This is a genomic window from Dorea chungnamensis, assembly GCF_039832125.1.
Lineage (GTDB): Bacteria > Bacillota > Clostridia > Lachnospirales > Lachnospiraceae > JAFBIX01.
In genome coordinates this window covers 1-57671 of the sequence record NZ_JBDOHT010000006.1, presented here as the reverse complement: position 1 = coordinate 57671, position 57671 = coordinate 1, and the positions used below count along the sequence as shown (strand labels likewise).

Sequence of the window (57671 nt, the reverse complement as noted above, 5' to 3'; positions counted from 1 at the left end):
CTTTCACCGTTCTTTCATAAGAAGAACTGTCATCCAGATATCCATATTCCCTGCCATCCGTTCCATTCAAGATAGAGTTATAAGATGCTTCGATTCCATTGCTTCCCACATTTCCATTTACGGTAAATCCAATCACATCACTTGCTAATGTATTATAAGGATATTTTCTTACATAATCATCTTCCAGCCAGATTCCTTTTACATCCGAGTACTTTTCATCATCTTCATCAATCTCTTCAAATGCCTGCGCTGTCTCATAATCAATCCCCTTTTTTAGTATATTATATCTGCTGGACGGACTATCCTTTATCAATGTCCGTACTACTTCTTCTTCAATTCCAAAACAATCTTCTAACACTTTGATTGTTGGCTCAATGCAATCCTCATCTTCCGTCAAAACTTTTACATCCAAAATGACATTATATACCCTCTCACTGGTCGCAAGCTTCGTTCCATTACGATCCACGATATCTCCTCGTTTAAATGGAATCGTACGACTGTCATACTGTTGCTGATTCAATACAATCTTTGTATATTTGGCGCCATTGGATGCATTAATATATGTAATTCTTCCTACTAAGAAAACAAAAGCTAGTACGATTGCCACAAAAATCATCACTAGCTTTTTCTGCATAAATTTTGAAAATTTTCTTCGAAAAATACTTTTTTTCTGTCTTGCCATAACTCACCTATCTCGAATCTTTGTCTGACTGAGCAAGCACTCCGTCTTCCGGAATATCTTCATACTGTTTTACATAATCCGTAGCCGGATTATCATATTCCACAATCTGTTCCGGCGAAGCATACACCATTCCTAACTCATTCTGAGCCTTATCTCGGATTTCCTCTAGGTTCACAGAGTCCATAACCGCATTATATTTGGTGTTATTCTCTTCCCTCAGTTCTGCCAGTTCTTCCTGCATTGCTGTAATATTTTTAGAGCGACTGGTAATGCGTGACTGTAATTGAACATAATTTACACACACAATTAATGCCATAACAGCAGCAACTGCCAGAAAAATCACATATGCTGAATTCATATGAAGAGCATGTCTTCTATTTTTACGGACCTGTCTGCTGCTTGTCCTTTTTTTTGGTATTTTGGGTGACTTTTCATGACGCCTTGGTTCAGCTGCCGGTTTGGTCACTGTATTTCCATACACATACATCCCACTGTACTGTTGTCTGTTTCTTGAATAAGTCTGCCTTGCTGCCATGTACGTCAGCCCTTTCTATCTATATTCTTTTAGCCATTTTACTTCCGTTCAAAGATTCTAAGCTTTGCGCTCTTAGAGCGGCTGTTATATTCTATCTCCTCTTCACTCGGCAAAATCGGCTTTCTAGTAACAATACTCCCCTTTGAGACTTTTCCGCATACACATACGGGAAAATCTGGTGGACAGGTACATGGATTCTCATTTTTCTTAAATGCGCTCTTGACAATCCTGTCCTCCAGTGAATGGAACGTTATAATACATAACCTTCCTCCTGGATTTAATAATTCAATCATATCATCCAATGAATCTCTAAGAACTTCTAACTCCCTGTTCAGTTCAATACGGATAGCCTGGAACGTCCTTTTTGCCGGATGCCCAGACTTCTTCTGATACTTCATTGGAATGGCCGCTTTGATAATCTCTGTCAGCTGGCCTGTTGTCTCGATGGGATTCTTACCGCGTTCTGCTACGATATGTTTTGCAATGTTCTTCGCAAACTTATCCTCCCCGTAATCTCTGATTACGCGGTAAAGATCCATCTCACTGTAGTCATTGACGATGTCTCTGGCCGTCATCTTCTGACGAGTATCCATCCGCATATCCAGAGGTGCATCTTCGCGATAGGAGAATCCTCGTTCTGCCGTATCTAACTGATAAGATGATACGCCCAGATCAAGTACGATCCCATCGACCTTGTCAATTCCCAATTCATGGAGCCGTGACTTCATATCACAATAGTTGCTCCGGACTATTGTAACTTTCTCCCCGAAGTCTTTTAAGCGGGCGCCCGCCGCCTCAATAGCTGCTGCGTCCTGGTCTATTCCTACAATACTCCCCTTTGTACCAAGGCGTCTGCACACTTCATATGCATGTCCACCTCCACCAAGCGTGCCATCTACATAGATGCCATCCGGCTTGATGTTTAATCCATCAATTGTTTCATTTAACAGTACTGATTTGTGTTCGAATTCCATATCTTCTCCCTCTAGATACTGAATCCGCTAGCTTCCATATCAGATGCAATATCTTCAATGTTAAGTTCCACTTCAGCATTCTTTTCATCCCATCTTGCTTTGTCCCAAATCTCGGCACGCTTCCCCATACCGATAAATACTACTTCCTTATCTAAGTGAGCAAATTCTCTGAGAACAGAAGGGATAAGTGTTCTACCTTGCTTATCAAGGTCCCCGTCTGTCGCACTTCCCTGAAAGAAATATGCAAGCGCACGGGCTTTTTTATCTGTGGTGGTTGGTAAGGCGTTCAGTTTTGCTTCAAAAGTGGTCCATTCGTCTTCCGGGTAGACATAAAGGCAATTCTCCATTCCTTTTGTTATGACGAAATGCTCCCCTAGATCGTCACGGAACTTTGCCGGAATGATTAATCGGCCTTTTGCATCAATATTATGACTGTACTCCCCTTTCAACATTAGAACTCACCTTCTTCCAAGTGGTCTCCACATTCATACCACTTTGCTCCACTTTTCACCACTTTCTACCACTTGCATTCATTTTAAACCACTTTTATATTGATTTCAAGACCTTTTTACGATTTTGCACAAAAAGGTTACACTTTATACTCATAATGGCAATAAAAAAAGAAGCAGACCTTTCTGCTTCTTTTTTTATTGATTTATTGATTATTCAGCGGATGTTGCCTCGACTTCAGCCAGATTATTATATAAATTCGTCAAAGAAGAATAATCTATCTGTGCTTCTTCCTTTGGCTGCTTCGATTCATAAGTATTATATGCGGAAAATCCAATCCATCCTATCAGCACAATTCCCACAAGAGCTACTGCACATTTACGTAAGATGTTCTGAAACTTCTCTTTCTTCATGTTTTTCTTGCGGTTTGCTTTTTCTTTTTTATATCTGTCTACTTTTTCCTGGCTCATACTTTCTGACTCCTTTTTCTAAGTACACTTACGTACCAACTAAAGGTTATTCTACCACAATTCAGGAAATTATACAACTACAATTACTCCACCATCAGCTGCGTACATACTGCTGATTCCTGCAGTATCCAAAATCACTACATCTTTGAACTGTGCTTTGGCTGTCAGCATTTCTTTTACATATTTTGCGCGTGCCGGACAATTACAATGAGAAATTGCAAGAATCTTATCTCTGGAATTCTCCAATTCCTTGATAATCTCGTCCCCCATCTTTGCCAATGCCTTTTTTACGCCACGTGCCTGACCAAGCTGCTGAATCGTTCCCTCCGGCGTTGAACCCATAACAGGTTTAATGTTTAAAGCCGTAGCCATTACTGCCTTTATTCCAGTCAATCTTCCATTTTTTCTAAGCGTATCCAATGTCTCCAGTACAAAATACGTATGCTGTGAATTAATATACGCTTCTACAGTATCAACAACTTCTGAGAATGACATTCCTTTCTCTTCACACTCTGCAATCTTCATAGCAATCAATGTCTCGCCGACAGATGCTGAGCGTGAATTAAACACATAGATATCCTTCTCACCGTATTCTTCCTGATATAAATTCTTGCCTAATACCGCACTATTGTAAGAGCCACTCAATTCAGCTGATAAAGTGACTGCATATACATGGTCTGCCTCACAACAATATCCTTCCATATATCTCTCCGGCGATGGGCAGGAAGACTTCGGAGATTCCGGCGATTCGGCAACAATTTTTAAAAATTCGGCCTGATTAAACGTCTCATCATCCACAATATGATGTCCATTCACATCAATCTGAAGTGAAGCCGTCTCAAAACACCCTGATGCTTTCATCTTATCCGTCAATTCTCCACAACTATCAACAATAATCTTATAACTCATATCGTTCCTCCCGGCATGCCGGTACAAACATCTTTCTGGCATGTCTTTCATTTCCGTACTATGTAGTTTTAAATACTACCTGATTAATAATAGCACATTTATATAGGAAATAAAAGACTTTTATTCATTGAATTTTATTTTTCGTGAAACCCCTAATGCAATTCCCATCTCTGCCATCAAAAACAAACTGGATGTTCCTCCATAACTAATAAATGGCAGTGTAATACCAGTTGTCGGGATCAGATTAATCACAACACATACATTCAATATAACCTGAAGTGCAACATGGGCAAATATTCCCGTCACAATTAAAGATCCATATATATCTGGCGCATTCTGGGCAATAAACATCAAACGATACAGCAACAGTCCAAACAGCAGCAAAACCATAATTGCTCCGAATACCCCCAGCTCCTCACATACAATAGAAAGAATCATATCATTTTGAACTTCCGGGATAATCATCTTCTGTGCACTATTCCCAAGTCCTTTTCCAAAAAAGCCTCCAGAACCTATTGCATAGAGTCCCTGCATAACCTGATATCCACCTTTGGAAGCATATTCTTCCGGTTCCAGCCACACAAGAATACGACGAAGGCGGAAATTCTCCGACAACTTTTTCCCGAGCTCCGAATTCATCAGTTGTTGTAGAATCAAAACTCCTGCAAGAACCGCTGTCATCACAATTCCCACAATTGCAAGAAATGGCTTCGTCTTCGGATGCACAACAAATATCATGATACAGGTAATCCCCATAACAATGATTGCGGTACTCAGATTATCAGTGAGAAATAAGACACAGGCAGATGCAAAGCCGCCCCACAGAAGCACTTTCATAATCCCCCTCCAAGTCTTAATCTCTCTGCCCATATTGCAGATCAGAACAGGGATAAACAAAATCACCGCAATTTTCGCAATTTCAGCAGGCTGCAGCTGTTGATCAAACGGAAGCTTGATCCATCGTCTGGCACCGTTAACCTCTTTTCCAAGAGGTGTCTGTACAAGTGCCATCATAAATATAGAAAAGAAATATATCTTCTTTGCCCATTTTATGTAGATATGGTAATCAATCTTTGCAATAATATACATTCCGATCAGACCTGCCACGCAAAAAATAAGCTGACGTTTAAAATAATGCATACTGTCTCCATAATTCACCAGAGCACTATATGCACTGGTACTGTACAGCATGACCAGTCCAAAACAAACCAGACAAATCAATACAGCAAGCATACTATAATCAAAAAACTGAACGGTATTCGTTTTTTTCTTTTTGGTCTCTTGTCTTTTTGTCATTACATTTACACTCCAATCGTATCTATTATACTCAGATATTCCTGTAAAAACAACCTAGAAAAAGCGAAACTCTGCACCAATCTTCCGAATTCTCCATACTATGTTATTGCAAATGTTTCTAAAAAGGAGTATGACGTATGCCAAATTATCGCTATAACACCTCGGATCATATGCGACGGAATACCTATGGCCGCCAGACAATGTCACCCTCTTCTGTATATTCTGTCAATTCTGGTTCCAGTTGCTGCGAAGACAAATCTGAAAATGATGAACTGAATGGCATGCCTCTTGCAATGGCATATGTGCCTTGGCAGGAATGGCGGGCATTATATGAGGTACAAAAAGGATTTCATCGGGGAACCATTTTCGAAGAACTGGATAAACCATTTCACGGGAAAGGAGGATGTTGCAGATGAGTGAAAACAGACCAAGCCGCAGAGAATTATTAGAATGGATCAATGTAGTGAGCTTCGCCGTGGATGACACAAAATTATTTCTAGATACACATCCCTGCAACAGAGAAGCCATGGAATTCTTCGACGAATTCAAGAAACAACGAGTGCAGGCTTTAAAAGAATATGCGAAATACTATGGTCCACTGACCCTGGATACTGCCAGTACTTCGTCCGAACACTGGTGCTGGATCAATGAGCCATGGCCATGGCAGGAAGGAGGCTGTTAGTCTATGTGGAACTATGAAAAACGTTTACAATATCCAGTGAAAATCTCTCAGACTAATCCGCAGATTGCTCAAGTCATCATATCGCAATTCGGTGGCCCGGATGGCGAACTCGCCGCTTCTATGCGCTATCTATCCCAGCGATACACGATGCCTTATCGTGAAGTCACCGGAATCCTGACTGATATCGGGACCGAGGAACTCGCCCATATGGAGATAATCTGCGCTATCGTCCATCAACTGACACGAAATCTAACGCCGGAAGAAATCGAAAAAACAGGATTCGACAAATATTATGTGGATCACACACTAGCGTTATGGCCTCAATCAGCAGGCGGAACCCCTTGGACTGCTACTTACTTCCAATCCAAAGGCGATCCTATCACAGATCTGCATGAAGATATGGCCGCCGAGCAAAAAGCCCGCACCACATACGATAACATTCTCCGCCTTGTCAAAGATCCTGAAATCTGCGATCCAATCCGTTTTTTAAGAGAACGCGAGATTGTACACTACCAGCGTTTTGGTGAAAGTCTCCGCATCGTACAGGATCACCTTGACAGTAAAAACTTCTATGCTATCAACCCGGAATTTGATGTGTGTTCAAATAACAAATAAACACTATCGAGAAAATGACGTGGCAGATTGCCACGTCATTTTCTTAATTATCATATTTAATCTTAACCCTTAAATAATAGCAAAATAGAATTATCTTAACAGCATGAAAACTATCAATGCAGCCACTACTACAATAGCAATTGCGAGAATGATAATCGGAGCTTTTGACATTTTCTCATCGTCATCATCGTCAAAATCGTCATCAAAATCATCGTCAAAGTATTCTTCTTTCTTCGGTTCTGGCTGCTTTTTCTTTTTCTTCTTGCTCTTTCCATCGCCTACAGCCAATAATTCATCGTAAGCTTTGCGCATCTCTTCTTCGCGTTTTTGGCGAACATGCTTTGGCGGTATATTTGAATACTTCTGATCTTCCTGCTCTGGTTCCTGTTCCTTCTCTACCGTCTTCACTTTTTTCTGTGGAACTTTAAATTTCTTTTTACAATTATAGCATAACAGATAATTCGGATCTTTTTTTCCCGGTTTTAATTCCTGACCACATATTGGACATTTCATCGAAAAGTCCCTCCTCATAATGTAAATATTCTTGCTATCCCATGCTGTCTGACAGCATACGTTTCACATACGTAATTATTATACTACATTTCATAAGAAATTTCAAAAAAATTGTTCTAAAATCTACAAAATTCCACTTACTGGCATAATGGATATTTCTTTGTTAATTCTTCCACCATACCCCTAACTTTTTCAACATTCGTTTCACTCTGAATCACCAGTGCAATTCCTTCTGCAATCAAATCCATATCTTCCTCATTCATACCACGAGAAGTGACAGCCGGAGTCCCCAATCTGACTCCACTGGTGACAAATGGTGATCTTGGATCATTTGGTATCGTATTCTTATTACAGGTAATATGTGCATCATCAAGCCGTTTTTCCAGTTCTTTTCCAGTCACATCCAGCCCGCTCAGATCAACCAGCATCAAATGGTTATCTGTTCCTCCGGATACAATCTTTACGCCCCGCTTCATTAATCCCTCACTCAAAGCCTTTGCATTTTTAAGGATCTGCCGTTGATATTCCTTGAACTCTGGCTGAAGCGCTTCCTTCAGACAGACTGCCTTTGCGGCAATTACATGTTCAAGCGGTCCTCCCTGGATTCCAGGAAAAAGTGCTTTATTAAAGTTAAATTTATCTGCTGCCCCCTGATTACAAAGAATCATTCCACCCCTTGGGCCTCGAAGCGTCTTATGCGTTGTCGTTGTTGTCACGTCAGCATACGGTATCGGACTCGGATGTAGCCCTGCTGCCACAAGTCCGGCAATGTGAGCCATATCCACCATCAGATATGCACCTGCTTCATCTGCAATCTCACGGAACTTCTTAAAATCTATGGTTCTTGCATAAGCGCTTGCACCGGCAATAATTAATCTTGGCCTTTCTCTCAATGCAATTTTTCTAACTTCATCATAATCAATCACACCCTGGTCATTTACACCATAAGATACAATCTGAAAATACTTTCCTGAAATATTTACCGGTGAACCATGCGTCAGATGTCCGCCATGATCCAGATTCATACCAAGTACTTTATCTCCCGGTTCTAACATTGCGAAGAAAACTGCAAGATTCGCCTGTGCACCAGAATGCGGCTGCACATTTGCGTATTCACAGCCAAACAACTCTTTTGCACGGTCTCTCGCCAGATTCTCCACAATATCTATGCACTGACATCCACCGTAATATCGTCTTCCCGGATATCCTTCTGCATATTTGTTCGTCAATGGGCTTCCCATAGCTGCCATAACAGCTTTACTTACCCAGTTTTCAGATGCAATCAGTTCGATATGGGAATTCTGTCTATTCATCTCGCCCTGGATTGCATCCGCAACCTCACTGTCTACATTTTTAATCTCGTCAAATGAATACATGTTTTTCCTCCTAGGTGTCATATTTTCCCCAGGATTCTATTGTAACATTATTTTCCAGCACTTCCAAGCTTAACTTCTACTTGCTTCTCAGTATACTCTCCGTTATTGCCAGGGACTTGGATAGTCAATGTCACGGTCTCACCTTTCGCATAATACTGCAGCTGTTCCTGAAGTGCTTCCATGTCATTGACTGAAGTGCCATTAATCGCTGTGATAACACATCCTTTTGTAATACCAGCTTTATCAGCACCACCGCCCGAACTAACTTCTGAAACATACACACCAGTCGGCATATTATACATCTTAGAAGTATCTTCTGTTACATCAACACCCTGGATTCCTATATAGCCTCTGTCTTTTTCGTCAACTTTCGTCTTTGTCTCCTGGTTCATCAGATTTTCAATCGTCTCTTGTGCTTCAGAGATAGGGATTGCATATCCCATTCCTTCTACAGAATCTGTTGCTACCTTCGCAGTATTAATACCTATCACTTCACCCTTGGAATTCAGCAGAGCGCCACCGCTGTTACCTGGGTTAATTGCCGCATCTGTCTGGATCAGTTTCACATCAATACCGTCTAACTCTCGACCAGTAGCAGATATAATTCCAGTCGTCACAGACTGTCCATATCCCAGTGCATTTCCAATTGCTATTGCAGTCTCTCCGACCTGAATCTGTGAAGAATCTCCCATGGTTGCTACTGCAATCTGATCCAGCGTACTTTCTTCCACTTTACTCAGGTCAACGGCGACAACTGCCAGATCCTTATTAGGATCTGTTCCTTTTACATTCGCTTCTACGCTTGCTTCATCAATAAATGAAACGGTCAGTGTATCGTTGCCTTCTACTACATGATTATTCGTTACGATTAATAATTCAGAATCATTCTGCCCGATAATAATACCGGAACCTACACTCTCGCTTTGCCGCTCCTGTGTTCCTCCGAAGAAACTCTGCACCTCCTGAACACTCATATTCGTAATTGATACGACCGAAGGCATCGTATTCTTAGCAATATTTGCAATGTCTGAATTCACCGTACTGCTGCTTGATGTTGTAAGCTTCGTGTTGCTCACAGTCTCCGTCTGCTTCGTATTATTAGTCTTTCCAAGAATCTTCCCGGCCACTATATTGCTGGTCTGAAAGGCCGCACTTGCAACCAAACCAAACACCAACCCCAGACAGATTGTTTTGATTAGTTTTGAGGCTCCGTTTTTATGATGTTGTCCTTGTCGACTCATATCTCCACCACCCATATTTGACTGATTCTGCGGATCCTGCTCTGGTTTATAATAAGTATATTGGTTTTCCATATATAAGACTCCTTTCATATCTTCCTTTTTCTTTATGTAAGTAGTCTAACGCCAAATTGTGTTTAAACTGTGATGGAATCGTGACAAAATGATTAAATCCTGGAAAGTTCTTCCCTGATCCGTACTTCTGTTCCCATCAAAGAGCCTTGGACCATCTCCGGCTTACCGCCGCCTCTGCCGCCAAACGCACAATTCAGTCTTTTGCTGATCGGGCGGACATCTTCTGACCGGCTGCCGATCACATAGCGGTATCCATCTGAATCCGTCCCGGCAAAAACAGCACATATTTTTGCGCTCCGGTCAAGAAGAAGATTCATCAATTCTCTTGGCGCATTGCCGGATAGTTCGGAATCAAACACCATTACAAGTTCGGAATCAACCGGAATCTTCTGTGCCTGATAAGTTAACAATTTCTGCTGAAGTGATGCCACCCGTCCTTTCAGGCTGGCCTGTTCTTCTTTCAGATGCGAAACTACATCAGCCACCTCGTATTCTTTGGCGCAAAGCAAAGCAGAGATAGCCTTAGTATTCTCGTCCTTAATCTCATAATCCCTAAGAGCACGGGAACCACAGAGCATCGTAATACGCTCTCCGCCTTTGTAATTGGCCATATTAACTAGCTTGATGATACCGATCTCACCAGTTTTATCAACATGGGGTGCACAGCAGGCACACACATCATATCCTGGAACTGTTACAATTCGGACTTGACCTTCAATCTCAATCTTGCTTCGGTATTCCAGATTCTTTAACTCCTCTTTGGAAGGATATGTCACCTGAATATCCAGATTTTGAAATACTGCGCGGTTTGCTTCCTGTTCAATTTCTTTCAATTCTGTTCTGGAAATCGGACCATTAAAATCCATGGTACAATAATCACTTCCCAGATGAAATCCCACATTTTCATATCCAAATCTTTGATGAACCAGGCCAGACACAATATGCTCTCCTGTATGCTGCTGCATCTTTTCAAATCGTTCTTCCCAGTTCAATCTCCCGGTTATCATCTTTCCCACTTCCAAAGGAGCCTTTACCGTATGAAAAATAATCCCTTCTTTTTCATGAACGTCCGTTACTTCTACATCTTCCAGATATCCCGTATCCGCGTACTGGCCACCACCTTCGGGGAAAAAAGCAGTCTGATCTAACGCCACACGATATTGCTCCCCATTATTCTCACAGGCAAGAACTTTCGCCTGAAATTCTTTCCTGTGACTATCCTGGTAGAATAACTTCTCCGTCATATCTTACATCCTCTCCGGTGCTTCAAATCCAAGCACATCAATACAAGACTCCAGAACCTGCTTCGTAAGTACGAGCAACGCAACATAACTCTTCTGTACCGATTCATTTTCTTCTGCAAGAATCTTTGTCTCATGGTAGAAACGGTTAAATGCATTGGCAAGGTCATAAATAAATGCACAAATCTTGTGAGGAGCCATCTCTTCAAAAGCATTCTCTATCACTTCATTATATTTTAATGTCTCCAGCATCAGTGCCTTCTCACTGTCATTATGTGCTGCTTCTATCTGCAGACCGTCCAGTGCCTTTCCTTCTGCCTGATATTTATTCAAGATTGATTTAATACGTACGATCGTATATAAGATATACGGTCCGGTATTGCCCTCAAAGGAAGTAAAGCGGTCAACATCAAACACATAATCCTTTGATGCCTGGTTGGACAGATCCCCATACTTAATTGCAGACATTCCTACGACCTTTGCCGTTGCCTGCGCTTCTGCTTCTTCTACCGTACGGTTATCCGTAATCTTCTTATACATCTCTTCTGTAATCTCGGCGATCAGATTCTCCAGACGCATTACACCGCCTTCTCTGGTTTTAAATGGCTTACCGTCTTTTCCATTCATAGTACCAAATCCCAGGAACTGAAGATCTGTCTTTTCTGGAACAATTCCAGTCTTTTTAGCCGCACGGAACACCTGAAGGAAATGCAATTCCTGACGCTTATCAGCAATATAAATCACCTGATCCGGATGATAATCCTGTACACGCTGCACCAGTGTTGCCAGATCTGTTGTTCCATAAAGAGATGCTCCATCAGATTTCTGAATCATGCATGGAGGAATCTCCTTCGTATCTGTCTCTTCCTGCACGTCAATGACGAGGGCACCTTCATCCACATGGGCAAATCCTTCTTCTTTCAGTCTTTCTATCATATCCGGAATATATGCCTGTGCATCAGATTCCCCTTTCCACAGATCAAATTCCACATTCAGATTCGCATAATTCTTCTTAAGATCTGATACAGATACCTGCATAATATGATTCCAGATTGCCGTATATCCTTTATGCCCATTCTGCAACAGATATGTTGCGTGCAACGCCTCTTCCCGGTAGGCCTCATCTTCTTTAGCTTTCGCACTTGCAGTTGGATAGATCTCTTCCAGCTCACCAATAGTAAAAGGTGCTTCTTTCGGATAATTTCCCTCAAAATCTTCATCAAAATAAGGAAGCTCCGGCTGGCGCCTCTTTAATTCCGTAATGATCAGCCCCATCTGATATCCCCAGTCACCCAGATGAATATCTCCCAGGACCTTATGTCCCATCTTTCTGGCAATACGCTTCACACTTTCTCCAATAATTGCAGAACGAAGATGTCCAACATGAAGAGGTTTTGCAACGTTTGGTCCACCATAGTCTACCACGATCATACGCGGATTCTCTGTCTTCTCCAATCCAAGAGATTCCTCGCTCTTCATCTGATTCAGATAATCCGCCACAAATTTCTTATTCAGCTTCATATTAATAAATCCTGGATTCACAGCATTTACTTCTTCCAGATATTTGCTTTCTTTTAGATTGTCCACAACATCATTAGCGATCATTATTGGTGCCTTACGATATGTCTTCGCACCTGCCATCGCACCATTGCACTGATACTCACACAGATCCGGACGATTTGACAACGTAACCTTGGCATAAGATTTGTCATACCCCGCTTTTTCAAATGCTTCGGCAAGCTCTTCGGCAATTAGATCCATCATTTTCTTCATATGATATCCTCCTAGTCTTATCTATCTGATTCTCATTCTAAAATTACATAACTAATGCATTTACTTAGTTATTCTAACACAAGGCTTTCCTTGCAACAACCTAATATTCAAACTCTTATTGCAAAAAATTCCATTATATGTTAATATAACAATAACAATTACTATTATTATTCAAAGGAGGATTTTTATATGAATACACGCGTATTCCGCAATTTATCATACGGCGTTTATGCCGTTTCCACACTGGATGGCGAACGCAATACTGGATGCATTGCTAATAGTATCATGCAGATCACTTCATCTCCTGCAACCATTGCAGTCAGCATGAATCATGACAACTATACCAATTCTTGTATTGCCAAGACCGGAAAATTCGCAGTCTCTATTCTCTCAGAAGAATCCGATGCCGCTTTAATCGGACGATTTGGATTCCAATCCGGAAAAGATGTCAACAAATTTGACGGTATAGATTTTTCCATCAAGGAAGGACTACCTGTTATCAATGATTCCTGTGGCTATATCGTCTGTAAAGTCATTGATAAAATGGAAACTTCTACCCACACCGTTTTTCTTGGTGAAGTGATTGACTGTGACACCATTGGTTCTTCTCCTGCCATGACTTATGCTTATTACCATAATGTAGTCAAAGGTAAGAGTCCAAAGAATGCACCTACCTATCTGCCGGAAGAAGACAGCAAGCCAGAAGCGGCTGCCACACAATGGGTATGCAGTATTTGTGGATATGTATATGATGGCGAGATTCCTTTTGAAGAATTACCAGATACTTATACTTGTCCAATCTGCAAACAGGGAAAAGAAAAGTTTACCAAAAAATAAAATGTCTTTTATCTTGACATTCTAAACAGTTCGTATTATTGTATTATATAAATAGTACAATAATGCGAACTTTTTTATTGAAAAGGAGTGAATACAATGCCTTGGAACTTGGATGACAACCGTCCCATCTATCTTCAATTGATGGAGCGTATCCAACAAGATATTATATCTGGAGTCTATGGCCCCGGAGATAAACTTCCTTCAGTCAGAGAACTTGCCCTGGAAGCCTCAGTGAATCCAAACACCATGCAGAAAGCCCTATCCGAGCTGGAACGCAGTGGCCTTGTCCATTCTCAAAGAACAAGCGGACGTTATATTACCAGAGATGAACAGATGCTGAAGCAGCTAAAACACGACCTTGCTTTCCAGCATATTCAGGAATTTATGGAGAAAATGAAGCAATTAGGCTTTGCAGAGGCGGAGATTTTCCAGCTTCTCCAAGAAGTAATATCTAATACAAAGGGGGAATAATGATATGAATCCTATTTTAGAATGTCAGGGACTTTCAAAACAATATAAGAACTTTTATGCATTGAATAATCTAAATTTATCTTTAGAGAAAGGGCAGATCGTAAACGCTTTATTTCGGGAGGTATTCAGATGTTAAGGAAATTAATCAAATACGACCTGAAAGCCCTGAACCGCTTTCTGATAATCATTCATTGCTTTTTAATGGTCTTCGCAGTTTTAACCCGCTTCTTCCTTACAGGACGGATTACTGATCTGGAAGGCAAGACCAATGGTATCTTGCTTGCGTTAACCATAATCCTCTATGTCATTCTGATTATAGGCGTGACCTTTGGAACTTATATCGTCATCGGAATTCATTTTTATCAGAATCTATTCTCCAATGAGGGATATCTGTCCCGTACCCTTCCTGTTACCTGTAGACAGCATCTTTTGTCCAAGACGATTACTGGAAGTGTCTGGGGATTTATAGACACTGCCTTGGTAATGGCTGCAATGTACATCACCATAGCTACTCCTGCTGTCGTAAACTTTTATCAAGAAAACCGGGCAGAATTTCTGGACATATTGGGGTTGAACGAATATTCCGGCAGCTTTTCCATCCTGATCCTGTTCTTTGTACTAAGCCTGATTATTGATGTTTTATCGAACATCCTGATGCTGTATGCCTCCATCGCACTTGGACAGCTTTTTTCCGGGCACAGAATTCTTGGTGCTGTAGTAATGTACTTCGTATTGACCACTTTGCTTTCGCCGTTATGCTGATCTTTGGAATCTTTAATGATGCCTTTGCATCATCATTGATCAACGATGTGTCTCCGAATCCTCTGGACTTTCTTTCTCACAGCCTGGCATTCGGAACTGTACTGTCTTTCATACTTACGGTAGCCTTATATATCGTAACGTACTTTTTAATGAAACGAAAGATCAATCTGGCCTAACAGACAAAAACCACCTGGATTAGAACCATATATAAGATGGTTCCAACTCCAATACTCAACAAGTTATTCCGCTTCCATACATGGAGACCGGCCGTGACTGCTACTGCAATGGCTTCCGGGACTCCATGCGGAGCTGTTAGTACTGGAGTCGTTTTCAGACAATATACAACTAGCATTCCTATCACCGCCGGTGTCAATACCCTTCCAAGATATTGAATAACCGGCGGTATTTCTTTTCCTTTTGGGAAGAGCAGGAATGGCACAAGACGTGTTGAAAAAGTAGCCGCTGCCACAACTAATATAATAAGAAATGATTTTGCAGCACTTATTGGCATATGTCATCCTCCTTCCTTTCTAAACGCGGTTTTATCATAAAGAGAACCAAAATAATCAAAATCATAGACGGAAGTACAAAGCTGTCTGCTCCAAAAACCTGCAGACAGATAACTGCTGCTGCAATTCCAATCACTTCTGGAATCCGGTTCTTCTTGTCCATCCATTGCTCCACAAAAATCACCACAAACAGAGCAGTCATGGCAAAATCAATACCTTCTGAATTAAATGGAATCAAAGTTCCGGCAAGTCCGCCGATTGCCGAACCAATGACCCAATAAGACTGATCCATAATAGAAATAGCAAATAAAAACTTATCTTCTTCTACCCCTTCCGGTATTCTTGTGGTACAGAGCAGAGAATAAGTCTCATCCGTCAGTCCGAATATCATATACCATCGCTTTTTTCCCATTTTATTAAACTTTTCCAACAATGATATTCCATAAAAAATGTGCCGTATGTTCACCATCAGCGTCATAAATATCACTTGCAAAAACGATACTCCCGGCACAAAAAAATTAACCGCAAGATACTGCCCCGACCCCGCATATACCAACAAACTCATTAATACTGCCCATAAGAAAGAATATCCTTTCTCAGCATACATTACCCCAAATGCAATTCCGATAAACAGATAACCAGTCAATACTGGAATCGTATATGGAAATGCTTTTTTAAACGCCTCTTTATAGCCAGACATATCTTTTCCTTTCTTTCGTTCCCACGCCCGTCACCGTATCTATCCCGGATGCATCGCATCAGAGACGAAATAACAAAAAAAGAGCCAGACCACTGCACAATCACAGGGATCTGACCCTCATTCAAACTTCTCTCAGCTTCCAGTAGAGTCTTCATAAGCATTTTTCAAATCTGTCAGCGCTTCCTGTAATAAAGCATCTGACTGAACTGCCTCATGATACGCAGTCTGTGTCTCCTCTAAAAGTGCCTGTACATCTTCATGCTGTGCAATCTCCTGAATAAATGCATTGATTTCTTCATCCTCTGGCGATGCACTGACCTGATACTCACCTTCCGCATCCTTCGCAACATATACGGTACCAAGCCCCGGAACTTTCGTATATATATCCTTTATTTTCATATCATACCTGACAAATGCCACATAGGTATCTTTGTATTCCCCCAGCTTTGTATATACGATAATATCATCATAAGAATCGGCAAAGCTAGATTTTTCACCCAACGACCGGTAATACCTCTGTACCACTTCGGTCACTTCCGGATATTTCTCCTGTTGAAGTGGATTCAATTCCATGCTTTCGCATCCCGCATTCTCCACTTTCACATCTCTGGAATTTATCTTCTGTGCTTTTTGGACTTTTGCTTCTGTGAGGTTTGCTTTGACCAGTCCGCTAATGAGTACCAACAATAAGAGGACAAACAAAATCGTTCCCCGCACATGCCTCTTGTACCTTGCAGAATAGCCTTTTTTCTTTCCCTCCATAAAGACTACCTCCATATGCACTTAAAAAATACACACCCGGGCGGATTCGAACCGCCGCTCCCGCCTCCGGAGGGCGGTGCTCTATCCCCTGAGCTACGGGTGCATAAACTCTACTTATGGAATCAATATAGTCCATAAGACAACTTATATGAAATTGCAACTGTTATATTAACATATTTATTCCATAAAGTAAAGGAAATGATCTCGACAAATCTCACATTTCCTTTACTTTTCTTGTTACAATATTAGTTTTTTCTTTTTCCGATCGAAATAATATGCCTGATTAGAGAGAATCTCATCTTCCGCCACCTGTGTCTCATTTATCTCCTTCACAAGGCGGCTTAATTCCCCCTGTGAGATTGATTCGCTTTCCGGGATAATTATGACCTCATGAACACTGCTTGGAAGCACATAGTAGTTCTCCTTCAGATAGTTACCTATCATCTGAAGACAATTATCATACAGAATTACCGTTGCACCATAATTATGGGCCTGGTTACTCAAAACAAACATAAAATCCTTTACTTCTTCATCTAGATTCCCAGTAAGATGTTCAATAACCGATTGCATTGTCTGTAATTCACTCGGAAGAAGTCTCCAGGTATTCTGACAGGCGCGGTGATAAATCTCAGACGACGTAACATCCCACATTTCAAGATGTTCATTGCGAATCATCATAGATGCCATGCCATAGGTATTTATTTCCAGCAACACATAGAATACAATCGCAAGATCCAGATAATCTTCATAAGGTACATTTTCTAATAATTCTTCATTTGCTTCCCGGTTAATCAAGTGATAGATAATCTTTCCCTTTACTTTATTATAATCCTTAATAAATTCACCTTCCCAGGAACGCTGAAACCTAACCTCACTATATAGTTTTAATATATCACCTGCAATCGCATCTACCGAATCCCCTTGCTGAAATTGCTGGTAATATTCTTCCAAATAGATAGTCGGAGAAATATTGATTCCTCTTTCTGCAATCGTCAGTCCTTCTCTCTTCGTACCATTATTTTTTACTGTTGTGTGAATATATACAGATACGTTGTCCTTTACTCCCTCCTTTACTTTTCCTTCTACTGCACGGATAAATTGATAATATGTCATTCTTCTCCTTTCCTTATGCAGCAATAAATTAAGTATGGAAAATGGCAGGAAATCTGCCTCTGAAAAAAGATAAAATATTATGGTAATACAATTATAAAAAAGCCTTGCATCAATTGCAAGGCTTTTCGTTCGACAAATCTCATCATTATGCTCTGGACAGATATTCTCCAGTACGTGTATCAATCTTAATCGTCTCTCCCTGATCTACGAACAATGGTACCATTACCTGAGCGCCGGTCTCAACGATAGCTGGTTTTGTAGCACCTGTTGCTGTATTACCTTTTACACCTGGCTCTGATTCTGTGATCAGAAGCTCTACAGTAAGAGGTGGCTCAATTGAAAATGGATTACCCTGATAAGAAACGATCGTTACTTCTTCATTCTCTTTGACAAACTTCAGAGAATCACCAACAGTATCTTTGCTGACCGGAATCTGATCATAAGTTTCCTGATCCATGAAATAATACAGATCTCCATCATTATACAGATACTGCATTTTCTTTCTCTCGATATAGGCCTCGTCATATGTCTCTGTAGGACGGAATGTTCTTTCTACAACACCTCCATCAATGACATTTTTCAGCTTGGTACGAACGAATGCTGCACCCTTTCCTGGTTTTACATGAAGGAACTCTAATACCTGATATACATTTCCCTCAATCTCTAATGTCATACCATTTCTAAATTCGCCTGCGCTTTTTTTAGCCATTATATAATCCTCCTTAAATTGTGCCCCATATGGCACTTTACGTTCTTTTCACTCTATTCATTCTATAATAGATTATGCCTTTTTTCAACCTTTTTTTACCCGCTAAAAGTGGATTCTACCGCTGTTTCAGGCTCTTTTTGTAGAAATACAGCACAATCTTCTCCAAATATCTCTTTAATACAATCTGAATCTCTTCTTTCGGATGAATCGGTTTAACCAGAATATTACGGATTCCAGCACGTTTCGCTCCCCACACATCGGTAAAAAGCTGATCTCCGATGAACAATGAATTACTTTGATCTGTGCCCATGATCTCCATCGCCTTTTTGTAATTTTTTGTAGATGGCTTATGGGCGTCATAGACATAATCTACCTGAATATCTTTATTAAACATCTGGACTCTCGGTTCCTGATTATTAGAGATCAGACAACAGCAAAATCCTATCTTCTTCAGCCGCTCAAACAGTGCCACTGCCCTGTGGTCAGCCGGCGCCCCGTGAGGAACCAATGTATTATCAATATCAAAAATCAGGCCCCGGTAACCTTCCTCATATAATTTTTCAAAATCAATCACATACGTAGACGCTACATAAGCATCTGGAAAAAACATATCAAACATTATTTTTCATCCATTTCTGTCAGACGCTGAACCAGTTCTTCACAGATCTGAAGAACCGTCTTATTATCAGTATTAATCACAATATCTGCTGCTGCTTCATATTTTCCTCGGCGCTGCTCCATCAACTCTGAGATACCTTCTACATTCTTTCTTCCGCGCAATACCGGACGATCATCACTGTCCTTGACACGCTCATAGATAATTTCAGGACTTGCCGTTAAGAGCACCACTCTTCCATTTTTCTTCATCTCTTCCACATTACGTTCCCGAAGTGCCGCTCCTCCTCCACAGGAGATAACTGTATTTTTATGAGCCTGCATCTCGATCAGAAGATTCGTCTCCAGATCTCGGAAATATTCTTCTCCATAGGTAGAGAAAATATCCGGGATACTCATTTCTTCACGTTCTGCAATCACCCTGTCCATCTCTACGATATCCATATCAAACATGATACTCAGATAATCTGAAATCGTAGACTTTCCTGCACCCATGAACCCAATCAACACAATATTATAATCAAATAGTTTTCTTGCCTGGATTCTCTTACTATTTCTTAAAATACAGTGGAATACATCAAATATCTCATCCCTGTATTTGTTATCAACAAGCTTTGCTTCCAACCGTCTCTTTTGCTTCTCTTCCTGCTGTGGCTGAAGAATTGGCATTCCATATTCTTCTTTATACGCCATAATCTTTTCTACAATGGAGTTTCTCTCAACTAAGGCATCAATAATCTTGTCATCGCACAGCCCGAGTTGTTCTCTGTACATCTCTAAGTCGTTCATCCTTCTCTTCTCCTACTTTCTAACTAACCATACGCACGTGTGTATTATAGCAACAATCCACAGGTTGCGCAAGATTTTCCTTTGACAACTCCATTAATAACTTTCCAATGTTTTCTTAACATCCTGTCTGAATGCCTGCCAGGCTGCCTCATTTTCTACAAAATATTTAGGACAGTTCTTCCCGGTCACATCATAATGCCGAATAACATCCTCCTCGTTCAGATCAAATTTTAGACATAACCAGGCACAAAGCTGTACCATAGACTGATAAGTAGCATCGTTGAACTCTCCCGTATCATCCGGGTGACAGCATTCGATGGAAACAGTATCAATATTCCGGTCATTGGAGGCATAAGCTACTTCCCAGGTCGGCACACATTGTACAATCTCACCTTCCAGACCTATCACAAAATTACTGCTGACTTTGGTATCATGTCCGTCCTTCAGGCTCTCAAAATAATCTCGGTTTTCCATGGCAGTTGCCCCTGGATTGGCCGTATAATGAACAACGATTCCTGTAATTTTATTCGTCTCTATTCCCGGTCTGGAATAAGGATTCACCGTCAGCAGTGCCACATCAATATCCGGCTTCAGAGCCTCTATTCTGTCATTATCCAATTCCATATACTGGTCTGTAAACCAGGAAGGCTTTGCAATTCTTAATATAATGAAAAGAACGAATAGCACGACTAATAAGAGCAGGCCCAGACGTATATTACGCTGGACCCTTCTTTTTTGCTGTGCTTCAGTCAGTTTTCTATGGTATCTTCTTTTTCGCTTCTTCATGAGTCTTCTCCGTTTAACGTTCTTGCATCTGAGTATACCATAACTTTTTTATGTATTCATGAAGACTTTCTTAAAAACCGATAAAATCCTCTTAAACTATGAATTTGTAAGTCGTTGTTGTATCGTATTTCTCTCCTGCTTTCAAAACCGGTCCTTCAAAATGCTCTTTATGGATAGCATCCGGGAAATACTGGGTCTCCAGACAAGCGGCCTGACGCTTCTCATATACTGTACCTTCCTTACCTTGTTCATGCTCAAGGAAATTGCCTGTATAAAACTGCACTCCCGGAAGATCTGTAGATACTTCCATGGTAATTCCAGTCTGTTCACAATACATCTGTGCGATCTTACGCTCGCCCGTACCATTCAATACCCAGTTGTGATCATATCCCAGGCCGAATTTCAGAGCTTCATAATCCATATCGATCTCCTTGCCGATTGCCTTCATCTGTCGGAAATCCATAGGTGTTCCCTCTACCGGAACGATCTCTCCCGTGGGAATAGACTCTGCATCCGCTCTGGTAAACGCATCTGCACAGATCATAACTTCCTGATCAAGTATCGTTCCGGACGCATGTCCTGCCAGATTAAAATAGCTGTGATTCGTAAGATTCATTAATGTATCTGCATCCGAAACTGCCTGATAATGAATCTTTACTTCATTTTCTTCTGTCAAAGTATAGGTCACATAAATCCTGGCATTTCCTGGATATCCCTGATCACCATCCGGACTGTAAAGATAGAATCTTACATGACTGTCATCTGCTTCTTCCACTTGCCACATTCTCTTATTATAGTAATCCCTTCCGCCATGAAGAGAATTCTGATTATCATTCTGCGTCAGATGATAAGTCGTTCCATTCAACTTAAACTCTGCCTTTCCAATCCGATTCGCAACTCTGCCGACCGTTGCTCCCAGATGGACCGTACCATTTTCATAGCCTTCTACCGTATCATATCCCAACACTACATCCAGAAGACAACCATTCTTGTCCGGAACTAAAACTTGTACCAAAGTTGCACCATAATCAGACACAACAACTTCCATTCCATTCTGATTTTTCAAAGAATATTTTACCACATTCTCTCCTTTTGCTGTTGTCCCAAAATCACTTTTCATTCTCATACCCTCTTTTTCTTAATCGTGAAGAGACAGGCGGACCACAACCGTTGTACCTTTCTCTTCCTTACTGAAATATTTATTCCATAATCTAAACCATATATCATTTTGATTCTATCGTCAACATTATTTATACCGATTCTACTAAAAAAGCCATCCACTTCTACAATATCTGTAAAGCGGATAGCCTTTTATAAAAATTATTATATTTTATTCATCTGTGCTATAGTTTGGTGCCTCTTTTGTAATATGAATATCATGCGGATGACTCTCTTTCAGAGAAGCAGCAGAAATCTTAACAAACTTGCCATTTCTCTTCAAATCTTCGATTGTCGGAGTTCCACAATAGCCCATACCGGAACGAAGTCCACCCATTAACTGGAATACCGTATCTTCTACAGAGCCCTTATATGCGACACGTCCTTCTACACCTTCCGGTACCAGTTTCTTCGCATCGGACTGGAAGTAACGGTCTTTGCTTCCGTTCTCCATCGCTGCGATAGATCCCATTCCACGATATACTTTATACTTTCTTCCCTGATACAGTTCAAATGTTCCCGGGCTCTCGTCACATCCGGCAAAAATGCTTCCCATCATGCAGACATTGGCTCCGGCTGCGATAGCCTTTGTCATATCGCCGGAATACTTAATACCACCATCGGCAATAATCGGAATTCCATACTTGTCTGCTGCCTCATAGCAATCCATAACTGCAGAAATCTGCGGAACACCAATACCTGCCACAATACGTGTCGTACAGATGGATCCTGGACCAATACCAACTTTCACAGCATCTACACCAGCTTTGATCAAAGCCTCTGTTGCCTCACCTGTCGCTACATTACCCGCAATCACCTGAAGATCTGGGAATTTTGATTTTACCATATCTACAGTTCGGATGACATTGGCAGAATGCCCATGAGCAGAATCCATAACAACAACATCAACCTTTGCGTTCACAAGTTCCTGTGCTCTCTCCAGACAGTTTGCTGTAATTCCGATCGCTGCACCACAGAGCAGACGTCCCTGGGAATCCTTTGCGGATAATGGATATTTGATCTGTTTTTCAATATCTTTAATTGTGATAAGACCTTTCAAATTGAAATCCTCATCTACAATCGGAAGTTTTTCTTTTCTTGCTTTTGCAAGAATCTTCTTTGCCTCTTCCAGAGTGATTCCTTCCGGTGCTGTAATCAATCCCTCGGAAGTCATAGATTCTTTAATCTTTTTAGAGAAATCTTCTTCGAATTTTAAATCACGGTTTGTAATAATACCTACCAGTTTTCCATTTTCAGTAATTGGCACACCTGAAATTCTGAACTTAGCCATCAGATTGTTGGCATCTTCCAGAGTATTCTCCGGTGACAGATAAAATGGATCTGTGATAACCCCATTTTCGGAACGCTTTACCTTATCAACCTCTTCTGCCTGCTGTTCGATTGACATGTTTTTATGAATAATACCAATTCCTCCCTGACGAGCCATTGCAATGGCCATACGATGTTCTGTTACCGTATCCATACCTGCACTCATCATTGGTATATTTAACTTGATTTTTTTTGTTAAATAAGTTGATAAATCCACCTGATTTGGAATTACTTCTGAATAAGACGGAACTAAAAGTACATCATCAAACGTAATGCCTTCTCCGATTATCTTTCCCATGATTGTCATCCTCTCTTTCTCTCTCTTCAATTTTATGATTATCTGCTATAATAACTAATTTGTATATCACTTGTCAACATATTTCGTCCGCTTTTTTCTTTTCAGACAATTTATTTGCGAATAACTTTACGTGGCGCCATCAGGAAGAATCCTTCCACAATCGTCTCATTTGGCTCAAACAGAATCTTCTTTACCTCACCCTGATTCGCTGTTATCAGAGCATACACTCTTGCCTGTCCAGTTCCCGAACTATAATCATAGACCTTTGCATTCTGATACTGACGCAACTCCACTGCATCTGCCGGCGCCAGCATCTCCAGATCAGATACATTCATCGAAAATACTCTTTTTCTTTTTGACTTATTCATAATCTTGTCAATATCCAGATCGCCATTCACATATAAGTATTCATACTCAACTTTCAGCCGATGGAACATGAATATATCAAGCCCGATTAACAGAACTGGTACCAGAATAATAATCGGATAATAAAGCACTGCCAGAATAGATACAATTGTCACCGCAATCAGTATCGCTTTCGTCATCATATCTTTCATATCTGGTTTTTTCTTCACCAATTGTTCAGTATAATAGTCGCTCATTTTTTCTTCCTCCAAAATTTTAATTAAAGATATTGTAGCACATTTTAGGACAAAAAGAAAACTCCTCACAAGAGGAGTTTTCAAAATTTTCACACTTTATGTGTATCTGTTTACATCATGCCCATTCCGCCGCCTGCACCAGCTGGCATTGCCGGGGTCTCTTCTTTGATATTGGCAACAACAGACTCCGTTGTCAGAAGTGTAGATGCAACACTTGTTGCATTCTGAAGCGCACTTCTTGTTACCTTAGCCGGATCAAGAATACCACTCTCTACCATATCTACATAGTTCTCTGTCAATGCATCGAAACCAATACCTGGCTCTGATTCTTTTACTTTATTGATGATCACAGAACCTTCCAATCCGGCGTTTGCTGCAATGTGGTACAATGGAGCTTCCAGAGCTTTCAGGATTACATTCGCACCTGTCTTCTCATCACCTTCCAGAGTATCTGCAAGAGCTGCAACCTCTTTTGTAGCGTGGATATATGCAGAACCGCCTCCTGCAATAATACCTTCTTCAACAGCTGCTCTTGTTGCTGCAAGTGCATCTTCCATACGAAGTTTTGCTTCTTTCATCTCTGTCTCTGTTGCTGCACCAACACGGATTACAGCTACACCACCTGCAAGTTTTGCAAGTCTTTCCTGAAGTTTCTCTCTGTCGAAATCAGATGTTGTCTCTTCAATCTGCATCTTAATCTGAGCTACACGGTCAGCGATTGCTTTCTTATCGCCCATACCATCAACGATAACTGTGTTCTCTTTCTGTACTTTTACAGATTTTGCACGTCCAAGTTGATCCAGAGTAGTCTCTTTCAGATCCATTCCCAGTTCATCAGAGATGACCTGTCCGCCTGTCAGAATAGCGATATCTTTGAGCATTTCTTTTCTTCTGTCACCATAGCCAGGAGCTTTTACAGCAGCTACATTGAATGTTCCACGCAGTTTGTTCACAATTAACGTAGTAAGTGCCTCTCCTTCTACGTCCTCTGCAATGATCAATAATCTTGCACCAGACTGTACAATCTGCTCTAACAATGGAAGAATCTCCTGAATATTAGAAATCTTCTTATCTGTGATCAAGATATATGGATCATCCAGAACAGCTTCCATCTTATCCATATCCGTTGCCATATATGCAGATACATATCCACGATCAAACTGCATACCTTCTACCAGATCAAGTTCTGTCTTCATTGTCTTGGACTCTTCGATTGTGATAACTCCATCGTTAGATACCTTTTCCATTGCATCTGCAACCATCTCTCCAACTTCTACATCGCCTGCTGAGATTGCTGCAACTTTTGCGATCTGATCTTTATCTCTTACTTTACTGGACATCTTAGCAATTGCTTCAACCGCTGCATCTGTTGCTTTCTTCATACCTTTACGGAGAATAATCGGATTAGCACCTGCTGCCAGGTTCTTCATTCCTTCATGTACCATAGACTGTGCTAATACAGTTGCTGTTGTAGTACCATCTCCGGCAACATCATTTGTCTTAGATGCAACTTCCTTGATTAACTGTGCTCCCATATTCTCAAAAGCATCTTCCAATTCGATCTCTTTTGCAATTGTAACACCATCATTTGTAATCAGTGGTGCACCGAATGATTTGTCAAGAACAACATTACGTCCTTTTGGTCCAAGTGTTACTCTCACTGTGTCTGCCAACTGGTTAACTCCTGCTTCCAATGCGCTTCTTGCTTCTGCGCCATATTTAATTTCTTTTGCCATGATAAATCTGCCTCCTATACTCTATTAAAAATCTTTTCTATATTCATTATTATTGACTGTTCTTTATTCACAGATGGCAAGAATGTCATCCTGTTTTACAATAATATATTCTTCGTCTTCAATCTCTACAGTTGTTCCTGAATATTTAGAATAAATAACCTTCTGTCCAACTGCAACATTCATTGTCACTTCTTTTCCATCAACTGTTCCACCTGGTCCAACAGCAATTACTTCTGCCTGCTGTGGTTTTTCTTTTGACTGTCCAGGAATGACTATTCCTGACTTTGTAGTCTCTTCTGCAACCAACTGCTTTAATACAACTCTGTCTCCTAATGGTACTAATTTCATATTTATTCCTCCTTAATTATATCCAAAGATTTGTCAGCACTCACAAAAAGAGAGTGCTAAAAGACTCTAGATATAAAATAGCACTCTCTTTCTACTTTGTCAACACACTTTCTATTTAGTTTACAAGTTTTTTATAAAATCCATTTCGAATCTGAAACTTCAATATCTTCCCCGATTTATTCCAATAACGTTCTTTGATGAATCCATTGCACCCAATATTTCCGTTTGACGTCTCAATATGGCATTCATAGATTCCATCCAGTGAAAATATCGGAAGTTCTGTCTCCTCTGATAGAAAATATATGCATTCTTCGTCTGGATTATACGTAATGATTTTACAGCGATGAGAAGTTTCATCAAAATATCCGTCTTTAAGTACCATTCTCGACATTCGAAGCTCTGCCGGACACTTTTCGTACATATATATTTCTCCTTTCCTATTGATACCCCGCCGAGATATTACAGCTAAACTCAAATAAGGGTATCAGTTGCCCGATACCCTTTCTACTCTGACTATTTCATACGTTCTGCTTTGATATGTTCCAATTCTGTAAATACATAATCATTAACAACTTTAATGTAGGTTCCTTTCATACCGGAAGAACGTGATTCAATTACGCCGGCACTCTCGAACTTACGGAGTGCATTTACAATTACAGATCTCGTAATTCCAACACGATCCGCAATCTTGCTTGCAACCAGAATTCCCTCGGTTCCGTCAAGTTCATCAAAAATATGAATGATAGCTTCTAACTCTGAATAAGATAATGTACTGATTGCCGACTGTACAATATGTTCTTTTCTGGTCTCTTCGGCACTTTCTTCATTCACCGAACGAAGCATCTCCAATCCTACAACTGTTGCTCCATACTCACTCAAGATAATATCATCAATCTCATACATCTGTTCTTTTTTATAGATAAATAAAGTACCCAGGCGCTCTCCTGCGATATCAATCGGCGTAATAATTGCCTGATATTTTTTCACTGCATCTTCAGAAAAACCTAAGGTCTGCAGATTCACATTCTCTTTGGTTGACAAGATACTCAAAAGTCGCTCATTTAGCATATCATCAATATGTTTCCCGATTTCCTGCTCAATCAATTCTTTAATATAAGGTACATTGTCACATTTGCTTCCCCCAAGTACCTTTCCCTTTTTACTTACGACTAATACATTCGAATCTAAAATCTGCGTAAGCACTTCACAAATGTCATTAAATACAACTTTACTCGAATTGTTGTTGTGCAGTAATTTGTTGATTTTTCTGGTTTTATCTAACAATTGTACGCTCATTGACATTCCACCATCCTTTAATTGATATATTATCATACAATTCTAGAAGTTTCAATTAATTTCCTGAATTTCCTAATTATTTTTGTTATTTTCTTTATTTTCTACATATCCACACTGCTCATCACCGCAGAGAAGCTTATTCCCTTTCTCTACCATATATTTTCCACACCTTGGACATTTCTTTGTAGATGGTTTCTGCCATGACATAAATTCACATTCTGGATTGTTCTCACATCCGTAATATTTTCTTCCTTTTTTCGTCTTTCGAATTACCACATCTTTACCACACAACGGACAAGGAACACCTATTTTCTCTAGGTAAGGCTTTGTGTTACGACATTCTGGAAATCCCGGGCATGCCAGAAAACGTCCATGTGGTCCATATTTAATGACCATATTTCGTCCACACTGATCACAGATGACATCCGTCACTTCATCTTCGATTTTCACTTGTTCCTGTTCTTTCTCCGCAATCTCTACTGCTGCCTCCAGATCAGGATAGAAATTCTCAATAATTGTCTTCCAATTCACTTTACCTTCTGCCACACCGTCCAAAAGGCTTTCCATATTGGCTGTAAAATTCACATCCACAATACTTGGGAAGGATTGCTTCATGATATTATTCACAACCTCTCCAAGTTCCGTCAGATACAGATTCTTATTCTCTTTTGCCACATAACGTCTTGCAATAATGGTAGAAATCGTCGGTGCATAAGTACTCGGACGTCCAATTCCTAACTCTTCCAATGTCTTTACCAAGGTTGCTTCTGTATAATGTGCCGGTGGCTGTGTAAAATGCTGTTTTGTCTCAAAACTTTCCTTAGAAAGAACGGAATCCTTATCCAATCCTTTCAGCAATACATTATTTTCTTCTTTTTCTTCTCCTGCTTCTGTGTATACCGTTCGGAATCCTTCAAATGCAATCTTGGAAGCCGCCACTGTAAAATAATACTTTCCAGCTGCAATCTTCACAGATGTGGTCTCATATCTTGCGGGCTGCATTCTGCTGGCAACAAAACGCTTCCAGATCAACTGATACAAACGGAACTGGTCTCTGGTTAAGGAATCCTTCATTGCTGCCGGAGTGCGTGTCACATCCGTCGGACGAATTGCTTCGTGAGCATCTTGAATAATCTTATGCCCATCTCCAGACTTTGCCTCATTTACAGCCACATAATCCTGTCCATAACTTGAAGCAATATATTCACGCACGTTGGCATCTGCCTCTTCAGAGACACGGGTGGAATCGGTACGAAGATAAGTGATCAGACCTACCGTTCCATTTCCTTTAATATCAATTCCTTCGTATAACTGCTGGGCAATCCTCATTGTCTTAGCTGTTGCAAAATTCAGTGCTTTAGATGCCTCCTGTTGTAAAGTACTCGTCGTAAAAGGTACTGGTGACTTCTTCGTTCTCTCACCTTTTTTTACATCTGCCACTGAATAGTCTGCATATTCCAGATCCTTGATGATTGCATCCAGCTCTTTCTGAGAATGAATCGTCATCTTCTTATCTGTTCCATAGAACTTAGCTGTCAGAAGTTTTCTCTCGCCCTCTACCTTCAGGTTCGCATCCAATGTCCAGTATTCTTCCGGAATAAAAGCATTGATCTCATCTTCTCTGTCTGCAATGATTCGAAGTGCTACCGACTGTACACGTCCGGCACTTAATCCTCTCTTTACCTTTGCCCATAAAAGCGGACTAATCTTATATCCAACAATTCGATCAAGAATTCTTCGTGCCTGTTGTGCATCAACAAGATCCATATCGATTTCTCGCGCATTTTTCAGAGATGCTTTTACGGCATTTTTAGTAATCTCATTAAAACTGATTCTGTACGTCTTTTTATTTTCCAATTTCAAAGCCTGACTCAGATGCCATGAAATTGCTTCTCCTTCACGGTCCGGGTCAGTTGCGAGATACACTTTATCGGCCTTCTTCACTTCCTTGCGAAGGTTGGCAAGAATCTCTCCTTTTCCCCGGATTGTAATATACTTCGGCTCGTAATCATGCTCAACATCAACTCCAAGCTGACTCTTGGGCAGATCTCTTACATGTCCATTTGATGCGGTCACCACATAATTACTTCCTAAAAATTTCTTGATGGTCTTCACTTTTGCTGGTGACTCCACAATTACAAGATAACGTGCCATAAAATAATTTCCTCCATGAAAATATATCCACCGGTATCATCTACCGGAGCTTTACATAATAATTTTTAGATATTTCTTTCACATATCCTTTCATTTCCAGAGTAATCAGCTGTTCCAGGAGTTCCTGTACATTCAGTCCAGTCTCCTCTAATAGCTGACTCATTCCCTTTGGAAATAAACCGAGACAACTATACACCATATTTTCTGTACTTTCAAGCACTTTTTCATTTTTGTCAATTATTTGCCCTTGATTCACAATATTTATACCTAACTCAATCAATAAATCTTCCGGGGATATCAGGATTCCTGCACCCTGACGAATCAAACGATGGCATCCCTGACTCATAGAACTCGTCACAGGTCCCGGCAAAGCATACACATCTTTTCCCTGCTCCAGTGCCATATCAGCCGTGATCAGCGACCCACTTTTTTCTTTTGCTTCTATTACAAGAACCACATCCGCCAGTCCACTGATGATTCGGTTCCTTTCAGGAAAATAAGCCGGCAACGGGGGCTGTCCGGGAATCTGTTCAGATATGATTCCTCCCTTTTGTTGAATATCCATATATAATCCAATATTCTCCCTGGGATAACAGATATCTACCCCACATCCCAGCACTCCATAGGTTGCTCCTCCTGCATTCAGCGCTCCTCTTTGCCCCGCCCCGTCAATTCCTCTCGCCATTCCGCTGATAATCTGTATTCCTTCTGAAGCCAAAGCCTCACCATACTCTAACGCAATCTGTTCACCATAGTGTGTACATCTTCTTGCACCTACAATTGCAACTGAAACCTGATTTTCCCTGGGAAGGCTACCTTTTACATAGAGTGCGTAAGGTGGCTGCGAAATATTCGTAAGCTTCTTGGGATATTCTTCTGAAAAATACGGAATCATCCGTATCCCTTGTTCCTGCAGTTTCTCCCAACACTTCTCTATCTCCCATTCTTTTTTTGATCTTAAAATAGTATCCACATCTCGACTTTCCAAAAAGTTCAGGAATCGCAGATGTATTTCTTCTATATTATATATAGTTTTTCCATCTCCATATTCTTCTCTCAACAGTCTTTTTTTCTTGTCAGATAACGGGCGAATTGCTGACAGCCAATATTCATACATCATTTACTCATTCACCTTCCCCAATACTTCTTTTCCATTGTTCGATATCCAATTGCCTCTTTCAGATGATGCTCCCGAATCTGCTCACTCATCTCCATATCGGCAATCGTCCGTGCAACACGTAATATCTTATGATAAGTCCGTGCTGTAAGTCCTAATACGTTAAATGCCTGCTTCATCAGACGTTCTTCTTTTGCTCCTAAGACACAATATCTCTGCAAATCCTTCGCACTAAGCATGGAGTTCGTCCTGATTGTCGTTTCCAAATAACGCAGGTTCTGAATCTCTCTTGCCTGACAGACTCGTCTGCGTATAGATTCCGAACTCTCTTGTCTCTCTCCAGCGCTTAATTCTTCATAAGAAATTCTTGGTGCTTCTACACAGATATCAATCCGATCCAAGAATGGCTGACTAATTCTTCCAAGATATTGCTGAATCTGTGAAGGCGTACATGTGCATTTCTCAAGATTCGGATAATTTCCACATGGACATGGATTCATAGCTGCAGCCAATGTAAAATTCGCCGGGAACACGTAATTCCCATGACTTCTGGTAATCCGAATCTGATGTTCTTCTAACGGTTGCCGTAGCACTTCCAGTACCGGCTTCTGAAATTCTGCCAATTCATCCAGGAACAGTACACCACCATGCGCTAAGCTGATCTCTCCCGGCACTGGGATCAGCCCTCCGCCTATTAGTGCAGCCTTTGTTACTGTATGATGTACGCTGCGAAACGGTCTCCCAGTAATCAGTGGATGTTCTTTATCTACCATTCCTAAGACACTATATATCTTCGTAATCTCCATACTTTCTTCCAGAGTCGGAGGTGGCAGTATGGTCGGGATTCTCTGGGCCATCATGGATTTTCCGCTTCCAGGCGGTCCCACAAGGAGCAGGTTATGCCCTCCTGCCACTGCCACTTCTGCTGCCCGCTTGACCGCCTGCTGTCCTTGAATATCACTGTAATCTACCAGCGTTGTTCCAAGTGGATTCTCCATTCCTTGCTTATGTTTAGAGTTAACATATTGCAATGCCTTCTCACCCTTCAGATAAGCGCATGCTTCTTTCAGATGTTCTACTCCAAGAATCTGCATATTCTCTACTAATGCTCCCTCCGACATATTTTGCTTTGGAAGAATACAGGCCTTACAGCCTTCCTCCCGTGCTTTCATCACAATCGGAAGAACTCCCGACACCGCCTGTACACTTCCATCCAGCCCCAATTCTCCTAGCACAAGAACATCTTTAAGCTTCTCTTCCGGGAATATTCCCAATGCAGCCAATAACGCCAGCGCGATCGGCAGATCAAAAGAAGCTCCCCGCTTTCTTACTGTGGCCGGTGCCAGATTAATTACCATCTTTTTCGCCGGAATACGAATCTCTGAATTCCGTACTGCAGTCCGTACCCTTTCCGAGGCTTCTTTCACCTCTGAAGACAGATATCCCACCATGTGAAATACTGGCAGTCCGTTACTTACATCTGCTTCCACGTGTATCAACTCTACATGAAGGCCGTGAATTGCAGCGGATAATACTGAACTAAATGCCATTTACGCACTCCTTTCTCTTTGCAATTATCAAATTATACTTTGGATGATTTGGACCGAAACAGTCCGATAAGATTTTTATCTAGAAAAAAATCGGGATAAGAGGATTCTCTTATCATAAATGTGAATCCATCTTATCCCAATCATTCAGCAATGTCAATTATTTTTTTATATGATTCTATGCATTTTTAGAAGGTGCCAGAACTCCGGCTCCGATAATCACAAGACATACGAAGATTCCAAGAAACAGGGAATCAAACGGCAGCCCCAAAAGATTACCGCCCAGCACTGCAATTGGTCCTGCGGCCATAGAGACAAGCACTGCCCAGGATGCCACCTTCCCTTTGGCAAATAAAGCACAGGTAAGCGGAATAAATACGACCGTTCCCCGAATTCCCATAGACAAGAATCCAAAATCATTGATAATTGCTCCTGGAACAACCAGAGCAATTGCCGCTGCACAACAGAGAATGACCACAATCGTAACTCTTGTTGTATATAACTTCTTCTTTACATCCGCCAGCTGCTTTGATATCTTACAGAAAATATCATTCACCAAGATCGTTGCCACACCAAGGGACAGACCCGCACCTCCGGCGATAACAGTAACCAGCAGTGTACCAAGTACTATTCCCCCGATAAACTTTGGCATATAATGCAGAACAAACGTCGGAAATACCTGCGAAGAACTTGCAATCTCAATCATTCCCTCCGGAATGCTCTTTCCCGCTTCTGTAAGCGCTGCAATTTCATTCGTCGTCATGCAATGATTTCTCATAAACATTCCAATAAATATACATGCAATTCCAATCGGCGGAATAAGTACTGCACTTAACATGGCACCTTTTCTTGCCTTACTGTCACTTTTGGCGGACCAGATTGCCTGGGCATAGGTCTGTGTTGCCAGTACTCCCAATAAAAGTGACAGGCCGGAACCCATATCTTTCAAAAATCCTCTGGAAAACAGACTGAAATATCTTGCTGACATATCTTCAGAAGCTGTAATCCCAGCCAATTCTCCTACATCCGTTCCCACAAGTGTCGCACGTAATTGATCAACCAAAGCACTGATTCCGTGACTGTTCGTCAGAACAATTCCTAATCCCAATATGGATGCGCCATAGAGCAGAATCAGTTTTACCACTCCACCCATTCCGGCGCCCCATGCACCACCGAACACCACATAAATCATCATAACTACGACAGATATCATAGCTGCCGGCAAGAAATCCATATGAAAAATGGTCGTCAAAAGTGCACAGCTAGACAATACCTGTGCAATCACGCTGATAAAAATACCAATGGAACACAATACAGATCCTGCATATTCAGCCTTCGCGCCATATTCTTTTCCGATAACTTCCAGCAACGTAATACTGCCGCTGTGCCGTAATGGAATCACATACCCGATTGCCAGAATCAGGCAGCCAATTCCAGATCCTAAAGTGAACCACCAGGCTGACATTCCATATTCAAAAGCCAGTTGTGCAGTCCCGATGGTCGCCTGACCACTGACCAGACTTCCCATAATGGCTCCACACACGATCCATGGTCCTGCCTTTCCTCCACCAGTATCAAAATCCGAGGCATCCGATACCATTCTTCCTGAATAGATACCTACGCCAATGATAATGGCTATAATCAGTATAATTCCTAACAGATTCCATATTCCAATGTCCAATGTTCCTTCTCCTCGTTTCTTATCTAGTTCTTGTATATAACGTCAAACCCTGGAAAAACAGGTTCTCCGGTATATGATTTCGGCTCTTCTCTGCCTTCGAGTACACGAAGAGCGCCTGCAGCCAATGCATCCATCTCAAATTCTCCCGGATATACCTTAACCGGTGCAATGAACTCAACTCGCTCTTTCAGCATATTTACCATCATCTCTGAATAGGCAACTCCGCCGGTCAAAATAATAGCATCAACCTTTCCTTTCATAACGGATGCCATCGCTGCAATATCTTTTGCAATCTGATAAGCCGTTGTCCGGTATACCAATTCTGCAAATCTATCGCCATCTTCAATTCTCTGCTCTACTTCACGGGCATCAGACGTTCCAAGATGTGCCGTCCAGCCACCGGTCTTCATTACCTTCGTAAGCATTTCCTTTTTCGTATATTTTCCAGAATAACAGAGTTCAATTACATCTGCAAGTGGAGCGGTGCCACTTCTGGTCGGAGCCATACGTCCCTCTCCACGTGTACTGTCAACGGTATCTACCATCTTTCCTTGACAATGTGCACTGACAGAGATTCCTCCACCAAGATGCGCTACAACGAGATTCAATTCTTCGTAAGCTTTTTGACAATCAACCGCATATCTTCTGGCTGCTGCGCGCTGATTCAGCGGATGTCCACGACTGGTACGGAACAGTTCTACAAAACCTGTCATACGCGCTTCTTCTTCAAATTCATCAACACTGCTCGCATCAACGATAAATGCACGTCCACCAAACTCTTCCGCAAAGTCTTTTGCAAGAAGGGGGCCTAGATTTCCCGGATGCTTACTTCCTGGCCCAATCTGCCCGTGCTCATACATTTTCTCATTTACTTCGAACACACCGCCTGCCATCGGCAATAGTCCTGTACAGATTGCAGAAAATGCGTCTGCCGTACTCGGATCAACACCTTTTTCCTTCAAAGTTTTTGTGATGATCTCCTTGCGATAAGGAAGTTGATCCACAATATTCGGAAATACCGCTAAATCTTTGGCTGGATGATCAATTGTCTCCGAAAAAACCTTCTGATCATCCTCATACAATGCAACTTTTGTAGAAGTTGATCCAGGATTTAATACAATAATTCGATACATATGCCCTCCTTAATTCTTTCCCACTGCCTGCGCAGCAAGTACAGCAAGTGCAATAGAATTCATCTTGGATGTATCCGAACTTGCTCTGGATGTCAAAACCATAGGTTTTGCAGCACCCATAATACATCCGGCTTTTTCACATTTTGCAAAATATTCCATAGATTTATTCAGAATATTTCCCGCCTCAATATCCGGTGTGATCAGAATATCCGCATTTCCAGCCACCGGATGGTCAATTCCCTTATGGCGCGCAGCTTCAACAGATACTGCGTTATCCATGGCAAGAGGACCTTTGACCATGCATCCAGTGATCTCTCCTTCTTCATTCATCCTGGTAAGTTCTGCTGCATCCAGAGTTGCCGGCATCTTAGGGTTGACCTTCTCTACCGCGCAGAGAACTGCCACTTTCGGATTATCATTTCCCATAGCATGTGCAATCTGTGTACATGCCTTGATCAGATCTACCTTCTGTTCCAATGTAGGCGCGATCGTCATAGCAGAATCACTTAACAAAAACATACGGTCAAATCCTGCTACTTCCATCAATCCTACGTGACAGATCAGATTTCCGGTTCTTAATCCGTATTCTTTATTCAATAAAGCCTTTAATGCAACCGAAGTATCTACGAATCCTTTCATCGGAAGGGATGCTTTTCCTTCTCTTACCAGCTTAATTGCAGTTGCACATGCTTCCGGCTTTTCTTCTTCATTTACAATTTCAAATTTAGACAGGTCAATTCCCTGTTCTTTCGCGATTTCTCTTATTTCTTTTTCATTTCCTACCAGGTATGCCCCTTGAATGATCCGATTCTGGTATGCATTCCAGACAGACAACAGAACATCTGCATCTTGGGCAACAGCCACAGACAAAGTCTGTGGCTCCCCATTCTGTACTTTTTCAATTAACTCTTTAAAACTACGAATCATAACATGTCTCCAATCTACTCAGCCCAGATCTCTTCATCTGTCGGGATCGGCTTATCTGGCAATACATATGCGATTCTTGCAATATTTACAAGATGATTCCACCATAAGTTCTCGCTGAGGGAGTTATTGCCCCAGGTTCCGCATCCAAGTGTTGCTGTTGGATTCAGACCATTGTCAAATCCACCGCCAAGTCCGGAAGAACCGATCATGTTTACACCAATACGGGATACCGGAAGTAATTCTGCTGCATACTCGACATGTTCTTTTGTATTAGAATGAACAACGGCACTGTGGCCTGCTCCTTCATTTTTCAGGTTTGTGACAGCCTTATCTACTGCTTCTTCCCAGGTATCATAGCTGTTGATTGCCAGAACCGGACACAGTTTTTCTTTTGCAAGGCACTCTTCTGCTCCAGATTTTTCAATCTCTACCAGTAAAAATCTTGTATCCGCCGGAACTTCCAGGCCTACCAGCTCAGCGATAAATGTTGCAGAAGCACCTACTGCGTCTTTGTTGATTACACCATTCGGGAACAGACCTTTTCGAAGTGTCTCAACATCTTCTGGTTTGTTGATATAATAAGCACCCTGTTTTACCAGTTCTTCTACCATCTCATCATGTTTGGATGCCGGGATATGTACACACTGTTCGCAAGTACAAAGAACACCATTATCATAAGTACGGCTTGTGGCAACTTTCTTTGCGACTGCTGCAATATCCGCATCTGTATCTACCAGCGTCTGTACATTTCCAGCTCCTACACCAAATGCCGGTTTTCCACTCTTATACGCAGCCTTTACCATTCCTGGACCTCCTGTAGAAATACAAGCGTCACACTCGGACATCAACAAGCCAGACAGTTCTACGGTTGGTTCTGGGATAATCTGGATCAGATCCTCAGGAGCTCCTACAGACTTTAATGCCTCTCTCATAAGATTTACAGTTTCAACCCCTGTTTTCTTTGCACGTGGATGTGGTCCGACGATGATTGCATTACCCCCCTTCAATGCGATCATGGCATTCTGCATTGGAGTCATGGTAGGGTTCGTTGTCGGAGAAACAGCTCCAATAACACCAATTGGCTTTGCAACTTTTACAATGCCTTCCTCTTCCACGTATTCAATAATTCCACGGCTCTTAACACCTTTTAATTTGTTCCATACAGCCTTTGATTTTCCTTTGTTCTTTTTAATCTTATCCTCATAGACTCCCATACGTGTCTCTTCTACAGCCATCTTTGCCAACATTTCGCCATTGTCATAGATAATTTTTCCGATCGCGCGTACAGCTTTATCTACATCTTCCTGTGAGAACTGCTCAAATTCCTGCTGTGCTGCTCTTCCTTTTTGAATCAGATCCAATACATATTCTTTTGCTTCCATTCTTATTGCCTCCTTAAAATCGTTCCATCATTGTATGTTTAATGTACTACATTGTACGTTCTATTTCAATCGGCATATATCAACAAAATGAGGTTGGTTTTTTGTGTAAACTATACAAAAAACACAACCTCATTTTGTTGATATTTTAACGTATTTGATAAATTTTTACCAATCTTTCTCACAACAGCAAATCCTGCCATAATTTTAATCTTTCATCCATAAAGGCTGCAATTGCACTTTTATCTCTCGCTTCCAATATGTCTACCTCTTTCAGATAATTATCCGGGAGTGCATTCAGCTGATTTCTCTCAACCGACACTTCTATCGCTTTGTGCCTTGTAAATGATGCAATCTTACGGATAATGCTGTCCAACTGATATAACATCCTATTCTGAGATATTTCACTCAAATATTCATTAAAACGCTTACTCGCCTGATACATCTTCTCAATATCCGCCGGCGCCTCATTCATGATCCGTTTAAATTCCAAACCAAGTTGTCTCAACTGACGGATATCATCATCCGAAGCATTCAAGATCGCAAGATACAGCACTGAATTGGCCACCGCAATCTTCACCTCCAGAAGTTCCTCCATCGAATGCTCAGACAAAATCAATCCATACAACAACGGATCCAATAATTTGTTATTATATTCTTCAACAACAAAAGTTCCTTCTGAACGCCGTATCTCCAACACTCCAAATGCGACCAGCACCTTAATCGCTTCCCGGATCGCATTGCGGCTTACACCAAGCTTCTCACTAAATTCAATTTCTGTCGGAATCTTATCGCCCGGCTTTAATTCCCCACTGATCAAAGCATCCGTAATTCTCTGTATAATAATCTCAGAGATAGATCCCTTTGGCAATTCCGCAAAAAGATTGTTACTTCCCATACATAAATTCACCTTTCGTATCGAAATATCTCATAAATTTCACATATCCCATATTATAACATCTCTTTTCGGATTTGTGAATCGGGGACGGGGGTTTTTTCAAAAACCCCGTCCCCAGTGCAATGTCCCTTTTTAAAAATATCCTCGCAATTTTTCGATAGCACTTTTTTCAATTCTTGAAACATAAGAACGAGAGATGCCTAACTGCTTAGCAATCTCCCGCTGTGTATACTCTTCTCCGTTATACAATCCATACCGCATTTTCAATACCAGTCTTTCTCTTGGTGACAATTCTGACTCTACCCGCTCATATAATATCTGAATATCATCACTTAGTTCTACTTTTTTATGTGCATCTGTCTCTTCTGTCTCAATAATATCAAAAAGCTGAATTTCATTTCCTTCTCTGTCGGTTCCTATAGGTTCATACAAGGATATTTCTTTGGATGATTTTTTTTTGGCCCGAAGATACATCAAGATTTCATTTTCAATACAGCGTGCCGCATATGTCCCTAATCGAACACATTTTTCTGGATTAAATGTTACGACCGCTTTGATAAGTCCAATAGTTCCGATGGATAATAGGTCTTCCGCCTCTTCTTCATAAGACTGATATTTTTTCACGATATGAGCGACGAGGCGCAGATTCCGCTCGACTAAGATATGTTTCAGTTCAAGATCACCCTCCGTATATTTTTGCAGATATTCTCTTTCTTCCGCTGCAGTGAGGGGTTGGGGAAATGATTTCAAGGAAAGCACCTCTAAGCGTATTTAATATAGTTTATGTAAATTTAATTTCTTTTGTGCTTTTCCATTCAATTTTCTCTATACAAAAAGCGCCAAAAAAGTTATAGTAAATATAAATAACTATGGATTTATATTGACGATTTGGGGTATGTCATGAATCACAAACTGAATAAAACTTTGTATTATAGTATATTTATCATACTGGTTGCACAGCTTAGCATGAATCTTTTTATTGCAGATTTTAAGATTTCTATTGCCATTATTTTTATTCCTGTCTTTTTCTTTTTGACAGAGAACTTCCCCCTGATTCCCGTTACTTTTTGTTCTGCATTTGGCGTATTCGCCTTGCGTGTACTGATGAACTGGTTTCAATCGGGAACGCTGGATGGAAGTATAGCCTCTTTTTTCCCGGAGACAGGATTTTACATCTGTTACGGTCTTCTTCTCTGCCTGTACACGCACTGGCTGAAGAATCGAACCCTATCAAGAATATTGGTTGTTCTGCCACTGATATTCATTGACTACACAGCAAATTTTACGGAACTTTTTTTACGTATGCAAAATGATGCTTTAACAGTTAAGACACAACTTAGTATCTTATTGGTCGCTTGTCTGCGTACATTGGTCATCTGGTGCGTCCTGACCATTTTTGATCGATATAAGTTATTACTTTTACAGCAAGAACATGAAGATCGCTACAAGCGCCTTCTTCTGTTGATATCCAAATTAAATGGGGAAATGGTCTGGATGCGCAAGAATACCTCGCTTATCGAAGAGACTATGAACACTTCTTATCGATTATTTGAAAAACTAAAAGCATCTGACACAGATCCGGAGATCTCTTCATCTGCTCTGTCGGTGGCAAAAGATATCCATGAAATCAAAAAGGAATATTTGTTGATCTTACGTGGAATATCTGAAGCGCTTGACCAGGAATTTCAAAGCGATGGAATGTATCTGGAAGACCTTCTTACACTATTAAAAGACTCTGTCACTCTGACAGCAAGAGAACAGGGAAAAGAACTTTCCTTATCTGTCAGATGTTCCGATAATTTTTATACAGACAAGCAATACGCACTGATGTCTGTCTTTCGGAATCTATTTAATAATGCTATAGAAGCTGCTGCCGAGTCTTGTGTGACAATCTTAGTATCTCAGACTTCCGATTCAGACTTCTGCACATTTGAAGTTACCGATCAAGGTCCCGGTATCAAAGAAGAATATATTAACGAAGTTTTTCATCCTGGATTTTCTACAAAGATTAATTTTACAACTGGGGAAGTCAATCGAGGATTGGGACTGAATCTAGTACAAGATCTGGTCGAAAACCAGCTGAATGGAAAGATAGACCTTACTTCCCGCCCTGGCAAAACTACATTTACCATTCAGATTCCCAGACAAATTCTTGAAAAGAGGTCATAATTATGAAATTCTACCTAATTGATGATGATCAAAATGTCCGAAATATATTAAAAATCATTATTACAGAACGGAACTTAGGTACCATCTGCGGCTCTGCCGATAACGGTCAGGATGCTTTGGATGATCTGCTTTCACTCAAGCCGGACATCGTAATCGTAGACTTATTAATGCCTAAAATGGATGGAATCACTTTTGTGGAACATGCAAAAGCCCAACTTCCTGGTGCATCCTACATCATGCTTTCCCAAGTCTCTTCCAAGGATATGATAGCTTCCGCCTATGAAGCAGGTATTGAATTTTTTATCCAAAAACCACTTAACAGTATCGAGGTCGAGACAGTCATAAAAAAAGTCAGTAGTTCTCTTACCATGCAGCGTACCATGAACAAGATGCAAAATATATTCCTGGAAGGTATGCAGCCAGAGATAAAGCCAGAATCTTCTCTTCCGTCAAACAGCGAATCTTCTTCTACACTCCGCAATGTTTTACAGCAGCTGGGTATTATCGGAGACATTGGAAGCAAAGATATTGCCCTGGTTGCAGAATACCTGATGGAGCATAAAGAACAGATGAATGACACCACATTAAATGAACTTTGCAGCAAGTTCAGTGATTCACCCAAATCCATGGAACAGCGCATCCGTCGAACGGTCAACACCGGGCTTGTCAATCTGGCCCACTTAGGAATTGAAGATTACAGCAATGAAATATTTACCGAATATTCGAATACTCTTTATAATTTTGAGCAGGTTCGAAAAGAGATGGACTATATCCGCGGGAAAATTAAAAAGCATGGAAATGTAAAGATCAAGAGCTTTCTGAATGCTTTGGTGGTATATTGTCTGTCCCACTAATAATTTCAAAGACATTTTTCTTCGTTATTATATACAGTATCATTAGAGTATTTTTGTGAAATGTCACAAAATTTCTAATGATACTTCTTTTTTTTCGTCTATTTTGATACCGTTTGATACTTTTTGAAGTCTCGTTATTATATTAACTATATCAATAGAGAAACGGAACTTATTCAAAAATTCAATATGAAATGCGAGGGAATGTCTATGTTAACAATTTTATCTGGAGTCGGATTATTATTAATCACATTGGCTGGTTTTTCTTTATTCAGTCTAAAAATGCCCAAAGGACAGCTTGCTATGTCCGGTATGGCCAATGCTGCCATTGCCACATTTTTGGTAGAAGCAGTTCACAAATATATCACTGGCGACTTGTTAGGTCTTGAATTCTTCCGTACAGTTGGTGAAACTTCCGGAAGTCTTGGCGGCGTAGCCGCTGCAATCATGGTTCCTATCTCCATGGGTGCTAATCCGGTCTTTGCAGTGACTGCTGGTGTCGCTGTCGGCGGTTACGGAATCTTGCCAGGATTTATTGCAGGCTATATCGTTGGTCTGGTTTCTCCAATCATCGAAAAGAAATTGCCAGAAGGTCTTAACATGATCGGCGGTGCTTTATTAATCGCACCAATGGCACGTTTTATTGCATTTGCAGTGAACCCTGCGGTTAATGCTACATTAGTAAAAATCGGCGGCACGATCTCTGCTGCAACCGAACAGTCTCCGATCGTCATGGGATTCTTACTTGGTGGTATTATAAAGATGATCTGTACATCTCCACTCAGTTCTATGGCACTGACTGCCATGTTGAGCCTGGATGGACTGGCTATGGGAATTGCTGCCATCGCCTGTGTCGGCGGATCCTTTACGAACGGAATCATTTTCTCAAAATTAAAATTAGGTGACAGAAGCAATGTCATCGCAGTGATGTTGGAGCCTTTAACACAGGCTGACATTATTACCGCGAACCCAATCCCGATCTATTGTTCTAACTTCTTCGGAGGCGGATTTGCCGGAATATCTGCGGCAGCGTTCCATATCATCAATAATGCACCGGGAACTGCTTCCCCTATCCCTGGACTTCTGGCACCATTTGCTTTCAATTCACCAGTAAAAGTAATTCTTGCACTCGTCTTTGCTGTACTCGGTGGAATAACAGCTGGATTGCTCGGAAGTATGGTATTTAAAAAGCGTGTGAAAACTCCTGCTGCTGAGCTTCTTGGCAATGAAGCTACAAACGCAGAATGCTAAATCTCAATTATTACTTATTTATTGTAAATATTTCAGGAAATGTAAAGAAAGAGCAGAAACACCTTATCCTTCCAAGGGTTTCTGCTCTTTCACATTCCTATCATACATTAGTTCTTCTAAGTCTCAGGTTCCGCACGCCTCAGGATATCATACTGTTCTGCCTCTTCTCCAAAGTCAATATACAGTACCTGCTTCGGATGCGGCGCACTCTCCTGCTCATTTCCATCTTCATCGACGATTCGTCTCACCGTCACTTCGATGTTGCGGCCATCCGGTTTCATGATTTCGATCGTCTCTCCGACTGAAAACTTATTTCTCTGTTCAATCCGATACATTCCATCCTTTTCACCGCCGATGATTCCCAGATAAGTATACTCCTTGACATACGTATTGCTGTCATAGATCTGGCTCTCTTCGCTCGGCTTTCCAAAATAGAACCCTGTCGTGAACTGGCGATAAGTACAATTGGAGATCTGATCCAGATACCATGGCATATTTGCTTTGTATTTCTCCGGGTCTTCCAGATAATCATCAATAGCCTTTCGGTAAGTTCTGGCTACCGTCGCCACATACAATGCCGTTTTCATACGTCCTTCGATCTTGAAACTGTCAATTCCTGCATCAATCATCTCCGGAATATGCTCAATCATGCACAGATCCTTCGAATTGAAGATATATGTGCCACGCTCATTCTCATAAACCGGCATATATTCACCTGGTCTGGTCTCCTCTACCACCGCATATTTCCAACGGCAAGGATGCGTACATGCTCCTTGATTGGCATCGCGTCCGGTGAAATAATTACTCAACAGACATCTTCCAGAATAAGAGATACACATAGCTCCATGAATGAAGCTTTCAATCTCCATCTCTTCCGGAATACGTTCCCGAATCTCCTTAATCTCTTTTAGTGACAGCTCTCTGGCAGATACCACTCGCTTCGCGCCTTGCTTCCACCAGAAACGATACGTTCCATAATTCGTATTATTGGCCTGCGTACTGATGTGACGCTCAATCTCCGGACATATCTCCTTTGCCATCTCAAAGATTGCCGGATCCGCGATAATTAACGCATCCGGGCCTATTTCTTTCAATTCTCTCAAATATTCCTCTACGCCCTCCAGATCATCATTGTGGGCAAGAATATTTACCGTTACATGAACTCTCACTCCATGCTCATGGGCAAATTCAATTCCTTCGCGCATATCTTCCATCGAGAAATTCTTCGCTTTCGCACGAAGTCCAAAAGCCTCACCGCCAATATATACTGCATCTGCGCCAAATATAACCGCAGTCTTCAATACTTCCAGGCTGCTGGCTGGAATCAAGAGTTCAGGTCGTCTATTCTTCATTCTGTAATTCTCCTTTATCTTCTACCGTCATGGTCTTCTTCACACTAAGAGCCACACCGTCCCCCAGTGGTATAATGGATGTCTGTAACTGGTCATTATGCTTCAATTCATACAGATATTCCCTCATCCGGCTGTGAATCGTACGATTCCGCCGTTCCACTGCAAACCGTGATTCTATAATATCGCCATCCTGCAACACGTTATCAGACATCAACACACCATCCTTAGAAAGCAGACGAATCGCCTCCGGCATATAGTGAATATACTGTCCCTTAGCCGCATCCATAAATATAAAATCAAACGGCCCTTCCAAAGAACGCATCACCTCAAGCGCATCACCTTCAATCAATGTAATCCGATCTTCCTTGCCCGCACGCTTAAAATTCTCCCGCGCAATCGGAATCCGCTTCTCATACTTCTCAATCGTCGTAATATGCCCATTTTCCGGCAAATACTCACACATCAAAAGCGCCGAAAAACCAATCGCAGTTCCCACCTCAAGAACCCGCACAGGCTTCTTCATCATCAACAACACCTTCAGAAAACTCTGCGTCTCCTTACGGATAATCGGCACATACGTATCCAAAGCCTCCTGCTCAATCTGCTCAATCAACGGACTCTCCGGCGTCTCCAGAGAATGAATATACGTCACCATTCTTTCATCAACAATCATTTTGGGACACCCCTTTTTTCATTTTGGTACACCACAAATCGCAATATGGGACGTAGTAAAATTAAAAAATACTACGTCCCCTTTTTCACCTTTTTACACATCCATAATAATTGGCAAGATCATTGGTTTTCTTTTTGTCCGTTTCCAAATGAATTCATTCATGGTATCGCGGATTACCATTTTTATCTTGCTCCAGTCGGCATTACGCTGGTGCAGCAGGCAATCTTCGACTGCTTCTGTCACTATATTACGAGCCTCTTCCATCAGACCTTCTGATTCTCTGACGTAGACAAATCCACGTGATACAATGTCAGGTCCTGCCAGCAATTGGTTACTGCCTTTTTCTAATGTAAGTACTACGATCATGATTCCATCTTCTGCCAGATGTTGTCTGTCACGAAGTACGATATTTCCTACATCTCCTACTCCGAGACCATCTACGAGGATCTCGCCGGTGTGTACTTTATCTACGACTTTGGCCTCTTTATCACTCAATTCCAATACATCGCCTGACTGCAGGATGAAAATATTCTCTTTTGGAATACCAAGATTCATGGCAACTCCTGCGTTTGCTTTCAAGTGACGGTACTCGCCGTGTACCGGTATCGCGTATTTTGGCTTTACCAGGGAGTAGATTAATTTTAATTCTTCCTGACATGCATGACCGGATACATGGGCATCGGAGAATATAACGTTAGCTCCTTTGGAGGAGAGTTCATTGATAACCCTGGAAACTGATTTTTCATTACCTGGAATCGGATTCGAACTGAAGATTACCGTATCTCCAGGCATAATGGACACTTTTTTATGCACATCTGCTGCCATACGTGACAGGGCAGCCATAGACTCACCCTGGCTTCCGGTAGTGATCAACACGGTCTTTTCCGGCGGATAATTCTTCAACTGATCAATCTCAACCAATGTATTTTCCGGTACATTCAGATACCCTAACTCCTGGGCAACCTGTATAATATTGACCATGCTTCTTCCTTCTACTACAACCTTACGATTATACTTGCATGCAGAATTGATGATCTGCTGCACACGATCTACATTGGAAGCAAATGTTGCAATGATAATTCTTGAATTCTGATGCTCTGCAAATATGTGGTCAAATGTAATTCCCACGGTACGCTCGGACTGGGTAAATCCTTTCCTCTCCGCATTGGTACTGTCTGACATCAATGCCAGAACTCCTTTCTTACCAATCTCAGCAAAGCGCTGAAGATCAATGGCATCGCCAAATACAGGTGTGTAGTCCACCTTAAAGTCTCCGGTATGGACTACAATTCCTGCCGGTGAATAGATAGCCAGAGCTGCCGCATCCTGAATACTGTGATTTGTCTTAATAAATTCAATTCTAAATTGCCCCAGATTAATAGACTGTCCATGCTTTACTACTTTTCTTCTGGTGCTGCGAAGCAGATTATGCTCTGAAAGCTTCTTCTCAATAATACCCATAGTAAGCTTCGTCGCATAGATAGGAAGATTCATCTCACGCAGCACATAGGACAAAGCTCCGATATGATCTTCATGTCCATGCGTAATCACAAATCCCTTTACCTTCTGAATATTATCTTTCAGATATGTCACATCCGGAATCACAAGATCGATTCCGAGCATATCATCTTCCGGGAATGCCAAACCGCAATCCACGACAATAATACTGTCTTCATATTCGAAGGCAGTAATGTTCATTCCGATCTTCTCAAGTCCTCCGAGCGGAATGATACGCAATTTTCCGTTGTTCTCTTTTTTCAAATTTACACCTCCACGTGCTTCTCCGTACTAATTTTGCCCTTTCTGGCATTCTTGGCATTGTCCATAGAACTTTAATTCGTGGTCCAACACGTGAAAACCGGTCTCTTCCTCTATATGACGCTCCAGTTCGTCCAATAAATCATCCTTAAAAGGAAGCACTTTCCCACAAGTTTTACATATCAAATGATGGTGATGGTGTCTTTCCACTCCATCGAAAGACTCACCAATCTCATAACGCACACATCCATCATCAAGATTGATACGATCCACCAATTGCATTTCTAATAACAATTGCACTGTCCGGTAAATAGTTGCCAGCCCAATCTCCGGGTAGTCCTCTTTTACCAGTTCATAAATATCTTCTGCAGTCATATGTCTGTCTCTGTGTTCTGCCAGCACCTGCAATACAAGCAACCTCTGATTGGTTACTTTAAGACCCTTTTCTTTCAGCATTTCTTTAAACTTTTCTTTACTGATAGACATAGTATATTACCTTTCAATATCAACATCCTCGAGCAGTTCCTCAAACACTTTTGAAACAGCAGTAAGCTCCACGTCATCATCTACGATCTCATAGACGCTGTCTGCTGACGCTTCATCTGATGTATCCTTCAGAATTAAACATTCCGCTTCATCATCCTCCGAATCAGTGACCAGAATATAAGATACCCCGTTCACCTTGGTCTGCTCTAGCACAAAAAAATCTATCTCTTCCTGTATCTCTTCCGACATGAATTTAATCTTTTCCATATATATACACCTCGAAAATGGTTTTAGTTCATGTGAATCGAGTCCAAATATCCTTGTAATATAAAAACAGCCGCAATTTTATCAATGTATTTTTTGCGGTCTTCTCGCCTTACTTTATTCTCAATCAAAGTCCGTTCTGCTTCTACTGTAGTCAGACGCTCGTCCCACATCACGACTTCCAGGCCGGTCCGTCGGGAAAGCATCTTTCCAAACTCTATTGAATGTTCTGCCCGATCCCCAATATCATTATTCATATGCTTCGGAAGGCCAAGTACAATCCGCTCTACCCCGTACTCTTCAATCAACGCTTCAATCCGTGCACAGGTCTTACGCAGTTTGTTCTCGTCCTTTCGGCATATGGTCTCTATTCCTTGAGCAGTAATTCCCAAAGGATCACTGATTGCCACTCCTACGGTCTTAGAACCGTAATCCAGTCCCATGATTCTCATAGAAATTATACCCACTTATTATGCTCAATATACGTCTTAAGCATCTCTTCTACCAATTCATCTCGCTCCATCTTCATGATCAGGCTTCTGGCTCCATTGTGGCTGGTAATATATGTCGGGTCTCCTGACATAATATAACCCACAATCTGATTCACAGGATTGTATCCCTTTTCACTCAATGCCTTGTACACAATCTCAAGTATATCTTTTGCTTGAATTTGTGGACCGCTTTCTACCTGAAAAAACTGAGTGCTGCTTAAATCTTTCATATACTCACGTCCTCCAAAAATACTTCAATGTTATTCTACCCTATTAGCACCAAAAATTCAATGCATTATTTGCAACTGACTCTCAATTTCTACATTTACCAGTTGATTCGTTAGATTCTCTGTCGTTTTCTGACCAATTTTTACATACTCTTTCGTATGTCCCACCTGGTACTTCTCTCCTTCGTGAAGAATCTCTTCTTCCATCAATACTTCCTGCGTCGTTCCAATCAACGCTTCCTCATAATTCCTCTGTTTTCTACGGCTCAATTCCAGAAGTTCATTACTCCTGACTGTCTTCACCGTCTCCGGCACCTGGTTCTCCATCTTGGCTGCAAGGGTACCCTCACGTCTGGAATACTTGAATACATGCGTCTCATAGAAATTCACCTTATCTACAAATGCTTTTGACTGTGCAAACTCTTCTTCTGTCTCCCCAGGGAATCCAACGATTACATCCGTCGTCAATGCTGGATTATGAAAATATTTCCGCAGAAGGACACACTTCTCATAATACTCTTCTGCCGTATAGCGACGATTCATCCGCTTCAATGTCGCATCACACCCACTCTGCAAAGACAAGTGGAAATGCGGACACATCTTCGGAAGACTGGCAAGAGTACGTGCAAATTCTTCCGTAATGATGCGCGGTTCCAGAGAGCCGAGACGGATTCTCTGAATTCCCGGAACCTCATGAATATCCAGAATTAGATTCAACAGATGATCTCCCGTATCCATTCCATAAGAACTCAGATGAATTCCTGTCAGAACGACTTCCTTATATCCATTGGAAGCCAACCCCTGTACTTCCCGAAGTACGCTTTCATGATCACGACTTCGAACCCTTCCTCTTGCATAAGGAATAATACAGTAAGAACAGAACTGATTACATCCATCCTGCACTTTAATATATGCTCTGGTATGCTCTGCTGTTCTGGTCAGATGCATTTCCTCATACTCCTTCGTATGGTTAATATCCACCATCTCCTGGCAGGTACCTTCCCTTCCTCTTTCATACTCCTTTAAAATCTCAATAATATCTTTCTTGCGGTTATTCCCGACCACAATATCAATGCACTCATCCAACCCGTCCGCTTTCGCCTGCACATAGCATCCACAAGCCACAACAATCGCATGCGGATTCATCTTTCTGGCACGGTGCAGCATCTGCCGTGATTTACGGTCCGCCATATTGGTCACCGTACATGTATTAATAATATAGATGTCTGCCCCTTCCTTAAAAGGGACGATCTCATAGCCATGTTCCTCCAGGAGTTCCTGCATCGCCTCTGTCTCATATGCATTGACCTTACACCCCAGATTATGTAATGCTACTTTCTTCATATCTTTCCACAAACCCTTTCTATGCATATTGTTGTAAGATTCATTAAAATTAATTTATATTCTTTGGCAAATTGTTCCTTGACTTTTATACCCCTTACTCTTAAGATGTTTATAGAACACGAAATGAAACTAAGGAGGTATTTCCAATATGAAAACAGTTCAGATTTCTTTAAATTCGATTGATAAGGTAAAATCTTTTGTAAATGATATCACAAAGTTCGACTATGATTTTGATCTGGTATCTGGAAGATACGTTATTGATGCAAAATCTATCATGGGTATCTTCAGTTTGGATCTTTCTAAACCAATTGATCTGAATATCCATGCTGACAATGCAGAAATCGACACAATTCTTGAGACATTAAAACCATACATCTGCTAATAAAATGATGGAAAATGGTCAGGCCTTGTATCTTACAGGGTCTGACCTTTTTTTCTCAACCAGATCTATTACGCTTACTTCACTTCGATAATCTCTACAGTATCAATTGCTTCCTGTACCAACTGATCAATCTTCTCACTCAAGTTCTCTTCAGAACGGCGGATCACATCGATATTCGGCTTCGTAACCGGATGCTTTGCCACAAAGATCGTACAACAATCTTCAAAAGGCTGAATAGATGTATCATACGTATCTATTTTCTCTGCGATGTCTACAATCTCCTGCTTGTCGAATCCGATAACCGGACGATAGACTGGAATCGTACAGACATCGTTCGTTGCTGCCAGACTCTGCATCGTCTGACTGGCTACTTGTCCAATACTCTCTCCGGTAATCAGTCCAAGGCATCCATCTTCCTTTGCAAAATGCTCCGCAATACGCATCATATAACGACGCATAATAATCGTCAGTTCATCGTGCGGACACTGATCATAAATATACAATTGAATATCTGTAAAATTCACTACATGAAGCTTGATCGGTCCAGAATAGCGAGAAACGATTCTCGCCAGGTCTATCACCTTCTGCTTCGCACGTTCGCTGGTATACGGCGGTGCATGGAAATAAGTAGCCTCAATGCCTACTCCGCGCTTGGATATCATATAACCAGCTACCGGGCTGTCTATTCCTCCTGATAACAGGAGCATCGCTTTTCCATTGGTTCCAACCGGCATTCCACCTGCTCCAGGAATAATCTGAGAATAGACGTAGATTTCATTTCTCACTTCCACATTCAACATCACATCCGGGTGATGTACATCTACACGAATCTCTGGAAATGCATCCAGAATCGCCTCTCCAAGATCACAGTTAATCTCCATAGAATTCTTTGGATAAGACTTTCTGGCACGTCTGGATTCTACCTTAAATGTCAGATTCTTGTCCGGATATACTTCATCCATATATGCAACTACATCTTTTTTCAGCTGGTCAAACCCCCGATCTTCCATGCGGACAACCGGACAGATTCCAACCACACCGAATACTCTCTTCAGATGCTCCACTGCATCATCGTAATCATAATCTCCCTCACAGTCCACATAGATCCTTGCCTGAGACTTGTGTACCTGAAATTCTCCATCTACATCCTTCAGGGCGAAGCGCACCTGTCTGACGAGTGCATCCTCAAACAGGTAGCGATTCTTTCCTTTAATTCCTATCTCACCGTATTTTAACAAAAAAGTATGAAATCTCATCTTCTATTCTCCTATCAGATTCTCCTAATGTCTGGTATATCTTCTCAACATCGGTACTATATTATATAGTGTCTCCAGCGTATCGTCAATCTCTTCTAAGGTTGTAAATTCTGACATACTGAACCTAAGCGTCGCATCCAAGAATTCCTGTTTTGCTCCAATCCCTTTGAGAACGCCGCTGATCTGCGGATGATTGGAAGCACATGCCGAACCAGAAGACACATAGATCCCCTTATCTTCTAACGCATGCAAAAGTACTTCACTTCGAATTCCAGCAAATCCCACGCTGATAATATGCGGTGCTGAAGTCTCATCATACAATCCATGAATCGTTATATCCTCAATCTGACTGACGCCATCGATAAAATGCTGCTTCAATTCTCGCATCTTTGCCACTTTGGCGTCCAGATCCTTGTAAATCGTCCTGGCTGCCAGAGAAAGTCCGGCAATTCCCGGAACATTTTCCGTACCGGAACGGATATCCTTCTGCTGTCCGCCTCCGAATACGATTGGCTTGATCTTAACATTCTCACCGATATATAATGCCCCCGTTCCTTTCGGGCCATGGATCTTATGGCCACTGATAGAACACATATCTACCTTTAATTTCTTCGGATATATATGATACTTGCCAAAGCCCTGTACTGCATCTACATGGAACAGGATATTCTTATTATAAGCCTTCACAATACTTGCAGCTTCCTGTATGGGCTGCACCGATCCTACTTCATTATTCACATACATAATGGACACCAGAATCGTATCCTTACAAAGCGCATCCTGCAAAGCATCCAGCTTCACTCTTCCGTACTTATCAACAGGAAGATAGGTAACACGAAAACCTTCCTCTTCCTCCAGATATCGCATCGTATTAATGATTGCCGGATGTTCAATGGATGTTGTGATCAGATGTTTTCCAGCCCTGTGATTCGCTCTTGCAGCACCAATCAGCGCCAGATTATCACTCTCTGTTCCGCCAGAAGTAAAGAACACTTCCTTCTCCTGAACCTTCAAAAGCTTCGCAAATGTCTCCTTTGCTTCTTTTATATACTTCTCTGCCTCCACGCCTTTTGCATGCATGGAAGACGGATTGCCATAGTCTTCACACATTACCTTCCGCACAAGATCCCCGACACTGTCATAAGCCCGGGTCGTCGCAGAATTGTCCAAATAGATCTCTTTCATCATTTTCACTTCCTATGCTTCTTCTTACTACCAGATTATGTGATTACCCTTCCAAATGGAACATCAAAACGGATAATGTCGTAAGTCCTGCCGTCTCTGTCCGCAAGATTCTCTTTCCCAATGTTATTGCATGGGCACCATACTCTAACGCCTGTTCTACTTCCTCTTTCTCGAATCCACCTTCTGGCCCGATGAAGATTCCAATCGATTGTCCGGGATAAATGGATTCAATCACAGATTTGGTCTCCTTCATCCCCTCAGCAAGTTCATATGGAATCAGTACAACATCTAGCTTCGAAGCACACTCCAATGCCTCACGATAAGACATTACGTCTGCCACTTCCGGGATATATCCTCGCCCTGCCTGCTTCGCTGCGCTCTGGGCAATCTGCTGCCATCGTTCCACCTTCCTGGCAGCCTTCTTCGCATCCAGCTTCACGACCGCACGCTTTGTTGCCACAGGAATAACCTGATAAACTCCCAATTCTACCGATTTCTGTACGATCAGTTCCATCTTATCCTGCTTCGGCAATCCCTGGAACAGATAGATCTTCGAAGGCAACTCTGTATCCACCGGCAATTCTTCCAGGATCTTCAACACCGCCAGTTCTTCCTCATAACGCTCTACCGCACACCGATACTGGAGATTATTGCCATCACTGACCATCAATTCTTCTCCTGTACGCATGCGCAGAACATTCTTCATATGATTCACATCAGACCCTTCCACATAGATCCATTCTTCCTTCACCTGTGAAGGTGTCACAAAAAAATGCTGCATACTCTGCTCCTAATTCTTTCTCGCTGTAACAGACACCCATTCTCCCTGATGATTCACTTCCAGGACCTCAAGGCCAGATGCCTTCACAGCTTCTACAACCACTTCTTCTTTCACATCTATAATACCACTGGTAATATAGATTCCGCCAGCCTTCAGTTGATGGAGAATGACCGGCGTCAACGGGATCAGAACATCTGCCAGAATATTTGCCACTACAATATCGTATTTCTCATATCCGACTTTATCCTGAACTTCCTTGTCATCAATAATATTGCCAATCATGACTTCATACTGATCTTTCCGAATCCCATTGACTTCCATATTCTCATGGGTAGCATCAATCGCACATGGATCCAGATCCGTACCTACAGAATGCTTTGCTCCAAATTTGAGTGCCAACATCCCCAGGATTCCGCTTCCACATCCCACATCCAGGATCTCTGTATCTTCCGTCACGTATTTCTTCAACTGGCGGATACAAAGCTGGGTCGTCTCATGCATTCCTGTTCCAAATGCAGTTCCCGGATCGATATGAATGATCATCTTATCCTGATCCTTCGGCTCGACATTCTCCCAGGACGGAATTACAAGGATATCATCAATATAAAACTGGTGAAAATACTTCTTCCAGTTATTCACCCAGTCTACATCCTCTGTCTGAGACTCCTCAATCGTGCACTCACCCACGTCCAGATAACTTCTCATCTCTTCCAGTTCTCTGCGCACCTGCATCAGGATGGCTCCTGCGTCCTCATCTTCATCCAGATAAAACGTCAGATAAGCCTTTCCGTCATCTTCCGGCATATCCGGCAATATGTCTACGAACATCTGCTCTTTGTCTCCCTGAGTCAAAGGTACCTTATCCTCAATCTGTACCCCCTGGATTCCCAGATCCATCAACATACTGCTGACAATATCTTCTGCTTCTGTTGTCGTCGTCAAACGAAATTGATTCCACTTCATCAGTCTTCTCCTTTTTTCTGAACATTACTTCTACGTCATTCGTCTCTATATTACGCCCAGATGCTCCAGCAGAATCTTACATCCCATAAGAGCCAGGATAATACCGCCAATAATCTCTGCTTTCGTCTGGTATTTTGTTCCGAATACATTGCCTATTTTAACACCTGCGACGGATAAAGTAAATGTAATCACCCCAATAAAACTTACTGCAGGTACAATATTTACCTGTAAAAAGGCAAATGTCACCCCAACTGCCAATGCATCAATACTGGTTGCCACCGCAAGACCCAACATGGTTCTCACATCCAATGACTCATCCGTCTCCTCGCACTCATCACAGGAACCCAGTGCTTCCCGAATCATATTTCCTCCTATGATTCCCAACAGGATAAACGCAATCCAATGATCAACCGAAGTAATGACATCTTTAAACTGCACACCCAAAATATAACCAATCAACGGCATCAATGCCTGAAATCCACCAAAATACAGTCCAACAATCCCCGCCTTGCTCCACGTACACCGCTTCATCGCAAGGCCCTTACAGACAGATACTGCAAATGCATCCATAGACAAGCCTACCGCAATCAAAAATAATTCTATCAATCCCATATTCCTTCTCCTTTTGTGAATATTCTATCTTCCGGATACCCGGCAACAGGAGTGCATATAAAAAGACCTATCCGTGGCATATCCACGGATAAGTCTCATCATTTAAAGTAATGCCAGATGCCTTGTGCATCAGTATGTTGACAAAACTACGCATTCTTAGCGCCAACTACTCCCTTACCGTAATTGATATTATAGAAATTCTTTCGATTGCTGTCAATAAAAAACACAAAAATTATCCAAGTTATACTAGCTTTTCCCACTCTTTCTCACGGAATCCGACCAACACCAGATCATCCGTCACAACAATCGGACGCTTCACCAGCATTCCATCAGAAGCCAGCAAGTCATACTGCTCTTCTTCAGACATCTCAGGAAGCCGGTCCTTTAACTGCATCTCCCGATAGAGCATACCACTGGTATTAAAAAATTTCTTCAATGGAAGTCCACTTCTCTGATGCCATTCGATCAATTCCTCTTTCGTAGGATTCTGAAGCTTAACATCCCGCGCTTCAAATATAATCTGCTTCTCTTCCAGCCATTTCTTTGCCCTCTGGCAAGTACTGCATTTTGGATAATATACGAATAACATTCTTCTTTCTCCTCCTCTTATTTCAAAGCAGTATTCAGATCCTGTTCCACTTCATCTAATTCCTTCAGGATCTCCTGCTGCTGTTCATCGAACAGTAACCGCTTGTTATAGCGATAATATTTATCACAATCATTGTCTTTCAGGAACTGAATACTGTAATAATTCGTATTCAGTTCTGTGACGAAGGCAACCATCTCCTGACTGTCCCCAAATGCATCTTCCATAAAATCAAACGCATGATTCAGTGACTGTAATGTATGTTCCACTACTTGCTCCCGTACTTCCACTGACTGTTGAAATTCCTCTTTTACCCTGGCAAATGCCGCCTCACTTGTAAGATGATCTTGCTGCACCATCTGTCCGAACCGCTCTAAAGTCTCAACAACCTTTCGATAAATCTTATCCTGCAGTTTCGTCAACTGCTCTGCCTTACGCAAGGTCTCATAAGCACCTTCCGCCTGAGCAGTCACTTCTTCCAGATCCAGATTCTCCTTGTACAGTCGTAGATATTCATACAGCATCGTCACATACTGATCTTCTACAAAGTATTCCTTGAACAGACTTCCCAGTCTTCCAATCAACATATGAACCACACTCAGCCGTTCATCAAACGGAGCATAATTCAGCTGTTCCAGAGTCTCTTTACTATAACAGCCTTCTATAATCTTCTCCAGACCATAATCCTTCTTATATTTCTCATATAACACCAGATAATTGGCAAAATCCTTAGCAATCTTCCAGTGCTGGATATACTGATGGACCACCTCACGGTCTGCTTTTTTACCCAAAGCTTCATATACCTTCAAAAGCTGAGACAGATCTTCCCAGCCACGGGCTGTTGCAAATACCTTTCCATCTACCGTCGTCTCAATCCGGTAAAAATGATCCTTGCGGATCTCAAGATATGCCAGAATCGCCGGATGAATCTCCGCCTGATAAGCATATTCCTTCCACACTTCATAATTCTCTTCCACATCAATCTTCTTGATGCGATCCAAAGTCACGATATCAAAGTCCCGCACGGACTTATTATACTCCGGCGGATTCCCCGCTGCCACAATGATCCATCCTTCCGGCACTTTCTGGTTGCCGAACATCTTACACTGCAAGAACTGCAGCATTGTCGGTGCCAAAGTCTCTGACACACAGTTAATCTCATCTATGAAGAGGATTCCCTCTTTGATTCCTGTAGCCTCTATCTTATCATACACCGAAGCAATGATCTCACTCATGGTATACTCTGTGACCGAATGCTTCTTGCCGCCGTACATCTTCTCCTGAATAAACGGCAGACCGATAGCACTCTGCCGCGTATGATGCGTGATCGTATAAGACACCAGTCCAATCTTATACTCCTTCGCAATCTGCTCCATGATCTGTGTCTTACCGATTCCCGGAGGCCCCATCAGAAGAATCGGGCGCTGACGGATCGCCGGTATCATATACTCCCCATCCGCATCTTTCTTCAAATACGCTTCAATCGAATCCTTAATCTCTTGTTTTGCTCTCTTGATATCCATAATCTGTCCTTTTTATCTCTGTCCTATCATTTATTCTGTAATGTCCTCATAATACTTTTTAGCTGTGTCCTGAAATTTCACAAACAATGGATAATACACATTTATAATATCCTGAAATCTTTCTTTTGCAAAAGTTCCGTCATAATCATGGGCAAGTTGATTTCGAGTCTTCAACATTACCATCCACTGATCATCATCTATCATATGGTTCGTAAAAGCCTGTTGCAAAGTTGCCCGTGGAGAACCGATGGCAAAATCAAGGACACCAAGCTGTTTTACCAGAATATCTTTCATAACTTTCCATGAGATATCAAAAGTAAGTGAAAAATTCAATACTGTACCTTCCAGAACAAAATCAGCTTTCGGATCCGCAGTTCTACTCTTTTCCAGATTTTTCAAACTTTTACAAAATGTATTGTATCGATTAATATATTTGCTTTCCATAATTTTTTATATCCTCCAAAAGAAATTCATTGTGAATACTGTCATAATCAAAAATGTCTATCTTTCGCAGCGTGTCAATTTCTTCCAGTTCTCGTTCAAGCTTTTCAACATCTTTACACCCATATACCACAAAATCAATATCACTGGTTGGCAATGCAGTACCTGTAGCAAAAGAACCAAACAAATCCAATCGTTCTACGCCATGATCCTGGCATATTCGCTTCACTTTATCAATCAATTCTGATACTGGCATCACATTCATTATAAAGGCCCCCTCTTTTCCATCATACTTAAAGCCGATTTTATTTTACTTCAAAGGAAATATAATATCAAGACTCTCTCAACTGAACACTGATAGAATTCCTCTGCATCTCTTTCTGATATGTGCCTGAATTGGCATGAATATTGTGATTGTTACGATAACCGGATATTATAAAGCCATATACCTTTACAACATCCGGTCATAGATTGGTCCTATGTCAAGATTTAGTACAAGTTAAAATGAGGTTTTCCTCATCTTAACTTGCCATCAGCAATTCGTCTTTCTGGATTCTACGATACAGTTCTTCATAATCATTTGGAGACATA

The 57671-nt window shown here is 41.5% G+C and carries 63 protein-coding genes and 1 tRNA gene (1 of these 64 running past the window's edge); 10 read left to right on the top strand and 54 right to left on the bottom strand.

Annotation, left to right across the window (positions count from 1 at the left end; genetic code table 11):
* The 7 genes from ABE613_RS06900 to ABE613_RS06870 all read right to left on the bottom strand — a co-directional run.
* A protein-coding gene (locus ABE613_RS06900; protein ID WP_347376008.1) for a peptidoglycan D,D-transpeptidase FtsI family protein crosses the window boundary here: on the bottom strand, positions 1-682 show its beginning. Its footprint begins 1196 nt before the window's first position; only the first 682 of its 1878 coding nucleotides appear in the window; it begins with the start codon at positions 680-682; the stop codon falls past the left edge of the window.
* A gap of 7 nt (positions 683-689) precedes the next feature.
* Positions 690-1217 (bottom strand): hypothetical protein, encoded by a 528-nt coding sequence (locus ABE613_RS06895; protein ID WP_235232207.1) that lies wholly within the window; start codon positions 1215-1217, stop codon positions 690-692.
* A 38-nt stretch (positions 1218-1255) separates the two neighbouring features.
* The gene (gene rsmH / locus ABE613_RS06890) at positions 1256-2191 is read right to left on the bottom strand and encodes a 16S rRNA (cytosine(1402)-N(4))-methyltransferase RsmH (RefSeq protein WP_235232206.1); all 936 of its coding nucleotides are present in this window, start codon (positions 2189-2191) and stop codon (positions 1256-1258) included.
* Positions 2192-2202: 11 nt separating this feature from the next.
* The gene (gene mraZ / locus ABE613_RS06885) at positions 2203-2643 is read right to left on the bottom strand and encodes a division/cell wall cluster transcriptional repressor MraZ (protein ID WP_235232205.1); all 441 of its coding nucleotides are present in this window, start codon (positions 2641-2643) and stop codon (positions 2203-2205) included.
* Positions 2644-2853: 210 nt separating this feature from the next.
* On the bottom strand, positions 2854-3111 hold the full coding sequence (locus tag ABE613_RS06880) for a hypothetical protein (protein ID WP_235232204.1): 258 nt from the start codon (positions 3109-3111) through the stop codon (positions 2854-2856).
* Positions 3112-3180: 69 nt separating this feature from the next.
* Positions 3181-4020 (bottom strand): DegV family protein, encoded by an 840-nt coding sequence (locus ABE613_RS06875; protein WP_235232203.1) that lies wholly within the window; start codon positions 4018-4020, stop codon positions 3181-3183.
* A gap of 120 nt (positions 4021-4140) precedes the next feature.
* Entirely contained in the window at positions 4141-5316 is a 1176-nt protein-coding gene (locus tag ABE613_RS06870; RefSeq protein WP_235232202.1) for an FtsW/RodA/SpoVE family cell cycle protein, read from the bottom strand.
* 137 nt (positions 5317-5453) lie between these two features.
* Here ABE613_RS06870 and ABE613_RS06865 point away from each other — a divergent pair, with 137 nt between their 5' ends.
* Genes ABE613_RS06865 through ABE613_RS06855 form a run of 3 tightly spaced genes read left to right on the top strand, consistent with a single transcriptional unit; the run spans position 5454 to position 6613 of the window.
* Positions 5454-5732, top strand: coding sequence for a spore coat associated protein CotJA (locus ABE613_RS06865; RefSeq protein ID WP_235232201.1), 279 nt, complete (start codon positions 5454-5456; stop codon positions 5730-5732).
* Positions 5729-5998: a spore coat protein CotJB gene (locus tag ABE613_RS06860; RefSeq protein WP_235232200.1), complete on the top strand. Its 270-nt coding sequence runs from the start codon at positions 5729-5731 to the stop codon at positions 5996-5998. The genes ABE613_RS06865 and ABE613_RS06860 overlap by 4 nt, the downstream gene beginning before the upstream one ends.
* 3 nt (positions 5999-6001) lie before the next feature.
* Positions 6002-6613, top strand: a complete 612-nt coding sequence (locus ABE613_RS06855) for a manganese catalase family protein (RefSeq protein ID WP_235232199.1) — start codon at positions 6002-6004, stop codon at positions 6611-6613.
* A gap of 90 nt (positions 6614-6703) precedes the next feature.
* Here ABE613_RS06855 and ABE613_RS06850 read toward each other — a convergent pair whose 3' ends face one another.
* From ABE613_RS06850 to argS, 5 genes are all read right to left on the bottom strand, one after another.
* Positions 6704-7126: a hypothetical protein gene (locus tag ABE613_RS06850; RefSeq protein ID WP_347376007.1), complete on the bottom strand. Its 423-nt coding sequence runs from the start codon at positions 7124-7126 to the stop codon at positions 6704-6706.
* A 137-nt stretch (positions 7127-7263) separates the two neighbouring features.
* The gene (glyA, locus tag ABE613_RS06845) at positions 7264-8502 is read right to left on the bottom strand and encodes a serine hydroxymethyltransferase (RefSeq protein WP_347376006.1); all 1239 of its coding nucleotides are present in this window, start codon (positions 8500-8502) and stop codon (positions 7264-7266) included.
* Positions 8503-8549: 47 nt separating this feature from the next.
* Complete coding sequence (locus ABE613_RS06840; protein ID WP_235232196.1) at positions 8550-9815, bottom strand: S1C family serine protease; 1266 nt, start codon at positions 9813-9815, stop codon at positions 8550-8552.
* Between the two features lie 92 nt (positions 9816-9907).
* Entirely contained in the window at positions 9908-11059 is a 1152-nt protein-coding gene (locus tag ABE613_RS06835; RefSeq protein WP_347376005.1) for an alanyl-tRNA editing protein, read from the bottom strand.
* 3 nt (positions 11060-11062) lie between these two features.
* Positions 11063-12829, bottom strand: a complete 1767-nt coding sequence (gene argS / locus ABE613_RS06830) for an arginine--tRNA ligase (protein ID WP_347376004.1) — start codon at positions 12827-12829, stop codon at positions 11063-11065.
* 189 nt (positions 12830-13018) lie between these two features.
* On the opposite strand from argS, the gene ABE613_RS06825 reads away from it, so the two are divergent.
* From ABE613_RS06825 to ABE613_RS06815, 3 genes are all read left to right on the top strand, one after another.
* Entirely contained in the window at positions 13019-13666 is a 648-nt protein-coding gene (locus ABE613_RS06825; protein ID WP_235232193.1) for a flavin reductase, read from the top strand.
* 96 nt (positions 13667-13762) lie between these two features.
* Complete coding sequence (locus ABE613_RS06820) at positions 13763-14137, top strand: GntR family transcriptional regulator (RefSeq protein ID WP_235232192.1); 375 nt, start codon at positions 13763-13765, stop codon at positions 14135-14137.
* Between the two features lie 129 nt (positions 14138-14266).
* On the top strand, positions 14267-14899 hold the full coding sequence (locus ABE613_RS06815; RefSeq protein ID WP_347376003.1) for a hypothetical protein: 633 nt from the start codon (positions 14267-14269) through the stop codon (positions 14897-14899).
* A gap of 172 nt (positions 14900-15071) precedes the next feature.
* Here ABE613_RS06815 and ABE613_RS06810 read toward each other — a convergent pair whose 3' ends face one another.
* From ABE613_RS06810 to sigK, 25 genes are all read right to left on the bottom strand, one after another.
* On the bottom strand, positions 15072-15410 hold the full coding sequence (locus ABE613_RS06810; protein WP_235232190.1) for a branched-chain amino acid transport AzlD family protein: 339 nt from the start codon (positions 15408-15410) through the stop codon (positions 15072-15074).
* Complete coding sequence (locus ABE613_RS06805; RefSeq protein WP_347376002.1) at positions 15401-16108, bottom strand: AzlC family ABC transporter permease; 708 nt, start codon at positions 16106-16108, stop codon at positions 15401-15403. Before ABE613_RS06805 ends, ABE613_RS06810 begins: the two co-directional genes overlap by 10 nt.
* A gap of 132 nt (positions 16109-16240) precedes the next feature.
* A complete protein-coding gene (locus ABE613_RS06800) occupies positions 16241-16870 on the bottom strand; it encodes a hypothetical protein (RefSeq protein WP_235232188.1) in 630 nt (209 codons plus the stop codon).
* A 31-nt stretch (positions 16871-16901) separates the two neighbouring features.
* A tRNA-Arg gene (locus ABE613_RS06795) sits at positions 16902-16973 on the bottom strand.
* Between the two features lie 134 nt (positions 16974-17107).
* Positions 17108-17983 carry a DUF5688 family protein gene (locus tag ABE613_RS06790; protein WP_235232187.1) on the bottom strand — a complete coding sequence of 292 codons (876 nt, stop codon included), beginning with the start codon at positions 17981-17983 and terminating at the stop codon, positions 17108-17110.
* Between the two features lie 145 nt (positions 17984-18128).
* Entirely contained in the window at positions 18129-18692 is a 564-nt protein-coding gene (gene efp, locus ABE613_RS06785) for an elongation factor P (protein ID WP_235232186.1), read from the bottom strand.
* Positions 18693-18807: 115 nt separating this feature from the next.
* Positions 18808-19311 carry a YqeG family HAD IIIA-type phosphatase gene (locus ABE613_RS06780; protein ID WP_235232185.1) on the bottom strand — a complete coding sequence of 168 codons (504 nt, stop codon included), beginning with the start codon at positions 19309-19311 and terminating at the stop codon, positions 18808-18810.
* Positions 19311-20096 (bottom strand): shikimate kinase, encoded by a 786-nt coding sequence (locus tag ABE613_RS06775; RefSeq protein ID WP_235232184.1) that lies wholly within the window; start codon positions 20094-20096, stop codon positions 19311-19313. Before ABE613_RS06775 ends, ABE613_RS06780 begins: the two co-directional genes overlap by 1 nt.
* A 93-nt stretch (positions 20097-20189) precedes the next feature.
* Positions 20190-20882 carry a peptidoglycan recognition protein family protein gene (locus ABE613_RS06770; protein ID WP_235232183.1) on the bottom strand — a complete coding sequence of 231 codons (693 nt, stop codon included), beginning with the start codon at positions 20880-20882 and terminating at the stop codon, positions 20190-20192.
* Between the two features lie 91 nt (positions 20883-20973).
* Positions 20974-22002, bottom strand: a complete 1029-nt coding sequence (locus tag ABE613_RS06765) for an aldose epimerase family protein (RefSeq protein WP_331473053.1) — start codon at positions 22000-22002, stop codon at positions 20974-20976.
* Between the two features lie 210 nt (positions 22003-22212).
* Positions 22213-23667, bottom strand: coding sequence for an IMP dehydrogenase (guaB, locus tag ABE613_RS06760; protein ID WP_235232181.1), 1455 nt, complete (start codon positions 23665-23667; stop codon positions 22213-22215).
* Between the two features lie 110 nt (positions 23668-23777).
* Positions 23778-24269, bottom strand: a complete 492-nt coding sequence (locus ABE613_RS06755; RefSeq protein WP_235232180.1) for a DUF6106 family protein — start codon at positions 24267-24269, stop codon at positions 23778-23780.
* Positions 24270-24379: 110 nt separating this feature from the next.
* Positions 24380-26005, bottom strand: coding sequence for a chaperonin GroEL (gene groL / locus ABE613_RS06750; protein ID WP_235232179.1), 1626 nt, complete (start codon positions 26003-26005; stop codon positions 24380-24382).
* A 63-nt stretch (positions 26006-26068) separates the two neighbouring features.
* Complete coding sequence (locus ABE613_RS06745) at positions 26069-26353, bottom strand: co-chaperone GroES (protein WP_235232178.1); 285 nt, start codon at positions 26351-26353, stop codon at positions 26069-26071.
* A gap of 115 nt (positions 26354-26468) precedes the next feature.
* Positions 26469-26774, bottom strand: a complete 306-nt coding sequence (locus tag ABE613_RS06740; RefSeq protein WP_235232177.1) for a hypothetical protein — start codon at positions 26772-26774, stop codon at positions 26469-26471.
* 92 nt (positions 26775-26866) lie between these two features.
* A complete protein-coding gene (gene codY / locus ABE613_RS06735) occupies positions 26867-27649 on the bottom strand; it encodes a GTP-sensing pleiotropic transcriptional regulator CodY (protein WP_235232224.1) in 783 nt (260 codons plus the stop codon).
* 72 nt (positions 27650-27721) lie between these two features.
* Entirely contained in the window at positions 27722-29803 is a 2082-nt protein-coding gene (gene topA / locus ABE613_RS06730; RefSeq protein ID WP_347376001.1) for a type I DNA topoisomerase, read from the bottom strand.
* 40 nt (positions 29804-29843) lie between these two features.
* The gene (dprA, locus tag ABE613_RS06725) at positions 29844-30923 is read right to left on the bottom strand and encodes a DNA-processing protein DprA (protein ID WP_235232175.1); all 1080 of its coding nucleotides are present in this window, start codon (positions 30921-30923) and stop codon (positions 29844-29846) included.
* Positions 30924-30931: 8 nt separating this feature from the next.
* Positions 30932-32470, bottom strand: coding sequence for a YifB family Mg chelatase-like AAA ATPase (locus ABE613_RS06720; RefSeq protein ID WP_235232174.1), 1539 nt, complete (start codon positions 32468-32470; stop codon positions 30932-30934).
* A gap of 175 nt (positions 32471-32645) precedes the next feature.
* On the bottom strand, positions 32646-34148 hold the full coding sequence (locus ABE613_RS06715) for a sodium:solute symporter family protein (RefSeq protein WP_235232173.1): 1503 nt from the start codon (positions 34146-34148) through the stop codon (positions 32646-32648).
* A 23-nt stretch (positions 34149-34171) separates the two neighbouring features.
* Positions 34172-35281 (bottom strand): butyrate kinase, encoded by a 1110-nt coding sequence (buk, locus tag ABE613_RS06710; RefSeq protein WP_235232172.1) that lies wholly within the window; start codon positions 35279-35281, stop codon positions 34172-34174.
* A 9-nt stretch (positions 35282-35290) separates the two neighbouring features.
* Positions 35291-36208 (bottom strand): phosphate butyryltransferase, encoded by a 918-nt coding sequence (locus tag ABE613_RS06705; RefSeq protein WP_347376000.1) that lies wholly within the window; start codon positions 36206-36208, stop codon positions 35291-35293.
* Between the two features lie 14 nt (positions 36209-36222).
* Positions 36223-37590 carry an aldehyde dehydrogenase family protein gene (locus tag ABE613_RS06700; RefSeq protein ID WP_235232170.1) on the bottom strand — a complete coding sequence of 456 codons (1368 nt, stop codon included), beginning with the start codon at positions 37588-37590 and terminating at the stop codon, positions 36223-36225.
* A gap of 178 nt (positions 37591-37768) precedes the next feature.
* Positions 37769-38485, bottom strand: coding sequence for a FadR/GntR family transcriptional regulator (locus ABE613_RS06695; protein ID WP_235232169.1), 717 nt, complete (start codon positions 38483-38485; stop codon positions 37769-37771).
* Positions 38486-38617: 132 nt separating this feature from the next.
* Positions 38618-39235, bottom strand: a complete 618-nt coding sequence (gene sigK / locus ABE613_RS06690; RefSeq protein ID WP_347375999.1) for an RNA polymerase sporulation sigma factor SigK — start codon at positions 39233-39235, stop codon at positions 38618-38620.
* A 150-nt stretch (positions 39236-39385) separates the two neighbouring features.
* On the opposite strand from sigK, the gene ABE613_RS06685 reads away from it, so the two are divergent.
* From ABE613_RS06685 to ABE613_RS06675, 3 genes are all read left to right on the top strand, one after another.
* Positions 39386-40654 (top strand): sensor histidine kinase, encoded by a 1269-nt coding sequence (locus tag ABE613_RS06685; RefSeq protein WP_347375998.1) that lies wholly within the window; start codon positions 39386-39388, stop codon positions 40652-40654.
* 2 nt (positions 40655-40656) lie between these two features.
* Entirely contained in the window at positions 40657-41508 is an 852-nt protein-coding gene (locus tag ABE613_RS06680; protein ID WP_347375997.1) for a response regulator, read from the top strand.
* Positions 41509-41715: 207 nt separating this feature from the next.
* Complete coding sequence (locus ABE613_RS06675) at positions 41716-42756, top strand: PTS sugar transporter subunit IIC (RefSeq protein ID WP_235232165.1); 1041 nt, start codon at positions 41716-41718, stop codon at positions 42754-42756.
* 116 nt (positions 42757-42872) lie between these two features.
* On the opposite strand, the gene ABE613_RS06670 is transcribed toward ABE613_RS06675, so the two are convergent.
* From ABE613_RS06670 to mtaB, 8 genes are all read right to left on the bottom strand, one after another.
* Complete coding sequence (locus tag ABE613_RS06670) at positions 42873-44108, bottom strand: peptidase U32 family protein (RefSeq protein ID WP_347375996.1); 1236 nt, start codon at positions 44106-44108, stop codon at positions 42873-42875.
* Positions 44098-44781 (bottom strand): O-methyltransferase, encoded by a 684-nt coding sequence (locus ABE613_RS06665; protein WP_235232163.1) that lies wholly within the window; start codon positions 44779-44781, stop codon positions 44098-44100. The genes ABE613_RS06670 and ABE613_RS06665 overlap by 11 nt, the downstream gene beginning before the upstream one ends.
* 93 nt (positions 44782-44874) lie before the next feature.
* Positions 44875-46542, bottom strand: a complete 1668-nt coding sequence (locus ABE613_RS06660; RefSeq protein ID WP_347375995.1) for a ribonuclease J — start codon at positions 46540-46542, stop codon at positions 44875-44877.
* 27 nt (positions 46543-46569) lie between these two features.
* Positions 46570-47025: a Fur family transcriptional regulator gene (locus ABE613_RS06655; RefSeq protein ID WP_235232161.1), complete on the bottom strand. Its 456-nt coding sequence runs from the start codon at positions 47023-47025 to the stop codon at positions 46570-46572.
* Positions 47026-47031: 6 nt separating this feature from the next.
* Entirely contained in the window at positions 47032-47292 is a 261-nt protein-coding gene (locus ABE613_RS06650) for a DUF1292 domain-containing protein (protein WP_235232159.1), read from the bottom strand.
* A gap of 23 nt (positions 47293-47315) precedes the next feature.
* Positions 47316-47741, bottom strand: a complete 426-nt coding sequence (gene ruvX / locus ABE613_RS06645; protein ID WP_235232158.1) for a Holliday junction resolvase RuvX — start codon at positions 47739-47741, stop codon at positions 47316-47318.
* A 5-nt stretch (positions 47742-47746) separates the two neighbouring features.
* Positions 47747-48010: an IreB family regulatory phosphoprotein gene (locus ABE613_RS06640; RefSeq protein WP_235232156.1), complete on the bottom strand. Its 264-nt coding sequence runs from the start codon at positions 48008-48010 to the stop codon at positions 47747-47749.
* 57 nt (positions 48011-48067) lie between these two features.
* Positions 48068-49351 carry a tRNA (N(6)-L-threonylcarbamoyladenosine(37)-C(2))-methylthiotransferase MtaB gene (gene mtaB, locus ABE613_RS06635; protein WP_347375994.1) on the bottom strand — a complete coding sequence of 428 codons (1284 nt, stop codon included), beginning with the start codon at positions 49349-49351 and terminating at the stop codon, positions 48068-48070.
* 148 nt (positions 49352-49499) lie between these two features.
* Between mtaB and ABE613_RS06630 the strand changes: the two genes are divergently transcribed.
* Positions 49500-49733, top strand: coding sequence for an HPr family phosphocarrier protein (locus ABE613_RS06630; RefSeq protein ID WP_235232153.1), 234 nt, complete (start codon positions 49500-49502; stop codon positions 49731-49733).
* Between the two features lie 74 nt (positions 49734-49807).
* Here ABE613_RS06630 and thiI read toward each other — a convergent pair whose 3' ends face one another.
* The 9 genes from thiI to ABE613_RS06585 form a co-directional block, all read right to left on the bottom strand.
* Positions 49808-50989, bottom strand: a complete 1182-nt coding sequence (thiI, locus tag ABE613_RS06625) for a tRNA uracil 4-sulfurtransferase ThiI (protein WP_347375993.1) — start codon at positions 50987-50989, stop codon at positions 49808-49810.
* A gap of 24 nt (positions 50990-51013) precedes the next feature.
* Positions 51014-52174 carry a cysteine desulfurase family protein gene (locus ABE613_RS06620; protein WP_235232151.1) on the bottom strand — a complete coding sequence of 387 codons (1161 nt, stop codon included), beginning with the start codon at positions 52172-52174 and terminating at the stop codon, positions 51014-51016.
* Positions 52175-52217: 43 nt separating this feature from the next.
* The gene (locus ABE613_RS06615; RefSeq protein WP_235232150.1) at positions 52218-52955 is read right to left on the bottom strand and encodes a 16S rRNA (uracil(1498)-N(3))-methyltransferase; all 738 of its coding nucleotides are present in this window, start codon (positions 52953-52955) and stop codon (positions 52218-52220) included.
* Between the two features lie 9 nt (positions 52956-52964).
* Positions 52965-53918 carry a 50S ribosomal protein L11 methyltransferase gene (gene prmA / locus ABE613_RS06610; RefSeq protein ID WP_235232149.1) on the bottom strand — a complete coding sequence of 318 codons (954 nt, stop codon included), beginning with the start codon at positions 53916-53918 and terminating at the stop codon, positions 52965-52967.
* A 45-nt stretch (positions 53919-53963) separates the two neighbouring features.
* Positions 53964-54530: a manganese efflux pump MntP gene (locus ABE613_RS06605; RefSeq protein ID WP_347375992.1), complete on the bottom strand. Its 567-nt coding sequence runs from the start codon at positions 54528-54530 to the stop codon at positions 53964-53966.
* A gap of 241 nt (positions 54531-54771) precedes the next feature.
* Positions 54772-55119, bottom strand: coding sequence for an arsenate reductase family protein (locus tag ABE613_RS06600; RefSeq protein WP_235232147.1), 348 nt, complete (start codon positions 55117-55119; stop codon positions 54772-54774).
* Between the two features lie 17 nt (positions 55120-55136).
* Positions 55137-56639, bottom strand: coding sequence for an ATP-binding protein (locus tag ABE613_RS06595; protein ID WP_235232144.1), 1503 nt, complete (start codon positions 56637-56639; stop codon positions 55137-55139).
* Positions 56640-56669: 30 nt separating this feature from the next.
* Complete coding sequence (locus tag ABE613_RS06590) at positions 56670-57083, bottom strand: HI0074 family nucleotidyltransferase substrate-binding subunit (RefSeq protein ID WP_235232143.1); 414 nt, start codon at positions 57081-57083, stop codon at positions 56670-56672.
* Positions 57064-57345 (bottom strand): nucleotidyltransferase family protein, encoded by a 282-nt coding sequence (locus ABE613_RS06585; protein ID WP_235232142.1) that lies wholly within the window; start codon positions 57343-57345, stop codon positions 57064-57066. The genes ABE613_RS06590 and ABE613_RS06585 overlap by 20 nt, the downstream gene beginning before the upstream one ends.
* Positions 57346-57671 lie beyond the last annotated feature (326 nt).

Coding starts and splice junctions, on each gene's coding strand:
- ABE613_RS06895 (WP_235232207.1), bottom strand. CDS start 1,217: ATGGCAGCAAGGCAGACTTATTCAAGAAACAGACAACAGTACAGTGGG.
- rsmH (WP_235232206.1), bottom strand. CDS start 2,191: ATGGAATTCGAACACAAATCAGTACTGTTAAATGAAACAATTGATGGA.
- mraZ (WP_235232205.1), bottom strand. CDS start 2,643: ATGTTGAAAGGGGAGTACAGTCATAATATTGATGCAAAAGGCCGATTA.
- ABE613_RS06880 (WP_235232204.1), bottom strand. CDS start 3,111: ATGAGCCAGGAAAAAGTAGACAGATATAAAAAAGAAAAAGCAAACCGC.
- ABE613_RS06875 (WP_235232203.1), bottom strand. CDS start 4,020: ATGAGTTATAAGATTATTGTTGATAGTTGTGGAGAATTGACGGATAAG.
- ABE613_RS06870 (WP_235232202.1), bottom strand. CDS start 5,316: ATGACAAAAAGACAAGAGACCAAAAAGAAAAAAACGAATACCGTTCAG.
- ABE613_RS06865 (WP_235232201.1), top strand. CDS start 5,454: ATGCCAAATTATCGCTATAACACCTCGGATCATATGCGACGGAATACC.
- ABE613_RS06860 (WP_235232200.1), top strand. CDS start 5,729: ATGAGTGAAAACAGACCAAGCCGCAGAGAATTATTAGAATGGATCAAT.
- ABE613_RS06855 (WP_235232199.1), top strand. CDS start 6,002: ATGTGGAACTATGAAAAACGTTTACAATATCCAGTGAAAATCTCTCAG.
- ABE613_RS06850 (WP_347376007.1), bottom strand. CDS start 7,126: ATGAAATGTCCAATATGTGGTCAGGAATTAAAACCGGGAAAAAAAGAT.
- glyA (WP_347376006.1), bottom strand. CDS start 8,502: ATGTATTCATTTGACGAGATTAAAAATGTAGACAGTGAGGTTGCGGAT.
- ABE613_RS06840 (WP_235232196.1), bottom strand. CDS start 9,815: ATGGAAAACCAATATACTTATTATAAACCAGAGCAGGATCCGCAGAAT.
- ABE613_RS06835 (WP_347376005.1), bottom strand. CDS start 11,059: ATGACGGAGAAGTTATTCTACCAGGATAGTCACAGGAAAGAATTTCAG.
- argS (WP_347376004.1), bottom strand. CDS start 12,829: ATGAAGAAAATGATGGATCTAATTGCCGAAGAGCTTGCCGAAGCATTT.
- ABE613_RS06825 (WP_235232193.1), top strand. CDS start 13,019: ATGAATACACGCGTATTCCGCAATTTATCATACGGCGTTTATGCCGTT.
- ABE613_RS06820 (WP_235232192.1), top strand. CDS start 13,763: ATGCCTTGGAACTTGGATGACAACCGTCCCATCTATCTTCAATTGATG.
- ABE613_RS06815 (WP_347376003.1), top strand. CDS start 14,267: ATGTTAAGGAAATTAATCAAATACGACCTGAAAGCCCTGAACCGCTTT.
- ABE613_RS06810 (WP_235232190.1), bottom strand. CDS start 15,410: ATGCCAATAAGTGCTGCAAAATCATTTCTTATTATATTAGTTGTGGCA.
- ABE613_RS06805 (WP_347376002.1), bottom strand. CDS start 16,108: ATGTCTGGCTATAAAGAGGCGTTTAAAAAAGCATTTCCATATACGATT.
- ABE613_RS06800 (WP_235232188.1), bottom strand. CDS start 16,870: ATGGAGGGAAAGAAAAAAGGCTATTCTGCAAGGTACAAGAGGCATGTG.
- ABE613_RS06790 (WP_235232187.1), bottom strand. CDS start 17,983: ATGACATATTATCAATTTATCCGTGCAGTAGAAGGAAAAGTAAAGGAG.
- efp (WP_235232186.1), bottom strand. CDS start 18,692: ATGGCTAAAAAAAGCGCAGGCGAATTTAGAAATGGTATGACATTAGAG.
- ABE613_RS06780 (WP_235232185.1), bottom strand. CDS start 19,311: ATGTTTGATATGTTTTTTCCAGATGCTTATGTAGCGTCTACGTATGTG.
- ABE613_RS06775 (WP_235232184.1), bottom strand. CDS start 20,096: ATGAACGACTTAGAGATGTACAGAGAACAACTCGGGCTGTGCGATGAC.
- ABE613_RS06770 (WP_235232183.1), bottom strand. CDS start 20,882: ATGAAGAAGCGAAAAAGAAGATACCATAGAAAACTGACTGAAGCACAG.
- ABE613_RS06765 (WP_331473053.1), bottom strand. CDS start 22,002: ATGAAAAGTGATTTTGGGACAACAGCAAAAGGAGAGAATGTGGTAAAA.
- guaB (WP_235232181.1), bottom strand. CDS start 23,667: ATGGGAAAGATAATCGGAGAAGGCATTACGTTTGATGATGTACTTTTA.
- ABE613_RS06755 (WP_235232180.1), bottom strand. CDS start 24,269: ATGAGCGACTATTATACTGAACAATTGGTGAAGAAAAAACCAGATATG.
- groL (WP_235232179.1), bottom strand. CDS start 26,005: ATGGCAAAAGAAATTAAATATGGCGCAGAAGCAAGAAGCGCATTGGAA.
- ABE613_RS06745 (WP_235232178.1), bottom strand. CDS start 26,353: ATGAAATTAGTACCATTAGGAGACAGAGTTGTATTAAAGCAGTTGGTT.
- ABE613_RS06740 (WP_235232177.1), bottom strand. CDS start 26,774: ATGTACGAAAAGTGTCCGGCAGAGCTTCGAATGTCGAGAATGGTACTT.
- codY (WP_235232224.1), bottom strand. CDS start 27,649: ATGAGCGTACAATTGTTAGATAAAACCAGAAAAATCAACAAATTACTG.
- topA (WP_347376001.1), bottom strand. CDS start 29,803: ATGGCACGTTATCTTGTAATTGTGGAGTCACCAGCAAAAGTGAAGACC.
- dprA (WP_235232175.1), bottom strand. CDS start 30,923: ATGATGTATGAATATTGGCTGTCAGCAATTCGCCCGTTATCTGACAAG.
- ABE613_RS06720 (WP_235232174.1), bottom strand. CDS start 32,470: ATGGCATTTAGTTCAGTATTATCCGCTGCAATTCACGGCCTTCATGTA.
- buk (WP_235232172.1), bottom strand. CDS start 35,281: ATGTATCGAATTATTGTATTAAATCCTGGATCAACTTCTACAAAAGTT.
- ABE613_RS06705 (WP_347376000.1), bottom strand. CDS start 36,208: ATGATTCGTAGTTTTAAAGAGTTAATTGAAAAAGTACAGAATGGGGAG.
- ABE613_RS06700 (WP_235232170.1), bottom strand. CDS start 37,590: ATGGAAGCAAAAGAATATGTATTGGATCTGATTCAAAAAGGAAGAGCA.
- ABE613_RS06695 (WP_235232169.1), bottom strand. CDS start 38,485: ATGGGAAGTAACAATCTTTTTGCGGAATTGCCAAAGGGATCTATCTCT.
- ABE613_RS06685 (WP_347375998.1), top strand. CDS start 39,386: ATGAATCACAAACTGAATAAAACTTTGTATTATAGTATATTTATCATA.
- ABE613_RS06680 (WP_347375997.1), top strand. CDS start 40,657: ATGAAATTCTACCTAATTGATGATGATCAAAATGTCCGAAATATATTA.
- ABE613_RS06675 (WP_235232165.1), top strand. CDS start 41,716: ATGTTAACAATTTTATCTGGAGTCGGATTATTATTAATCACATTGGCT.
- ABE613_RS06670 (WP_347375996.1), bottom strand. CDS start 44,108: ATGAAGAATAGACGACCTGAACTCTTGATTCCAGCCAGCAGCCTGGAA.
- ABE613_RS06665 (WP_235232163.1), bottom strand. CDS start 44,781: ATGATTGTTGATGAAAGAATGGTGACGTATATTCATTCTCTGGAGACG.
- ABE613_RS06655 (WP_235232161.1), bottom strand. CDS start 47,025: ATGTCTATCAGTAAAGAAAAGTTTAAAGAAATGCTGAAAGAAAAGGGT.
- ABE613_RS06650 (WP_235232159.1), bottom strand. CDS start 47,292: ATGGAAAAGATTAAATTCATGTCGGAAGAGATACAGGAAGAGATAGAT.
- ruvX (WP_235232158.1), bottom strand. CDS start 47,741: ATGAGAATCATGGGACTGGATTACGGTTCTAAGACCGTAGGAGTGGCA.
- ABE613_RS06640 (WP_235232156.1), bottom strand. CDS start 48,010: ATGAAAGATTTAAGCAGCACTCAGTTTTTTCAGGTAGAAAGCGGTCCA.
- mtaB (WP_347375994.1), bottom strand. CDS start 49,351: ATGAAGAAAGTAGCATTACATAATCTGGGGTGTAAGGTCAATGCATAT.
- ABE613_RS06630 (WP_235232153.1), top strand. CDS start 49,500: ATGAAAACAGTTCAGATTTCTTTAAATTCGATTGATAAGGTAAAATCT.
- thiI (WP_347375993.1), bottom strand. CDS start 50,989: ATGAGATTTCATACTTTTTTGTTAAAATACGGTGAGATAGGAATTAAA.
- ABE613_RS06620 (WP_235232151.1), bottom strand. CDS start 52,174: ATGAAAGAGATCTATTTGGACAATTCTGCGACGACCCGGGCTTATGAC.
- ABE613_RS06615 (WP_235232150.1), bottom strand. CDS start 52,955: ATGCAGCATTTTTTTGTGACACCTTCACAGGTGAAGGAAGAATGGATC.
- prmA (WP_235232149.1), bottom strand. CDS start 53,918: ATGAAGTGGAATCAATTTCGTTTGACGACGACAACAGAAGCAGAAGAT.
- ABE613_RS06605 (WP_347375992.1), bottom strand. CDS start 54,530: ATGGGATTGATAGAATTATTTTTGATTGCGGTAGGCTTGTCTATGGAT.
- ABE613_RS06600 (WP_235232147.1), bottom strand. CDS start 55,119: ATGTTATTCGTATATTATCCAAAATGCAGTACTTGCCAGAGGGCAAAG.
- ABE613_RS06595 (WP_235232144.1), bottom strand. CDS start 56,639: ATGGATATCAAGAGAGCAAAACAAGAGATTAAGGATTCGATTGAAGCG.
- ABE613_RS06590 (WP_235232143.1), bottom strand. CDS start 57,083: ATGGAAAGCAAATATATTAATCGATACAATACATTTTGTAAAAGTTTG.
- ABE613_RS06585 (WP_235232142.1), bottom strand. CDS start 57,345: ATGAATGTGATGCCAGTATCAGAATTGATTGATAAAGTGAAGCGAATA.